Raw genomic sequence first — 56,223 nt, forward strand, 5'->3', positions numbered from 1 at the left:
CCGAGACGCCGCGGATCTCCTCGATCTCGGCGCGGGTGACCGGCTGGTGATAGGCGATGATCGCCAGCGTCTCGATCGCGGCGCGGCTCAGGCGGCGCGTCTCGACGCTTTCCTCGCGCATGAGAAAACCGAGGTCCGGCGCGGTGCGCAAGGCCCAGGCATCGCCCACGCGCACAAGCTGCACACCCCGCCCCTCGTAACGGCGGCGCAGGAGCGCCAGCGCCTCGGCCGGGTCCGAGCCGGCGGGCATCCGCGCCTCGAGCAGGCGCAGGGTGACGGGCTCGGTGCTGGCGAAAAGGATCGCCTCGACCATGCGTTCCTGCTCGGCCATGGGCGGGATGGTGAAATCGGGTTCGCTCATGCCGGCCCGGCCCGGCTGCGCAGCTCGATCGCGGCGAAATGTTCGCTCTGGCGCAGTTCCGCGCGCCCCTCTTTCACCAGTTCGAGCGAGGCGGCGAAGGTCGCTGCCGTTGCCGAGCGCCGACGCTTCGGGTCATTACCCCATCCGTCGGGAAGGTAGCTCGTCAGGTCGGTCCAGTCGCCGGCGAAGCCAAGCAGCGGGCGCATCCGGTCGAGCGCCTGCTCCATGGTGAAAAGGTTGTCGCGATCCATGACGAAGGGGCGGAAATCGTCGCGGGTGCGGATCCGCGCATAGGCCTGCATGAGATCGAGCAGCGTCACCGACCACTGCGTGCTGCGCCGGCGCACGACCGTTTCCGGCACGCCCCGGGCAAAGAAATCGCGCCCGAGCCGGTCACGCCCCATGAGCCGCGCCGCCGCATCGCGCATGGCCTGAAGCCGCTCGAGCTGGAACGCGAGATGCGCGGCCATCTCGTCCCCGCTCGGCCCGTCTTCCTCGGGGTCGGGGGGCAGCAGCAGGCATGATTTCAGAAAGGCGAGCCAGGCGGCCATGACCAGATAATCGGCAGCCAGTTCAAGCCGCAGCGCCTTGGCCTGTTCGACAAAGGTGAGATACTGGCGCGCCAGTTCAAGGATCGAGATGCGGCGCAGGTCGACCTTCTGGTTGCGCGACAACGTCAGCAGCAGATCGAGCGGCCCCTCGAAACCGTCCACATCGACGATCAGCGCCTCGGCCGCCATGCGCTCGGCCACCGACACCGGCGTGCCGGTGAGCGGCCCCGTGCCCTGCTCGGTCACGAGCCTGCTCCGGGTGGCAGCGGGGCCAGCGCCGCAAGTTCGTCCCAGGCGGCCTTGATGTCGAAATCCAGAGGTGCATGGCGTTGCGACAGCGCCGTTTCGGCGCGGTGCAGGCTGTCCGCCCCCATCCGCCCGGCGGCGTGGGCGACCCGGTCGCGCTCGGCCAGCGTCCCGTTGCAGAACAGCGCGATGTCGCAGCCGGCGGCGATACAGGCGCGGGCATTGTCCTGCGGCGTGCCCGTGAGCGCCTTCATCGAGATGTCGTCGCTCATCAACAGCCCGTCAAAGCCGATGCTGTCGCGGATCAGCGCGATCACATGCGGCGATACCGTCGCCGGCAGCGGGTCGAGCGCCTCGTAGACCACATGGGCGGTCATCCCGAGCGGCAGGTCCGCCAGCGCACGGAAGGGGGCGAAATCCCCGGCCTCCAGCAGATCGAGCGGCGCGCCGACGCGTGGCAGTTCGTGGTGGCTGTCGGTCCGCGCGCGCCCGTGCCCGGGGATATGTTTCACGACCGGCAGCACGCCGCCATCCACAAGACCCTGCGCCACGGCGCGACCCAGTTCCGCGACCCGGGCGGGCGTGTCGCCGTAGCAGCGGTTCCTGAGAAAGGGGTGCGTCTCGTCAAGCGCCAGATCCGCAACCGGCGCGCAGTTGCCGTCGATCCCGAGCATCCGCAGTTCATGGGCAATCAGCCGGTAGCGCAGATACAGCGCACGCACCGCCCCGTCACCGGCGGCGGCAATATGGTCGAGCGGCGCGGGCCAGTCACGGGCCAGCGGAGGGCGCAGGCGCTGCACCCGCCCGCCCTCCTGATCGATCAGGATCAGCGCCTCGCGCCCGACGGATTCGCGCATCTCGCCACACAGCGCCGCGATCTGATCCGCGCTTTCGAGATTGCGGCCAAAAAGAATGAAGCCGAACGGATCCGTCGCCCGGAACAGCGCCTTTTCCGCCGCGCTGAGCCGTGTCCCTTCGGCATCGAGAATGACCGCCGAGGGGCTCATCGCGCCGCCACCGGGATACATTCGGCCTCTTCCGCGAGCAGGGCGGCGCAGAACCTGCGCGCTTCGGCCATGTCGGCAAATCCGGCCGCACGCAAACGATAGAAGCTGTGCCCGCCGCTCGATGCCTGCTGGATCACCCGGTCCTTGCCGGCAAGATAGCTGTCGAAGCGCCCGGCAAGGCGGCTCCATTCGGCACGGGCGGCATCCATGCTGTCCAGCGCGCCAAGCTGCACGAGCGGCGTCCCGGGTTCGAGCGTGTCGGGCGAAATCTCGCGGGTCTCGGGCGCCGCGTCGCTACGGGGCAGCGGATCGGTGAAGGCGGCGCGCGACGCCGCTTCGGATGTATCACCCGGGCGGATCTGCGGGCGGCGCGTGGCCGGCGACTCCTCGGCACCATCCGCCGCCCCGCCGCCCATTGCCTCTGCAAGCAGCGCGTCGATCGCCCCGGCCGGGATGGAGCCGGGGCCGGTTTCGCTCTCGCCTTCTTCGGTCTCGGGGGTGCTTTCGGTGATGACCGGCTCGTTGATATGGGGGATGGGGTCGGCTTCGCCCGTGTCCTCCTGCGGCGCGGCAATCCCGTCCGCGTCCGGGCCCGCCGCGGCAGGAGCCAAGTCGTCATCCTGATCCATTTCGCCCCGATCCGTCACCGGGGCCGGCGCGGACTGTTCCGGTTCGCTCTCGTTGACAACGTCTGCGGCGTCGGGGCGCGCGTCCTCTGCCCCGGATTCGGCATCCGCATCGGGCTGGAGGCTCGCCATGGGCAGGTCTTCGGGATCGAGCGTGATCGGGCGGGGCGCAAGGCGCAGGGTATCGGCGGTCGGCGCGGCGGTGCCTTCGGCGGCGATGCGGTTCACCGCCAGCCCCTGATGGCTTGCGGATTCGCCGCCCGGGTTCTCGGGCTGGACCCGCAGCGGCCCCTCGATCGCGCGCACCACCGGCACACCATGGACATCGCGCATGACGAGCTTGTAGCCCCAGATGACGATTCCGATCACCAGAGCCAGCGAGGCAAGCGCGCCGAGCGCATTGGCAAGACGGCGCAGCCCGGCAAAGCGTCGGGGCGGTGACGGCTGCGCGTCCGGCGCATCCCATTCCTCCACCTCGTCATCCCATGCCATCACTGCCTCGCTGCCCGCCGTCGGTTCTGTCTGGCTGCGGCTTCGGTCGCCCCTGCTGACGGTCCTGCCTTGTCCGGCACCGGTGCGGCCTTGTCCCTACCGCATCTCCTGCGCCGGAGTGACGCCGAGAATACCAAGGCCCGAGGAAATGACAACGGCAACAGCCTGCGCCAGTGCGAGTTTGGCCCGGCTGGCGGCAACATCGCCCTCCTGCAGGAAGCGCAGTTCCGGCCGGTCATTGCCCAGGTTCCAGAACGCGTGAAGTTCTCCAGCAAGTTCATAGAGATAAAACGCGATGCGATGCGGCTCGTGGCTGCGGGCGGCGGTCTCGACCAGGCGGGGCCATTCGGCAATCTTGCGCGCAAGGTCAAGCTCGGCCTCGTCCGACAGCCGCCCGAGATCGGCATCAGTCAGCGTTGCCGCATCGGTCGCAATCCCGGCTTCGGCGGCGCGGCGCATCAGGCTCATGATCCGGGCATGGGCATATTGCACGTAGAACACGGGATTGTCGCGGCTCTGTTCCAGCGCCTTGTCGAAATCGAAATCGAGCGGCGCATCGTTCTTGCGCGTCAGCATCACGAAGCGCGTCACATCCGGCCCCACCTCGTCGACCACGTCGCGCAGCATGACGAAATTGCCGGCGCGTTTCGACATCTTGTAGGGTTCGCCGTTCTTGAACAGGCGCACGAGCTGGATCAGTTTCACGTCAAGCGGCACCTGTCCGCCGGAAAGCGCCGAGACCACCGCCTTCATGCGCTTCACATAGCCGCCGTGATCGGCGCCGAAGATGTCGATCAAGACATCGAAGCCCCGGGCGATCTTGTCGTGATGATAGGCGATGTCGGGGGCGAAATAGGTCCAGCTTTCATCGGACTTGCGGATCGGACGGTCCACATCGTCGCCATGATCGGTCGAGCGGAACAGGGTCTGTTCGCGCGGCTCCCAGTCCTCGGGGGTCTTGCCGCGGGGCGGCTCCAGCACGCCGCGGTAGATCAGGCCCTTTTCGTCCAGGTCGCGGATCGCCGATTCGATCCGCCCGGTCCCGTAAAGCGACCTTTCGCTGAAGAACACGTCCATCTCGACCCCGAGCGCGGCCAGATCGGCGCGGATCAGATCCATCATCGCTTCGGTCGCGCGTTCGCGCAGTTCGGCCAGCCAGACCTCTTCGGGCTGGCCCACCCAGGCATCGCCCTTTTCGCGCGCCACCGCCTCGCCCACGGGGATCAGGTAATCGCCGGGATAGGTGCCGTCCTCGAAGGCGACCTCCTGCCCCAGCGCCTCGAGGTAACGCAGATAGACCGACCGGGCGAGCACATCGACCTGCGCACCGCCGTCGTTGATGTAATATTCGCGCGTCACGTCAAAGCCCGCATAGGCCAGCAGGCTGGCCAGCGCATCGCCGAACACCGCGCCGCGGGTGTGGCCGACATGGAGCGGGCCGGTCGGGTTGGCGCTCACGTATTCGACGTTGACGCGCCGCCCCTGCCCGAAGTCCGAGCGCCCGAATTCATCCCCCGCACCGAGCACATGGCCAATCACCCCCTGCCAGAGCGACGGCGCAAGGCGCAGGTTCAGAAAGCCGGGGCCGGCGACCTCGGCGCTCAGGAACCGCGGATCCGCGGCCAGCCGCGCCGCCAGCGCCTCGGCGATCTCGCGCGGCTTCCGGCCTGCGGGTTTCGCAAGCACCATGGCGGCATTCGTGGCCATGTCGCCATGCGCCGGATCGCGCGGCGGCTCGACCGTCACCGCATCGAGCCCCAGCCCGACCGGCAACGCGCCCTCCGCCTGCATCGCTTCGAGCGCACCGATCACGCTTGCACGGATATCGCCGAACAGATTCATCGCCTGGCCCTTTTTCTGCTGTTGCCGGCGGTTTAACACGGGCGAGGCGCGCGTCAATGGCGCTCGCCCTGCTCTGCCTGCGGGGATTCCGGGGGCTGGACTGCCCGGCCCGCGCCCTGCCCCGGCGGTTCCGGCGGATACAGCGCAACCAGCCGGTTGCCCGGCGGCACGGCAAGCTCGGGTCCCTCCTCGAACACGTGGAGCCCGCCCTTCCCGTCATAGGCGGCCATGGGCAGGGCCTCGGGGTTCTTCTGGCGCCAGTCCGCGAGGGAAAATTCCTCGGTCAGCTTGGTGACGCGGAACTTCCAGCCGATCGCGACCAGGTGGTTGTGCTCGTAATAGGACATGTTCCCGCGCAGGATCCGCCCGCCCAGCGTCGCCGGCAGCTCGTGACGGCGGCTCTCCTGTCGCACGCGGTTGGGCTGGAACACGTATTCGCGCCCGTATTTATGGCCGAAATCGGTGCAGACCAGCGTGTTGTACGCATCGTTGTCGGTGATCGCGATCACCTGGTGATAGGCAACGAAGTCGAGATTGTGCTCGGCCGCTTCCGAGAGGATGTCGCCGAAGTAATGTGGCAACCCCGCGCTGCGCACACCGCGCAGGTGGCCGTGGTTCGTATCGGCGATCAGCACCGGAAGTTCGAGCTTCTGCAGCACCTCGCCGAAGGCGACCGACCAGGGCGATCCCCCGACGATCAGCACCCCCGGCGTGCCGGTCGCGGTGGCGCCGAGCAGCCGCGCAAGCGGCGTCAGGCCAAAGCCGTGCACGATCACCGTGACCAGCACCAGCGCAAAGGACAGCGGCGCGATCAGCACCGCGTCCTCGATCCCCTGCGCGACCAGCCGGTCGCCGAACAGCCCTGCGACCGCCACCATCACCACCCCGCGCGGTCCGGTGAAGGCCACGAGCAGGCGCTCCTTCCAGGGCACATCGCCGAAGGCCAGCGAGATCAGGACCGTCGCCGGGCGCACGAGGAGGATCACCACGAGGATGAACAGCCCCGCGCGCCAGTCGAGCCGCCCCAGTGTCTCGAGGCTCATCCCCGCGCCCATGAGGATGAACACGCCCGAGACCAGCAACAGCGTCGCGTGTTCCTTGAACCGGCGCAATTCGGTAAAGCTGGCAAGCCCCGCATTGGCGATCCAGAGCCCCATGATCGTGACCGCGAGCAGCCCGCTTTCATGGAGCCCGAAATCGGCGAGCGCAAACACCGCGAGCAGCACCACGAACAGCACCGGCACCTTCATGTATTCGGGCACCTTGGCACGGGAAAACGCCCAGGTGATCAGCTTGGCCGCCAGCAGCCCGAGAAGCGTCGCCGCAAGGATGCCGATGCCGAGGTCGCGCATCGCCTGCGCCCGCGTCGCGTCGGCCTCGAGCACCAGCACCACCTGCAGCGCGAGCACCGCGACCATGGCGCCGACCGGGTCGTTGACGATGGCCTCCCACTGCAGGAAGGCGGCCGGGCGGCGCTTCAGCCGCGCGTGGCGCAGAAGCGGCGCGATCACCGTCGGCCCGGTCACGATCATGAGCCCGCCAAAGACCGCCGAACTGGGCCAGCTGAGCCCCGCGATCCAGTGCAGCGCCAGCGCCGAGAGCACCCAGCCGATCGGCGCCCCGATCACCACGAGCCGCACCACCCCCCGCGCCGCATCGCGCAGCGAACGGTAATTGAGCGTGAGCCCGCCCTCGAACAGGATGATCGCCACCGCGATCGAGATCATCGGCGCGACGATCGGCCCGATGTCGCGCTGGGGATTGAAAATCCCGAGCACCGGGCCGACCAGCAGGCCCACCCCGAGCATCAGCACGATGCCGGGAATGCGCAGCCGCCAGGCGATCCATTGCGCCCCGACACCCAGCACGCCGACCAGGGCGAATGCCGTGATCGGGGTCATCTGGGCCGGATCGGTCATGTCCATGGCAGGTCTCTCCGCTTGGTTCGGCACATGAGGAAGGGGTTCGGCAACCTTCAGCCGTGGGGCGGGGTTCCGGGTTCGGCAATCGGCGCGCCGTTGCAGAGGCGCGCATGCTGCTGCAGGGCGAAGCGGTCGGTCATGCCGGCGATATAGTCGCAGACGATGCGCGCAAGCGCGGTCTCGCCCTTGCTGCGCTCCACGTCGCGGCGCCATTGCGGCGGCAGCAGGTCGGGGCGCGACAGGAACAGCGGAAAGAGATCGCAGAGCACCGCCGTCACCTCGTCGCGCATCACCATGACCCGCGGCGCGCGATACATGCGCTCGAACAGGAAATCCCGCACCGCGCCCAGATCGCGGCGCAGCGCAGGCGAAAAGGCGACGACCGGATCCGCCGCCATGCGGATGTCATCGGCGCTTGCAGGTGCAAGCGCATCGAGCCGCGCGCGCGAACAGTCGATCACGTCCTCGACCAGCAGGCCGAAGAACCGGCGCAGCGCCTCGTGCTCGCGCCGATAGGGATCGAGCCCGGGATGGGCGCGGTCCACCGCTGCGAAACAGTCGCCCAGCAGCGGCAGGCGCGCGAGTTCGTCAGCGGTGAACAGGCCCGCGCGCAACCCGTCCTGCAGGTCGTGGCTGTTATAGGCGATGTCATCGGCGATCGCCGCAACCTGCGCCTCGCCCCCCGCACGGGTGCCGAGCTCCAGCGCGTGGCGGGCGTCGTATTCGGCAAGCGCCCAGGGAATCGGCGGGCGCACCGGCCCGTTGTGCTTGGCCAGCCCCTCGAGCGTCTCCCAGGTCAGGTTCAGCCCGTCGAACTCCGCATAGTGACGTTCGAGCCAGGTGACGATGCGGATCGCCTGAGCGTTGTGGTCAAAGCCGCCATGGGGCGCCATGAGCGCGGCCAGCGCCTCTTCGCCGGTATGGCCGAAGGGCGGATGGCCAAGGTCATGCGCCAGCGCCACCGCCTCGGTCAGTTCCACGTTCAGCCCGAGCGCCCCGGCAATCGTGCGCGCCACCTGCGCCACCTCGATCGAGTGGGTCAGGCGGGTGCGGAAATAATCGCCCTCGTGTTCGACAAAGACCTGGGTCTTGTGCTTGAGACGGCGGAACGCGCTGGAATGGATGATGCGGTCGCGATCGCGCTGGAAGCACGAGCGAAACCGGCTTTCCTCCTCGCTGACCAGCCGCCCGCGGCTCTGCGCCGGATCGGCGGCATAGGCTGCCCGCATCATGCCCGAACCTTGTTGCACGCCATCTCCGCGTCTATATTGCATCCGAACCGGTTATATAACCGGCCGCAAGCAGAAATCCCATGGGCTGGAGACGTAGTAATGAACCTGCCACCGAAGGTCACGGATCGTGCGTTTTCGCGCCTGGCCGAGATCCGTGCGCATGATCAGGGAAAGGCCCTGCGCATCGCCGTTGATGGCGGCGGCTGTTCGGGGTTCCAGTATGACATCGCGCTGGACGAACCGCGGGGCGATGACCTCGTGCTCGAGGGCCAGGGCGAGAAGGTCGTGATCGACGCGGTCTCGCTGCCGTTCCTGGAAAACGCGGTGATCGACTTTTCCGAGGAACTGATCGGCGCGCGTTTCGTGATCGAGAACCCGAATGCCTCGTCCTCCTGCGGCTGCGGCACCTCGTTTTCCATCTGACCACCCCTGCGGGGGCACGTGTTCCCGCTCTAAAGCCGCACGCCGCGCAGGCCGACCCGGGCGAAGCCGGCAAAGAAGGATGCGAAATCGCGGCTGCTGCGCTCGGCCTCGGCAAGGATCGCCTGGCCGCGCTCGTCCAGCGCAGCGGCGATGCGGGGGCGCATGACCTCCCAGTCGTCGCTGCGCAGATCCCCCATCCGCCACAGCAGATCCGACATTGCCCGCAGCGGCCCGGCCGCAACACGGACGCGGCGAAAGCCCGCGCGCCCCGGGGGAATGTCATCGGCAAAGGCGCGCCGCCCCGAACTCGCCATGGCCCAGTTGCAGAGCAGATAATCGCGATAGTCGTCGCCATGCCAGCCGCCCGATGCCCGGTCGCCGGGCGCGAAAGCGGCGGTCTCCCGGATCAGCCAGCCCTCCCACGCCGGCGGAGGATCGAGCCCGCCAAGCCGGAGCGCGATGCAGACCTCGGCAAGAAGCGCGGCGTCCTGATCGAGATAGGCCAGCAGCCCAGCGTGTTCGAGGCTCCGCCCCGCGGCCGGTGAAAGCCCCGGATCGCGCCGCCCCCGCGCGCTCAGGTGCAGGACGATACGGGTCAGGCAGCGGGCCGCGCGGGCATCCGGCAGGGCAAAGGCATGGCTGCGGTCGATAAAGGCGCGCACGCGATCTTCGAGCCCGCCATCTTCGGGCAGCGGGTCGATCCCGCGCCGCAGCAGCAGCGCCTGTGCCGCCAGCCGGTGCAGATCCGAAAGCTCCCTGTCGACGAGCCCTTCGCGCGCCGCCCAATGGGCCAGCACCTCGCCCTTGTTGCCCGGCAGCCCCAGATCCTCGAGATCCAGACAGATCGACAACAGCAGGCGATAATGATGCGGGAAAAACCCGAGCCGCTGTTCGAGCGTGGCATGGAACGGCTCGTGCAGGTCGAGCATGCCCCGTTCCGGGCAAAGGCGAATGGCTCCGAGAACGGCCAGCAGCGCCGCATTCTCGCGCAGCCAGGGAAGGTCGCCCCAGGGGTGGCGTGCAACGGCGACCGTCTCGATCAGGGCCGCTCCGCGATTGAGCGCGCGCCGGTATCGGGCACCGGTCTCGAGACGGATGACATTCGACAAGGCGCGGTCCTTTCCGAGATGCCGGGCACGGGGTTGCGGGTCGCCCTCATGATGCCTGCATTTGACGTCTCATTTCCAAACATTTTTCACGCAATGATTGTATCCATGCGCGGCAGGGACAACTTTCGCGCGGCCCCGGGGGGCATTTCCGTCCCTCTCTTGCCCCGCACGGCGGCATCGGCGATAGCTGTTCCCGGTCGCCGGCCCCTGTCTCGGAAGCGGGAACACACGAATGAAAATCGCCACCTTCAACATAAACGGCATCAAGGCCCGCCTCGGGGCGCTGCTCGAATGGCTTGACGAGGCGCGGCCCGATGTCGCGCTGCTGCAGGAAATCAAATCGGTGGACGCGGCCTTTCCGCGGCAGGACATCGAGGATCGCGGCTATGAGGTCGCGCTGCACGGGCAGAAATCCTTCAACGGCGTCGCGATCCTGTCGCGGTTCCCGCTCGAGGATATCCAGCGGGGCCTGCCGGGCGACGATGGTGACGATCACGCCCGCTGGATCGAAGCCACGGTGGTCGGGAAGGCGCGCGCGCTGCGGCTCTGCGGGCTTTACCTGCCGAACGGAAATCCGGCGCCGGGGCCGAAATTCGACTACAAGCTGGCCTGGATGGAGCGTCTGCGCGTCCGCGCGCAGGAACTTCTGGCGGCTGAACAGCCAGCCCTGCTCGGCGGGGATTTCAACGTAATTCCGCAGGACGAGGATGCCGCCCGCCCCGATGCCTGGCGCAAGGACGCGCTCGCCCGCCCCGAAAGCCGCGCCGCGTTCCGCCGCATCGTGAACCTCGGCTATACGGATGCGTTCCGCGCCCGGCACCCTGAACCCGGACAATATACGTTCTGGGATTATCAGGCCGGCGCCCGCCGGCGCAATGACGGCATCCGCATCGACCATATGTTGCTGACGCCGCAGGCGGCCGACCTGCTGCGCGACACGGGGATCGACGCCCATCTGCGCGACCGCGAAAAACCGTCGGATCACGTGCCGCTCTGGGTCGATCTCGATCTCGACGGCTGAACGTCCGCGCCGCGATCCGCACTGACGGGGGACCGGATCGCCGGCAGACCGGCCGGAACGGAAACAGGGCGGACCTCACGGCCCGCCCTGTCGCATCCTGGTCAGTCTCCTGCGGCGTGGCGCCGGATCAATGCGTGACCGCGCCGCTGCCCGAATCGGGCTTGGCAAGTGCCGCCTTCGCGGCGGCGGCCTCTTCCTCGGCGGCCTCGTCCCATTCGATCGGTTCGGGCTTGCGCACCAAGGCATGTTCGAGCACTTCCGAGACGTGCCTGACCGGGATGATCTTCAGCCCTTCCTTCACGTTCTCGGGGATCTCGGTCAGATCCTTTTCGTTCTCGGCCGGGATCAGCACCGTCTTGATGCCGCCCCGGAGCGCCGCGAGCAGCTTCTCCTTCAGCCCGCCGATCGGCAGCGCATTGCCCCGCAGCGTGACCTCGCCGGTCATGGCGACATCCTTGCGCACCGGGATATGCGTCAGCACCGAAACGATCGACGTCACCATCGCCAGCCCCGCGCTCGGCCCGTCCTTGGGGGTCGCGCCTTCGGGAACGTGGACGTGGATGTCCCATTTCTCGAACTGCGGCGGCTTCACCCCGATTTCGGGCGCGATCGAGCGCACATAGCTCGCCGCGGCGTCGATGCTTTCCTTCATCACATCGCCGAGCTTGCCGGTGGTCTTCATCCGGCCCTTGCCCGGCAGGCGCAGCGCCTCGATGTTCAGAAGCTCGCCCCCGACCGAGGTATAGGCCAGCCCGGTGACGACCCCGATCTGGTCCTCCTCCTCGGCAAGGCCGTAGCGGTATTTCGCCACGCCGAGGAAATCCGACAGGTTCTCGGGCGTCACGGTGACGCTCTCGGCCTCCTTGCGGATGATCGAGGTCAGCGCCTTGCGGGCCACCTTGGCGATCGCACGCTCGAGCCCCCGCACCCCCGCCTCGCGGGTATAGGTGCGGATGATCGCGGTCAGCGCCTCGTCGGTCAGCTCGAACTCGCCCTTCTTGAGCCCGTGATTCGCAACCTGCTTGGGGATCAGGTGGCGGCGCGCGATCTCGTGCTTTTCGTCCTCGGTATAGCCGGCCAGCGGAATGATCTCCATCCGGTCAAGCAGCGGCTCGGGCATGTTGTAGCTGTTCGAGGTGGTCACGAACATGACGTTCGACAGGTCGTATTCGACCTCGAGATAGTGATCGACGAAGGTCGAGTTCTGTTCGGGATCCAGCACCTCGAGCATGGCGCTCGCCGGGTCGCCGCGGAAATCGTGCCCCATCTTGTCGATCTCGTCGAGCAGGATCAGCGGATTCGTGGTCTTGGCCCGTTTCAGCGCCTGGATGATCTTGCCCGGCATGGAGCCGATATAGGTGCGTCGGTGCCCGCGAATCTCGGATTCGTCGCGCACGCCGCCCAGGCTGATGCGGATGAACTCGCGCCCCGTGGCCCGCGCGACCGACTTGCCGAGGCTGGTCTTGCCCACGCCCGGAGGACCGACCAGGCAGAGGATCGGACCCTTCATCTTCTTGCTGCGCTGCTGCACGGCCAGATATTCGACGATCCGCTCCTTGACTTTCTCGAGCCCGAAATGGTCGTTGTCGAGAACCTCCTGCGCGCGGCCGAGATCCTTCTTCACGCGGCTCTTCACACCCCAGGGGATGCTCAGCATCCAGTCGAGGTAATTGCGCACGACCGTGGCCTCGGCGCTCATGGGAGACATGTTGCGCAGTTTCTTCAGCTCGGCCTCGGCCTTTTCGCGCGCTTCGTTGCTGAGTTTGGTCTCGGCAATGCGCGCCTCGAGCTCGGCCACCTCGTTCTGGCCTTCCTCGCCATCGCCCAGCTCCTGCTGAATGGCCTTCATCTGCTCATTCAGGTAATATTCGCGCTGGGTCTTCTCCATCTGGCTCTTGACGCGGGTCTTGATCTTCTTCTCGACCTGCAGAACGCTCAGTTCGCCCTGCATGAAGCCATAGACCTTCTCCAGCCGCTCGCTCACCACCAGCGTCTCGAGCAGATCCTGCTTCTGCTGCACCTCGATGCCCAGGTGCCCGGCAACCAGATCGGCCAGCCGCGACGGATCGCTGCTCTCGCCGACGGCGGCAAGCGCCTCCTCGGGGATGTTCTTGCGCACCTTGGCATAGCGCTCGAATTCCTCGGCGACGGTGTTCAGCAGCGCCTTGATGGTGTCGTCGTCGCCCGCGGTCTCCTCCACCGGCTCGACGCTCGCCTCGAAAAACGCGTCATTCTCGACGAATCCGGTGATGCGCGCCCGGTCCTGGCCCTCGACCAGCACCTTCACGGTGCCGTCCGGCAGCTTCAGAAGCTGCAGCACATTGGCCAGAACGCCGGTGCGATAGATCCCGTCCGCATCCGGATCGTCGACGCTCGCGTCGATCTGGCTCGCCAGCAGGATCTGCCTGTCGTCGGCCATCACTTCCTCGAGCGCGCGCACCGATTTCTCCCGCCCGACGAAAAGCGGAACGATCATGTGCGGGAACACCACGATGTCGCGCAGCGGCAGCACCGGGTAGGATGTATTGATTGGCTCTTGCATGCTCGTTTCCTTATCCGTGGCAGAGGATGGCCGCCCCGATGACCGGCAGCATCGCATCCTCTCCTCTCTGCGGCGTAATCTGGTGGGCAACCCGCCCCGTTTCAACCTTCACCCTCTCGGAACGGCGACCATGCCCGCCGATTCCGCCGCAGACAAGCCCTCTCGCCGCGCCTTCTTCCGGCCCCGCCCCGTCTTCTGGCGGGAAATATCCCCGCCGGAGGCTTCGCGCCCTCCTGGGGGCGCGAATTCCCGGTTTCAGTTCGCTCAGATCGGCTCGATATCGCCCCGCGTGCGGGCCGCATGAAACTCCGCACTCCAGGCCGCAAACCCGCCCTCGGCGATCGCGGCGCGCATTCCGGCCATGATCTGCTGATAATAATGCAGGTTGTGCCAGGTGAGCAGCATGGCGCTGACGATCTCGCCGGAGCGGAACACATGGTGCAGATAGGCCCGGCTGTAGCTGCGGCAGGCCGGGCAGGTGCAGGTGTCGTCCAGCGGGCGCGGATCCTCGGCGTGACGGGCGTTCTTGATGTTCAGCGCACCAAGGCGCGTGAACACCTGCCCGGTGCGCCCGGAACGCGACGGCAGCACGCAGTCCATCATGTCCACCCCCCGCGCCACCGCGCCGACGATATCCTCGGGCTTGCCCACCCCCATCAGATACCGCGGCTTTTCGGCCGGCAGCATGTCCGGGGCATGGTCCAGGACCGAGAACATCGCCTCCTGCCCCTCCCCGACCGCGAGCCCGCCGATGGCATAGCCGTCGAATCCGATCGCGCGCAGCGCCTGCGCGCTTTCCTCGCGCAGCTCCCGGCTGATTCCGCCCTGCTGGATGCCGAACAGCGCATGTCCGGGCCGGTCGCCGAAGGCCTCGCGCGAGCGCGCCGCCCAGCGCATGGAGCGGCGCATGCTGCCGGCCACTTCGGCCTCGCTCGCCGGCAGCGCGGGACACTCGTCAAAACACATCACGATGTCGCTGCCGAGCAGGCGCTGGATCATCATGCTGCGCTCGGGGGTCAGCATGTGGCGCGAGCCGTCCACATGCGACCTGAAGCGCACCCCTTCCTCGGTCAGCTTGCGCAGCCCGGCGAGGCTCATGACCTGGAACCCCCCCGAATCGGTCAGGATCGGCCGGTCCCAGTTCATGAAGCGATGCAGCCCGCCCAGCGCGGCGATACGCTCCGCGCCCGGGCGCAGCATCAGGTGATAGGTGTTGCCAAGCAGGATATCGGCCCCGGTCGCGGCCACGCTTTCGGGCAGCATCGCCTTGACCGTGGCGGCGGTTCCGACCGGCATGAAGGCCGGGGTGCGGATCACCCCGCGCGGGGTCGTGATCATGCCGGCGCGGGCCTTTTCGTCGCTTGCCTGCAATGCGAATGTGATTCCTGCGCCCATGCCAGCCCGTTTCCGCCCGCTCTATATTAATCCGAATATTAATCCGATATTGCCCGCCTGCCCGCGTGCCGCGCGCTGTCTGCGCCAATTCCCGGCGATTGCCAAGCCGGCGGCAGCCGCAGGACAGGCCCGGACGCCCCCGGAACCACCCGGCCCGGCCGCGGCTGCGACAATGCGGATCACCGGCCGGGACTGGACGGGGCGGCGGCGGTTCCTTATATAATCTCTCGGAAAACATCCGCGAAAACTCCGCGACGACTCAGGCGAGGCCCGCATGACACAAGCAAGCGAACCGCTGGAGGGTGCCCCGCTGATCGCGCCCTCGACCACCGACCATCCGCTTTACGAACCGATCGTCGAAGCCTGCCGCAGCGTTTATGACCCGGAAATCCCGGTCAACATCTATGACCTCGGGCTGATCTACACGATCGAGATCTCTTCTGAAAACGACGTGAGCGTCATCATGTCTCTGACGGCGCCGGGCTGTCCGGTGGCGGGCGAGATGCCGGGCTGGGTGGCGGACGCGATCGAGCCGCTTCCCGGCGTGCGCTATGTCAACGTGCAACTGGTCTGGGATCCACCCTGGGGCATGGACATGATGAGCGACGAGGCGCGTCTCGAGCTCGGCTTCATCTGATCGTTTTCACTCATCTTGCATCTTGCCGCTTGCCCCTGATTCCCGCCGGGAAACGGGGCACGCGAGGTGCTTGCCTTTCGGGCCGGATCGCCGGAAAGTTCCCGGCAGGCGGACCAGTTGTGGCCGGTTCGCTCCGAACCTGCTGGAAAAAGGTCCGCCCGTCGCCATGACCGAACGATTTGCCGTCCTCACCGGCGATCTCGTCGCCTCGACCCGGCTGAGCGATGCCGAGCTCGACCGGGCGCTTGAGGTGCTCGCGCAGGCCGCGCGCGATGTCACGGACCGGGGCGGGCGCATGGAGGGAACCGCTGCGGAGCTCCCGGATTCTGCCAAGGGCATCCGGGGCGGGTTTGCACGGCGCGGCGGCGACGGCTGGCAGTTCGCGATGAACCGCCCGGCCCTTGCCCTGCGCGCGGCACTGTTCCTGCGGGCACGCCTGCGCGAGCTCGGCAAGCCCTATGCAACGCGCATTGCCATCGCCGCCGGGCCGGGACGGATGCCGGCCGATCTTGATCCAAATGCCGCGCACGGGCCGGCCTTCGTCGTCTCGGGCCGCCTGCTCGAGGAACTGCCGGCCCGCGCCGGCATGGCCCATGCCGGGCGGGGTGCGCTCGGGGCGGTCCTGCGCCTTGCCGATCACATCAGCAGCGGCTGGACACCGGCCCAGGCCCGCGCCGTCGCGCTCATGCTCTGGCCGCCCGGACGGACCAATGCCGAGACCGCCCGCGAACTCGGCATCACCCAGCAAAGCGTGAACGAAAGCCTGAAACGCGCCGGGTTTCCCGCCCTTGCGGATGCGCTTGCGCTGATCGAATCCGGGTCAGAGTCAGGCTGATATGCCTGTTTTTATAAATAACAGGCGATTTAGCCTGATACTGGGGCGGACAAAGCCGTGATCGAGACCCTGACGGCCCTCTTTTTCGCCCATGTGTGCGCGGATTTTCTGCTCCAGACCAAAAAGCCGTGATCGAGACCCTGACGGCCCTCTTTTTCGCCCATGTGTGCGCGGATTTTCTGCTCCAGACCAACTGGATCCACGCCAACAAGCATCGCGCCCGGGCGCTGCTCCTGCACGGGGTGATCGTGCTTGTCTGCGCGCAGGCGGCGCTCGGGCGGGTCGATTCGGTCGAACTTCTGGCGCTCGCGCTGGCCCATATCGCCATCGACGCGATCAAGACCCGGCTGCGCCGGCCGGGGCTTGCCGCCTTTCTGCTCGACCAGGGGGCGCACCTGGCCACGCTCGCGGCGGTTGCCTTCTGGTCACCCGATCTCTGGGCCGGGGGGATCTGGGCGCGCTGGCCCGGCCTTCTGCCGCTCATGGCGCTTGCCGGCGGAGCGATCACGGCGCTGATTGCCGGTCAATATGCCGTCGGGCTCTTGATGCGGCCCCATGCGTCACGAATCCGCGATCAGGGGTTGCGCCGGGGCGGACGGCAGATCGGGCTGCTTGAACGCGCGCTGGTCTTCGTGCTGCTGCTGGCCGATCTGGCCGCCGGCATCGGCTTTCTCGTGGCGGCAAAATCGCTGCTGCGCTTCGGGACCGCCGCGCGGGACCAGCGCAGTGCCGAATATGTGATCATCGGCACGCTCGCCTCTTTCGGCTGGGCGCTGCTCGCGGCACTTGCCACCCGTGGCTGGCTCGATCTTCTGCCGCCGCTCGCGCTTGTCGCCCGATAACGGCCCGCCCCCTTGTGGGAACCATCCGGCGGCAATAGATTACCCTTGAAAACAAGGAGTGACGCCCATGTTCGGAATTCCGGGGAAGGCCCCGATCACCATGACCCCCGCCGCAACCCGGCAGATCGCCCGCCTGATGGAGCGCGACGGCCGCGCCGGCCTGCGCATCGGCCTCAAGAAAGGCGGCTGCGCGGGGATGGAATATACGATGGATTACGTGGACGAGGCCGATCCCAACGACGAGGTGGTGGAACAGGACGGCGCCCGGGTCTTGATCGCGCCCATGGCGCAGATGTTCCTTTTCGGCACCGAGATCGACTATGAGATCGGGCTGCTCGAATCCGGTTTCCGCTTCAACAACCCCAATGTTTCCGAAGCCTGCGGCTGCGGCGAATCCATCAAGTTCGATCCCGTCGGCAAGGCGGCCGGCTAAGCGCCACGGCGCAACGCCGCCGGCGTGCGGCGCGCCATGATTGTCCGCCCGCGCCACCGATGCTAGGAGCGCTCCCGGAGCTTCATGATCGGAGAGCGGGACAATGCGGCGAAAACTTGCAGCCGGAAACTGGAAGATGCACGGCACGGGCGCGGATCTTGCCGAGATCGCCACGCTGGCCCGCACCCATGCCGATCCGGCCTGCGAGGTGCTGATCTGCCCGCCCGCGACGCTGATCGAGCGCGCGGCGCGCGAGGTCCGGGGCAGCGCCCTGATGATCGGCGCACAGGACTGCCACAGCGCGCCCCAGGGCGCCCATACCGGCGACATCAGCGCCGCCATGATCCGCGATGCCGGTGCGGGCCATGTGATCCTCGGCCACTCGGAGCGCCGCCAGGATCACGCCGAGACCAGCGCGGTTGTCCATGCCAAGGCCACCGCCGCGCTCCACGCCGGGCTCATAACGATCATCTGCCTGGGCGAGACCCTGGCCGACCGCGAACGCGGTGCGACCCTCGACGTCATCGGCCAGCAGCTTGCCGGCTCCACCCCCGATGCGGCGCGGGGCGAGAACACCGTGATCGCCTATGAGCCGGTCTGGGCCATCGGCAGCGGCCACGTGGCGCATCCCGACCAGATCGCCGAGGTGCACGGCTTTCTGCGCGAACGCCTCGCCCATCGTTTCGGCACAGGTGTCGCCGCCATGATCCGGCTGCTTTACGGCGGTTCGGTCAAGCCCGCGAATGCCGCCGGGATCTTTGCCATTCCCGATGTGGACGGTGCGCTCGTCGGCGGCGCCAGCCTGCGCGCGGAAAGCTTTTCCCCCGTCATCTCCGCACTGGAACAGGCCGCCGCCTGATCCTGTCATCGCGCGCCTAGAGCGGCAGCGCCGTGGTGAACTTGATTTCCTCCATCGACAGGAGCGCGGTCACGTTGTGGATGCGCACGTCTGAAATCAGCCCCTGATAGAACACGTCATAGGCGCGGGCGTTCCTGACCCGGACCTTCAGGATATAGTCGATGTCGCCGGCAAGCCGGTGCGCCTCGAGCACTTCGGGGCGGTTGCGCAGCGCCTTCAGAAAGGCCGCCTGCCACTCGGCCTCGTGCTCGGACGTGCGGATCAGAACGAAGAAGCAGGCCTCGAACCCCAGCGCCTCGGGATCGACGAGAACGGTCTGCGCACCGATCACCCCGCCCTCGCGCAGCTTGCGAATCCGGTTCCAGACCGGGGTCTTGGAACTGCCGACCTCGCGCGCGATCTCGTCCAGCGACTGCCCCGCATCGCGTTGCAGCTCGGACAGGATCTTCCTGTCCAGATCATCAATCCGCACCGTCATTCTTCACCTCTTCGCCGTTCCGGGCCGATTCTCGCCAGACCCGTCCGGGCCGGAACATACGTTCTTATTCCCCCGAAGGTCTAGCAGTCAGATGGGATATTTTTCTATAACAGCCCCGAAACCTAACGTGAGAGGGCAATCATGGTCAGCGGCATCACCGTCCATCCCATCGAGTTCACCGGCGCCGGCCCGGGCGATCCCGGGCTGCTGACGCTCGCCGCCCTGCGGGCGCTGGAGCAGGCCGATATCGTGCTGCACGACAGCCTCGTCGCGCCGGCGATCCTTGCCCTTGCCGGGCCGCAGGCCAGACTGATCGACGTGGGGAAACGGGGATTCGGCCGCTCCACCCCGCAGCAGGACATCAACCGCCTTCTGGTCGAACATGCAAACCGGGGCGCGCGCGTCGTGCGGCTGAAGGCCGGCGATCCGACCATATTCGCCCGCCTCGACGAGGAACTGACCGCCTGCGAGGCCGCCGGCATCCCCTGGAACATCACCCCCGGCATCACCGCCGCCGCCGCGGCTGCCGCGAGCCTCGGGCAAAGCCAGACGCAGCGCGGGCGCAACCGTTCTCTGCGCTACCTGACCGGCCACGACGCCGAGGGGCTGGCCGAACACGACTGGGCCATGCTCGCCCGCCCCGGTGCGGTCGCGGCGCTTTACATGGGCAAGACGGCCGCGCGCTTCGTGCAGGGGCGCCTGCTCATGCACGGGGCCGGCCCTGAAATCCCGGTCAGCGTGATCGAGAACGCCTCCTGTCTGGATGAGCGCATCCTCGCGACGACGCTCGCCGCCCTTCCCGAAACCCTTGCCGCGGCCCGCATGGACGGCCCGGCGCTGATCTGGCTCGGCCTTGCGCCCCGCGCTGTCCGGGCCGAACAGAAACGAAAGGAATCTGCCTGATGGCTTCCCGTCCCTTCACCCCCAAGGTCGTCACCGCCAATGATCTTCTGATCGGTGACGTGATCTACCAGACCGCCGACGACACATGGACGCGCGAGCTTGCGCTGGCCGAAGTCCTTACCGACGAGGCCGATGCCCAGCTGCGCCTGCTTCATGCCGAACGCCAGCAGCATCGCCTGTCCGGCGCCTATCTGGCCGATGTCGTCGCCACGCCCGAGGGCCCCCGGCCCGCGCATTTCCGCGAAGGCTTTCGCGCGCGCGGCCCCTCGAACCGTCCGCACGGCAAGCAGGAGCATCTTTCCCATGTATGAGCAAAGCGAATTCGACGCGGCCTTTCTGGCCCGGCGCACCAGCCAGTTCCGCGCACAGGCGGAACGGCGGGTCAGCGGCGCGCTCACCGAGGGCGAATTCCTGCCGCTGCGTCTCAAGAACGGGCTGTACCTGCAGCTTCACTCCTACATGCTGCGGGTGGCGATCCCCTACGGCACGCTGAGCGGCCCCCAGCTGCGCGCGCTCGCCCAGGTGGCCGAGCAGTGGGACAAGGGCTATGGCCATTTCACCACGCGCCAGAACATGCAGTTCCACTGGCCGGCGCTTCAGGATGTGCCCGACATACTCGCCACGCTCAATTCGGTCGGGCTGCATTCGGTGCAGACCAGCGGCAACACGGTGCGCAACACCACCTCCGACCCCCATGCCGGCGCGGCGGCGGATGAAGTGACCGATCCCCGCCCGCTGGCCGAACTGATCCGGCAATGGTCCACCGACCACCCCGAATTCCAGTTCCTGGGGCGCAAATTCAAGATCTGCGTGATCGCCAGTCCCGCCGACCGGGCGGTGATGCGCTCGAACGACATCGGGCTGCGCATCGTCGAACGTGACGGCGCGCGCGGGGTGCAGGTCTTTGTGGGCGGCGGGCTTGGCCGCACACCGTTCCTCTCGACCGAGATCAGCGATTTCGTTCCGCTCGACGATCTGCTCGCCTATATCGAATCCATTCTCTACGTCTACAACCGCTTCGGGCGGCGCGACAACAAGTGGAAGGCGCGCATCAAGATCCTGGTGCAGGAGATGGGCATCGAGCGCCTGCGCGAGAAGGTCGAGGAACAACTGCCGCTGCGCCGCAGCCTCTATCCGGGTGATACGGTGCGCCGGGAACTGGCCGTGATCGAGGCACGTTTCGCGCGCCCCGATCTGCGCAGCGCGCCGCTCGACGGCTTTCACGCGGCCTATGATGCGGACCCGGTGTTCCGCTCCTTCGTCGATACCAACGCCGAGGCGCACCGTGACCCGCAACATGCGATCGTTGCCATCAGCCTCAAGGCGCCGGGGGCCACTCCGGGCGACGCGAGCGCGGAACAGCTGCGCCTGCTTGCCGATCTGGCCGAGCAGTATTCGCATGGCGAACTGCGCGTGACGCTCGACCAGAACGTGGTGCTACCGCATGTGCACCGCGCCGATCTGCCGGCGCTTCACCGGGCGCTGAAGCCTGCGGGGCTCGCCACCGCGAATATCGGGCTTGCAACGGATATCGTCTCCTGCCCGGGCATGGATTACTGCACGCTTGCAACCGCGCGCTCGATTCCGGTCGCACAGGCGATCGCCGCCCGGGTCGAACAGCTTCGGCTGGAGCACGCGGTCGGATCGTTCAAGATCCGCATGTCGGGCTGCATCAATGCCTGCGGGCACCACCATCTTGGCCATGTGGGCATCCTCGGGCTCGACCGCGCCGGCGTCGAAAACTACCAGATCACGCTCGGCGGCGATCCCGGCGAGACCGCGGCGCTCGGCGCCCGCATGGGGCCGGGATTTGCCGCAGACGAGGTCGTGCCCGCCATCGAGCGGCTGATCATGGCCTATCTCGACTTGCGTATCTCTTCGGAGGAGAGCTTTATCGAAACCCTGCGGCGCCTCGGGGTCGAGCCGTTCAAGGCGGCCCTCTACCCCCCGGCCGCCATGGCCGCCGAGTAAGATCCATGCTTCAGATACTCAACAACACGAACGCTCCGCCCGACACGGCGGATCCGCCCGCCCTTGCGGCACGGGTCGCGGCGCTGAACCACAGGTTCCGCCACCACAGCGCTCATGACGTGCTGACCCATGCCCTGCACGGGATGGAGCGGATCGCGCTGGTTTCGAGTTTCGGCGCCGAATCGGTGGTGCTTCTGCATATGGCGGCGGTGATCGACCAGGCGACCCCGGTGCTGTTCATCGACACCGAGATGCTGTTCACCGAAACGCTGGTCTATCAGCGCGAGGTGGCCGAGCGGCTCGGCCTCAGCAACCTGCGCATCCTGCGCGGCGCCGACATCGCCCGCCACGACCCGGACGGCACGTTGCACCTGCGCGACCCCGACGCCTGCTGTGCGCTGCGCAAGACCGCGCCGCTCGAGGCCGCGCTCCAGGGGTTCGAGGGCTGGATCACCGGGCGCAAGCGGTTCCAGTCCAGCACCCGGGCCCGGCTCGATTTCTTCGAGGTCGAGAAGGGCGCGGCGCGGATCAAGGTCAACCCCCTCGCCTGGTGGAGCACGCAGGATCTGCGCGATTACATGGAGGAAAACCGCCTGCCCCGGCATCCGCTGGTTGCGCGCGGCTATGCCTCGATCGGCTGCGCCCCCTGCACATCGCCCGTCAGCGCCGGAGAGGATCCGCGCGCCGGCCGCTGGCGGGGCCGTGACAAGGAAGAATGCGGCATCCACTTCGTCAACGGACGGGCCGAACGAGAGGAGACCCCGAAATGAGCGTCATCGTCACCGACGACGGCTTTGCGCCGGACAACTGGAGCGGCGGCTTTGCCGATCCGGCCGATCCGGGCGCACGGGCCATCGAGCTTGATCCCGAGGCCGACCTCGAGGCACTGGCGCCGCGCTTTGCGTCGCTCGAGATGATCCGCGTACAGTTCCCCGTCTTTCGCGACGGGCGCGGTTTTTCCATCGCGCGGCAGTTGCGGCTGCTGGGTTATCGCGGGCGGCTGCGCGCCGCCGGACATGTGCTGGCCGACCAGTACGCCATGGCGCGGCGCTGCGGTTTCGACGAGATCGAGATCGACGCGGACCTGGCGGCGCGCCAGCCCGAAGAGCACTGGCTGGCCCGCGCCGACTGGGCCGTGCTCGACTATCAGGAGCGCCTGCGGCGCGACGCCGCGCTTATCGGCTGGCAATCCCCCGCCTCCATGACTTATATCAATGACTGAAGGAAAGGGTCGGGTTATGCCCGGCCGCATAGGAAAATGACCGAGCTGACCGAATTGAACCAGGCCACCGCAACCAAGATCGCCACCCTGCCCGATGCCCAGACCGTGACCGAAGTCCGGCACTGGAGCGACCGGCTGTTCTCGTTCCGTGTGACGCGGCCGCGCTCGCTGCGCTTCCGCTCGGGAGAGTTCGTGATGATCGGGCTGCTTGGCGATAACGGCAAGCCGCTGCTGCGGGCCTATTCCATCGCCTCGCCCTCCTGGGACGAGGAACTTGAATTCTACTCGATCAAGGTGCCGGACGGGCCGCTAACCAGCCGGCTCCAGCATATCCAGCCGGGCGACGAGATCATCCTGCGCCCCAAGCCCGTCGGCACGCTGGTGCATGATGCGCTGCTGCCCGGAAAACGCATCTGGTTCTTTGCCACCGGCACCGGGTTTGCGCCCTTCGCCTCGCTGCTGCGCGACCCCGAGACCTATGAGAATTACGACGAGGTGATCATCACCCACACCTGCCGCACCGTGGCCGGGCTGGAATATGGCCGCCAGTTGATCGAGAAGCTGGAAGAGGATCCGCTGATCGGCGAGATGGTCGCGGGAAAGCTGCGCTATTACCCGACCACCACCCGCGAGGACAGCCCGCATATGGGGCGGATCACCACCCTGCTGAAGGACGGCACCGTGTTCCGCGACCTCGGGATCGACCCGATCAGCCCCGAGACCGATCGCGCGATGGTCTGCGGCAGCCTGAACTTCAACCGCGACCTCAAGGAACTGCTGGAAAGCTACGGGTTGCGCGAAGGCGCGAATTCCGAGCCGCGCGAATATGTGGTGGAAAAGGCGTTCGTCGGCTGACAGGCGGTTCCCGCCCGCCCCGCCGGGGCGGATGCGACAACCGGCAAGCATATGTGAAAAGGCCGCGGCAACCGGATGCCGCGGCCTTGATCATTTCTGTTCCCGCCCGCCCCGGGCGCGCGGGACCGGCTCAGCGGGCAACCGCGGCGCGGATTTCGCTCAGCACGGCGTTCAGGGCGACGGGGTTGTCGCGGGCTGCGGTCACGGCCGACTTCAGCGACTCCTTGCGGGCCTCGTCGAGATCCGAGTCGTCGATCGTCTGGATCACCTGGTCGTAGTCGAAGCCTTCTTCCGTCATCGCGGCGTCTTCATCCGCATCGACCGCATCATCGGTCGCGCCGGTGTCGGTGTCTTCGGTGTCGACGGTATCGGTTTCGACGGTATCGGTGTCGATGGTATCGGTGTCGGTCGTCACGTCGTCCGTGGATTCGACATCTTCGGGCTCGGTGCCCGCGGACGAGGTCACGTCGTCGGCGGCCGCGTCGTCGGCGGGCGCGGTATCGGCGTCGTCAAGGTCGCTCCCGGTGTCGATTTCGTCGTTTTCCAGGGCATCCGCATCCCCGGTGTCGTCGATCAGGCCCGGCTCGTCGGTGGTGGCTTCGGGCTCCGTGGTCTCGATCACGGAATCGGTGCCCTGCTGGGTCTGATACCAGTAGATGCCGCCGCCAATCACGATCACGGCAATAATGATGGCAATGATGCCCCTCATCGTCGTCACTCCTGTGTCATTATTGTCCCCGCGACAAGCGGGTCCGCAGTTGCAACAATTTCCCTGTCATATCCCATGACGCGAATTGTCATGATGCGAATGAGCGCCTGGAGCCGCTTTGTAAAGCAATATTGCAGCTTGAACCGGCCAACCGGCAAAGTTAGGCTTGCGCGCAGGTGTCACCACCCGTTTTTCGTCCCAATCAAGGAGCAAATCCATAGCCCGCAGACCCCACAACGCGCCGCCGACCCGCGACACCGGCCCGCGCGTGAACGAGAAGATCCGCGCCCCTGAAATCCGTCTGATCGGGGCCGAAGGCGAAAATGTCGGCGTGGTCACGCCGGAACGAGCAATGTCGCTGGCCGAGGAAGCCGGTCTCGATCTGGTCGAGATTTCCCCGAACGCCACTCCGCCCGTTTGCAAGATCATGGATTTCGGCAAGTTCAAATACGAACAGCAGAAACGTGAGAACGAGGCGCGCAAGAAACAGAAGACCATCGACATCAAGGAGGTCAAGTTCCGCCCCAACACGGACAAGGGCGACTATGACGTCAAGATGCGCAACGTCACACGGTTTCTGGAAGACGGTGACAAGGTCAAGATCACGCTGCGGTTCCGCGGCCGCGAGATGGCGCACCAGAACATCGGGCGCGAGCTGCTCGAACGCGTGGCCGAGGACACCAAGGACATCGGCAGGGTCGAGAACTTTCCCAAGATGGAAGGCCGCCAGATGGTGATGCTGATCGGCCCGCTTCCGCAGAAAAGCTGACGCCGTCTCGGGCGGGCGCCCGGCCAGGATCCGCCCGGCGATGCCCACAAAATGCCACCGCCCCGGAGATTTCCCCGGGGCGGTTTTCTTTTGTCCGTGCCGGACGGGGCCGGTGGCCCCGCCGCGCCGCTTACTGCAACAGCGTCGTGATGTTGCGCACGAGCGCACGGCGGTTCGCCGGCTCCGCCTTTTCGGTCCGCACCTTCAGGTAGTGCTCGCCATAGCCCTGCGTGATCATGTTCTCGGGCGGCACGTCGAAATACTGCGTCAGCGCCAGCGCCACGGTTTCCGCCCGCCGGTCCGACAGCGCGAGGTTATAGGCGTCGTCCCCGACCGCATCGGTATGTCCCTCGACCAGCAGCACGGTGCGGGGCTCGCGGCGGATCAGGTCCTTGATCGCGCTGCCCAATGCTGCGAGTTCCCGCGCCTTGTCGGGCGAGATCGCGGCCGAGCCGGTGGCAAAGGTGATCGTCTCGACCTCGATTTCGGGGGCCAGTTCGCGCAACTGGCGGATCGAGCGCACCTGCTCGAGCGAGAAGCTGCGGTTCACATCGCCGCGCAGCTCGGCCTCGAGCGCCCGGGCCAGCTGTTCCTCACGGCTGCCCCCGGGCGAGGCGACAAAGGCGTTGCGGCGGCTGTCGGCCCGGGGCAGTTCGGAAACGGTGATCGGCGCGATCTCGCGCGTGTCGTCGAAAAGCAGGTATTCCTCGCCGCTGGCCAGGATCTTCGACCGGCGCAGCACCGTGCCGTCGGCGCCCCGGATGGTGACGACGCGGCTGCCATCCGTGTTGACCACGGTGTTGCGCGTCGATCCGTCCGCGAAGGTCTCGGTGCCGACATTCGCACCGGGCCGGCGCAGCAGCGCATCGTCGTCCTTGAGCACGGCCAATTGCCCGTCCCGGTCCACCACCACACGGTCCCCGGAGTTGGACACGACCTTGTCGCCATTGGTCAGCACCGCGCCGACCGCGGCCGCGCCGAGCCCGAGCAGCAGCGCCTTTTCAAAGGTGCTGAAACGGTCCTTGTCCTCTTCCGGGGCCTCGGCCTCGGTCGCGCTGCCGGCGCCGAGCAGGCGGGTCGCGAATTCCTCGCTGGCCGAGCGCACGTCGCCTTCCTCGATGGTCCGGGTCTCGACCTCGCCACCGTCCTCGGCCTCGTCGTCGCCGGCGGCTGCGGCTGCGGCCGGCTCCTGTTCGGCACGGCGCTCGGCGGCGCGGGTGGCGCGCTCGACCTCCTCGCGGATTTCTTCCTCGGCTTCCTCTTCGGATTGTGCCTCATCGGCATCCGCGTCGGCCTCGGTCGCGCCGGTGGCTTCGTCCGTTCCGGTGGCTTCGTCCGGCTCGCCGGATTCGGACTGGTCGCCGCCGGGCTCTGCAGCGGAATCCCCGTCCTCGACTCCGGGCTCATCGGCGGCGTCGCCTTCCGCCGCACCATCTTCCGCCGCACCGTCTGCGGTGCCGCTTTCGGTGCCATCCGTCCCGGCGTCTTCCGTTGCGCTCTGGTCGTCTGCCGCACCATCGCCCTCGGCGCTGGAATCCTCCGTGGCGGAGTCCTCCGGATTTTCCTCGGCCTCGCCTTCGGCGCCCGTTACCGCCGCGCCGGATTCCGCGCCGGTGGTTGCGCCGGATTCCGCCCCGTCCGCCGGGGCCTGGTCCTCGCCCTGCTGTTCAAGCTGCTTGCGCAGTTCGCTTTCAAGGTCGCCTTCTTCGGGCTCCGCGCCGCCGGATGCCTCGGCCTCATCGGCGGTCACGCCGTCATCCGTTCCGGTTGCCGGGTCAGTTCCCGGATCTGCCGCCGGATCGGATTCGGTTTCAGGCGCGGTTTCGGCCTCTTCGGCGGCCGCCGGTTCATCTGCCGGCATCTCCGCAGCCGGGTCGGATTCGGGGGCGCTCTGCGGCTCCGCTTCGGGTTCGGGTTCGGCTTCGGCCTCGGTTTCCGGCGCACTTTCGGGGGCCGCCTCGGGCTCCGTATTCTCCGATTCCGCGGGAGCGGCCTGCGCATCATCCGGCTCCGCGGCGGGGGCCGGCTCATCTTCCGGCGCGCTCTCGTCCTGCGGCGCCTCCTCAGGCGCATTCTCATTACTTGGTGCGTCCTCGGCAGCCTCAGACTCGGCAGCCTCGGGCTCGGCCTCCCCCTCGGCCTGCGGTTCCTCGTCACCCTCGGCTTCGGATGCCTCCTGTTCCGCTTCGGTCTGTTCCGCTTCGGTGCCCTGGTCGGAGGCTTCGGGCAGGATTTCGGTCTCGGCGTCGCGCGCCTTGGGCGCGGTCTGCTGGGCCGGGACCGGCAAGGCGAGGCTGATGCTCAGGACCAGCGAAAGCGCCGTCGAAGAAAGGTAATTGTGTCGCATAGGGAGTTCCTGCGTGAACGATCAACATGGCAGGCAATCTAATGCCCCCAATGGCGCTTTCCACTTCCCGCGCGCAACGCTGGCGCGAATCCCCCGTTTCACGGTGTCCGGGCGGCGGAAACCGGCCGGTCGCGGCAGGGTTGCATGGAACCGCCCCCGGTCAAGCGGCCTCTGGCGGCGACAGGCGACCTGTGCTAGCGCGAGCCCATGAGCGAGACCATCACCATCCCCTGCCCCGACGACTGGCACCTGCACCTGCGCGACGAAGCCATGCTGCGCGCCGTCGCGCCCGAAAGCGCACGCCATTTCGCCCGGGCGATCATCATGCCGAACCTCGTGCCGCCGGTGGTGACGGGGGCCGACGCGCGCGCCTATCGCGACCGCATCCTCGCCGCCCTGCCGGATGGGCGCTTCACCCCGCTGATGACGCTCTACCTGACCGAGGACACCGACGCGGATGACGTCGCCGCCGCCCATGCCGAGGGGCTGATCACGGCGGTCAAGCTCTATCCGGCCGGCGCCACCACCAATTCGGCCAGCGGCGTGCGCGATTTCGACCGGGTGCGCGGCGTTCTGGAGCGCATGGCGGACATCGGCCTGCCGCTCTGCGTTCACGGCGAGGTCACCGACCCCGACGTGGACATCTTCGACCGCGAGGCGGTGTTCATCGAGCGTATCCTCGACCCGATCCGCCGCGCGACGCCGGGGCTGCGGGTCGTGCTCGAACATGTCACGACGCGCGACGGCACCGATTACGTGCGCAGCGCCGAGACCGGCCTTGCCGCCACGCTGACGGCGCATCACCTCGTGATCAACCGCAACCACATCTTCGCCGGCGGGATCCGCCCGCATTACTATTGCCTGCCGATCGCCAAGCGCGAAACCCACCGCCGCGCGCTGGTCGAGGCCGCCACCTCGGGCGATGCGCGGTTCTTCCTCGGCACCGACAGCGCGCCCCATGCCGATGCGATGAAGGAATCCGCCTGCGGTTGCGCCGGCTGCTTCACCGCGCCGAACGCGATTCCCCTGCTGGCCGAACTGTTCGAACGCGAAGGCGCGCTCGACCGGCTTGAAGGATTCGTATCGCGCCACGGGCCCGCCTTTTACGGGCTGCCGGTGAACCGCGAGACGCTCACGCTCAGGCGCGGCGCGCCGTTCACCTGGCCCGGGCGGATCGAGACCGGCGACGGCCCCGTGACCCTGTTCGATCCGGGTTTTCCCCTGCACTGGCACGCAACCCGCAACGAGGATTCCGCATGATCCCGACCTCTTTCCCCCCGGCCGGCGAGATGGCGCGGCTCACGGCGCGGATGCTGCTGGAAATCGACGCCGTGCATCTGAACGCGGCCGAGCCCTTCACCCTTGCGAGCGGCCTGCCGAGCCCGACCTATATCGACTGCCGCAAGCTGATCTCCTATCCCCGTATCCGCGCGACGCTGATGGATTTCCTTGCCGTCACGGTGCTGCGCGACGCCGGATTCGAGGCCTTCGACAACATCGCCGGGGGCGAGACCGCGGGCATCCCCTTTGCCGCGCTGGTGGCCGAGCGGCTGGGCCTGCCCATGACCTATGTGCGCAAGAAGCCCAAGGGCTACGGGCGCAACGCGCGGATCGAGGGCGAGATGCGCGAGGGCCAGCGCGTGCTGCTGGTCGAGGATCTGGCCACGGACGGGGGATCGAAACTTTCCTTCGTCGACGCGATCCGCGACACCGGCGCCACCTGCGCCCATACGGCGGTGATCTTCTGCTACGGCATCTTTCCCGAAGGCATCGCCCGCCTCAGGGAACACGGCGTGACCCTGCATCACCTCTGCACCTGGTGGGACGTGCTGGCCGAGGCGAAACGCTCGGGCCGCTTCGATTCGGCCACGCTCGAGGGGGTCGAGGCCTTCCTTCGCGCGCCGCGCGAGTGGCAGGACGCTCGTCAGCGGACATAGGCGGCGCGACGTCGCAGCTTGCCGGCGCCCGCAGCCACATGTTGACGCATGGCCCCCACATGCAGCAGTATGCGGTGGAAAGACGGGCCGGCGATCTATCCACAGGTTATACAGTTTGCCCGTCGCCGCCGCCCCCTGCTATGGCGCGGTCAGAGGCATCCGGCATCGCGCCCGCATGACCTGACTTCCCGGCAGTCCGCCTGCGGGCGGTCATGGGCAGCGGCAGGCGGCGCAAAAGCGGCAGACGGGCGGATCACCACGAGGAAACGGGCAGCATGACCACCATCACCAGCATCGGCCGCCCCGCCACGGAGGCCACCCCCGCCGAGGCGGCGCCGCATTCGATCGAGGCCGAACAGCAGCTTCTCGGCGCCCTGCTCACCAACAACGAGGTCTTCGACCGCGTCGCGAGCATCATCCGGCCCGAACATTTCTATGATCCGGTCCATGCCCGCATCTTCGAGACCGCCGCCGCCCGCATCGCCAAGAACGCGCTCGCCTCGCCGGTGACGCTCAAGGCCTTCATGGAACATGACGAGGGGCTGAAGGAACTTGGCGGCGCGGCCTATCTGGTGCGGCTCGCGGGGGCGGCGATCAGCACCTTCGCCGTGCGCGACTATGCGCAGATGATCTATGACATGGCGATCCGGCGCGAACTGATGGCGCTCGGGCGCGAGATCAGCGAAAAGGCGGCGCGGGTCGAGGTCGAAAGCGAACCCCGCGCCCAGATCGTCGAGGCCGAGCAGCGCCTTTACCAGTTGAGCGAACAGGGCCAGGTCGAAAGCGGCTTTCAAAGTTTCCTGCGCGCGGTCACCGATGCGGTCAATGTCGCCAACGCCGCCTATCAGCGCGACGGCGGGCTTGCCGGGCTCTCGACCGGGCTGTCCGACATCGACCGCAAGCTTGGCGGGCTGCATCGCTCGGATCTGCTGATCCTGGCCGGGCGGCCTTCCATGGGCAAGACAGCGCTGGCGACCAACATCGCCTTCAACGTCGCCCGCTGCTATCGCCGGGGCCGGCTTTCGGACGGCACCGAGGGCGCGGTGGATGGCGGCGTGGTCGGGTTCTTCAGCCTCGAGATGAGCGCCGAACAACTGGCCGCACGGATCCTGTCCGAGGCCGCCGAAGTGCCGAGCGAACAGATCCGCCGCGGCGACATGACCGAGGCCGAATTCCGCCGCTTCGTCGAGGCGGCGAAGGCGCTTGAGGCCTGCCCGCTTTATATCGACGACACGCCGGCGCTGCCGATCAGCCAGCTGGCCGCGCGGGCGCGGCGGCTCAAGCGCACGCACGGGCTCGACCTTCTGATCGTCGACTATCTCCAGCTCGTGCGCGGCGCCGGGCGCAGCGAAAACCGGGTGAACGAGATTTCCGAGATCACCATGGGGCTCAAGGCCATCGCCAAGGAGCTTGATATTCCCGTGGTCGCGCTCAGCCAGCTTTCCCGTCAGGTCGAGTCCCGCGACGACAAGCGCCCGCAGCTTTCGGACCTGCGCGAATCCGGCTCGATCGAACAGGATGCGGATGTGGTGATGTTCGTCTTCCGCGAGGAATATTACGTCGAGCGCGAAAAGCCATCCGAGGACCGGCTCGATGAAATGGTCGGCTGGCAGGAACGCATGGAGCGCCTGCACGGCAAGGCCGAAGTCATCATCGGCAAGCAGCGCCACGGGCCGATCGGCACGGTCGAACTCAGCTTCGAGGGCCGCTTCACCCGGTTCGGCAACCTCGCCAAGCCCTGGCAGCAGGGCGACTCGGGCGGGTTCTGACCGGCCCCGCCCTGCCCGTCCGCCTGCGCGGGCCACACCCCGCCGCGGGCCTCTGGACCCTGTTCTTTGCCCTTGACGCCGTGAGAGGCCATGTCATGAACGACGCCATGGATGCCGCAATGTTCCAGGCGCCCCGACCGGGGCCGACCGTCATTCGTCCGCACCGGTGCGGATGCAGGGCCGCCGGCCCGAAAGGCGGCGGGCGATGATCCTGCTGTCGCCGCTTGGTTGGGTTGGCCGCGCGCTGCTCGGGTTTCTGGCCGCGACGGGGCGGCTTGCGCTGTTCAGCATCGAGGCGATCAGCCATTTCTTCCGCCCGCCCTGGTATCCGCGCGAGATCCTGGGTGCCCTGATGCAGGTCGGCTGGCTGTCGCTGCCGGTGGTCGGCATGACGGCGCTGTTCACCGGCGGGGCGCTCGCGCTTCAGATCTATTCGGGCGGCGCGCGGTTCAGCGCCGAGGCCGTCGTGCCGCAGATCGTCGCCATCGGCATGGTGCGCGAGCTTGGCCCGGTGATGGCCGGGCTCATGATCGCGGCCCGCGTCACCTCCTCGATCGCCGCCGAGATCGCCACCATGAAGGTGACCGAGCAGATCGACGCGCTGGTGACGCTGTCGACGCATCCGATGAAATACCTGACCGCGCCGCGCGTTCTCGCCGGGCTCGTGACCGTGCCGGTGCTGGTTGCCGTCGGCGACGTGATCGGCATCGCCGGCGGCTATACGGTCGCGGTCTACAGCCTCGATTTCAATGCCGGCACCTATCTGCGCAACACGGTCGATTTCCTCGAGCCGCTCGACATCATCTCGAGCCTGGTCAAGGGCGCGGCCTTCGGGCTGATCGCGACCGCCATGGGCTGTTATTTCGGCATGAACTCGGGCCGCGGTGCCATGGGCGTCGGGCGGGCCACCAAGGACAGCGTGGAAATGGCCGCGGTGCTGATCCTCGCCGCGAACTTCATCCTGACCGGAGTGTTCTTCTCGCTATGATCCGGCTCGAGAACGTCACCAAGGCTTTCGGGCCGAAACATGTCCTGCGGGGGCTGTCGCTCGAGATTCCGCGCGGCACCTCGATGGTCATCATCGGCGGTTCGGGCACCGGGAAATCGGTCACGCTGAAATGCATCCTCGGCCTGATCGAGCCCGACTCGGGGCGCATCACCGTGGACGGGGCCGAAGCGAGCGCCGGCGACCGCGACGCCTTCCTGGCCCGTTTCGGCATGCTGTTCCAGGGCGGCGCGCTGTTCGATTCGCTGCCCGTCTGGCAGAACGTCGCCTTCCGCCTGCTGCGCGGCAGCCTCAAGCGCCCGGCCCATGAGGCGCGCGAGATCGCGGTGGAAAAGCTGCGCCGCGTCGGGCTGACGCCGGATGTGGCTGACCTGCTGCCGGCCGAGCTTTCCGGGGGCATGCAGAAGCGCGTCGGGCTGGCCCGCGCCATCGCCGCCGATCCCGAGATCATCTTTTTCGACGAACCGACCGCCGGGCTCGACCCGATCATGTCGGGGGTGATCAACGACCTGATCCGCGAGATCGTGGTCGAGATGGGCGCGACCGCCATGACCATCACCCATGACATGACCAGCGTGCGCGCCATCGCCGATAACGTGGCCATGCTCCATGACGGGGTGATCCAGTGGACCGGCCCGGTGGCGAAGCTCGACGAGTCGGGCGATCCCTATCTCGACCAGTTCATCCACGGTCGCGCCACGGGCCCGATCGAAGCGGTAAGATAGACGCCCGATCAAGGGCTTGCGTCCGGTTCCTCAACAGGCGAGCAACCTTTCTCATGGCCAATGCACCCGCCTTTGTCTGTACTGCCTGCGGCGCCCGTCACGGCAAATGGTCGGGGCGCTGCGAGTCCTGCGGGGAATGGAACACCATCCGTGAAGAGACGCCGCTTGCCGCCGGGCCCGGCAGCCGCAGCCTCGGCGCCGCGCGCGGCCGCGCGATCGAGCTCAGCGACCTGTCCACGACCGAGACGCCGCCGCCCCGCACGCTGTCGGGAATCGCGGAATTCGACCGGGTGCTGGGCGGCGGGCTGGTTCCGGCTTCGGCGCTGCTGGTCGGGGGCGATCCGGGAATCGGCAAATCGACGCTGCTGCTGCAGGCGGCCGCCCATTTCGCCCGTGCGGGACTCAAGGTCATCTACATCAGCGGCGAGGAAGCGGCAGCACAGGTGCGGATGCGGGCGCAGCGGCTCGGCCTTGAACAGGCGCCGGTGCGGCTTGCCGCGGAAACCAACCTGCGTGACATCCTGACCACGCTCGATGCCGAGCGCCCGGACCTTGTGATCATCGATTCGATCCAGACCATGTGGGCCGACAACGTGGAAAGCGCGCCCGGTTCGGTTACGCAGGTGCGCGCCGCGGCCCATGAACTGACCGGCTTTGCCAAGCGGCGCGGGCTGTCGGTGGTGCTGGTCGGCCATGTCACCAAGGAAGGGCAGATCGCCGGGCCGCGGGTGGTCGAGCACATGGTGGACACGGTGCTTTATTTCGAGGGCGAGCGCGGCCATCCCTTCCGCATCCTGCGCGCGGTCAAGAACCGCTTCGGCCCCGCCGACGAGATCGGCGTGTTCGAGATGACCGGCACCGGCCTTGCCGAAGTCGTGAACCCGTCGGAGCTGTTCCTGTCCGAGCGCGGCACGCCGAGCCCCGGCTCGGTGGTCTTCGCCGGCATCGAGGGCACGCGCCCGGTGCTGGTCGAACTGCAGGCGCTGGTGGCGCCGACGCCCCATTCCCAGCCGCGCCGCACCGTGGTCGGGTGGGACGGCGGGCGTCTTGCCATGGTGCTGGCCGTGCTCGAGGCGCGCTGCGGCATCCCCTTTGCCGGACTCGATGTCTATCTGAACGTGGCGGGCGGGCTGCGGATTTCAGAGCCCGCGGCCGACCTCGCGGTGGCCGCTGCCCTGCTCAGTGCGCGCGAGGACGCGGCGCTGCCCGCGGAAACCGTGGTTTTCGGCGAGATCAGCCTGTCGGGCGCCCTGCGTCCCGCGCCGCAGACGGAAAACCGATTGAAAGAGGCGCGAAAACTTGGTTTCACCACCGCGATCCTGCCCGAAGGCGGCAAGACCGGCTTTGATCGTGGCATTCGGCGCACAGCCATCGCCGATCTGACCGGCTTCGTTGGCCAGGTCTTCGGTACCGGTTAGGATCGCGACCTGCGGAAACGAAAGAATCGGCGAGGGACATGGACGGATTTACCATCATCGACGGCGTTGTTGCCCTGATCGTCGTGCTGTCGGCGCTCCTGGCCTATGCGCGCGGCATGGTGCGCGAGGCGCTGGCCATCGTCGGCTGGATCGTGGCTGCGGTGCTCGGCTTCCTTCTGGCGCCGCAGGTCGAGCCGCTGATCAGGGAAGTGCCCGTGATCGGAGATTTCATCGCCGACAGCTGCGAACTTTCGCTGGTCGCCGCCTTTGCCGCGGTCTTTGCCGTGGCGCTGATCCTGATGTCGTTCTTCACGCCGCTGTTTTCCTCGATGATCCAGCGCTCGGCGCTCGGCGGGCTGGATCGCGGGCTCGGCTTCCTGTTCGGCGTGGCGCGGGGCGTGCTGCTGATCGCGATCGCCTTTTTCGTCTACGATACCGCCTTCGGCGGCCAGAATATCGCCATGATCGACGACAGCCGATCGGCGCAGGTCTTTGCCCGCATGACCGGCCAGATCGAGGAGCGCAACCCCGAACGCGCGCTCGGCTGGCTCACCCGCCAGTACGAGGAACTCGTGGCCGGCTGCAATGCCGGCAGCGGCGCCAGCAACGATGGTGGCGCAAGCGCAACGTTGCCCGTCAACGAATCGTGATCCGTGGGTGACATCGCCCCGGCGAAGGTTTAAGTGAGGCTCACGTTCCTGCCACGGATTCGGATTTATTCCCGTGCCTGCATCTCGCACCCCCCCCTCGCTTCCCTTCGACGACGACGCCCTGCACGAAGAATGCGGCGTTTTCGGCGTGATCGGCGTCCCCGACGCCTCGACATTCGTCGCACTTGGTCTGCATGCGTTGCAGCACCGGGGCCAGGAAGCCGGGGGGATCGTCTCATACGATCCGGACCGCGGCTTCAACAGCGCCCGCCACTTCGGTTACGTGCGCGACAATTTCACCTCTTCCGAGGTGATCGAAACGCTTCCCGGCGCGGTGGCCATCGGCCATGTGCGCTATGCCAAGTCGGACCAGCCGCGCCCGACGGCAATCCGCGACGTGCAGCCCTTTTTTGGCGAATTCGCCATGGGCGGGGCGGCGCTTTCGCATAACGGCAACATCACCAATGCCAATGCGCTGCGGCGCGAACTGATCGAACACGGCTCGATCTTCCAGTCCTCCTCGGACAGCGAATGCATCATCCATCTGATGGCGCGTTCGCTTCAGCGCGACATCCCGAGCCGCATGGAAGACGCGCTGCGCCGCGTCGAGGGCGCCTTTTCCATCGTCGCCATGACCCGCACCAAACTGATCGGCGTGCGCGATCCGCTCGGGGTGCGCCCGCTCGTGCTGGGCCGGCTCGGCGATGCCTGGGTGATAAGTTCGGAAACCTGCGCCTTCGACATCATCGGTGCCGAATTCGTGCGCGAGGTCGAGCCCGGGGAACTGGTGATCGCGACCCGCGAAGGCATCGAAAGCCGCTTTCCATTCCGGCCGCGCAAGCCGCGGTTCTGCATCTTCGAACATGTCTATTTCTCGCGCCCCGACTCGATCCTGGGCGGACGCAGCGTCTACGAGACCCGCGAGGCGATCGGGCGCGAACTGGCGCGGGAAAACCCGGTCGAGGCCGATCTGGTCTGCCCGGTGCCCGACAGCGGCACCCCGGCGGCGATCGGTTACAGCCTCGAAAGCGGGATCCCCTATGCCATGGGCATCATCCGCAACCAGTATGTCGGGCGCACCTTCATCGAGCCGACCGAGCAGATCCGCAACATGGGCGTGCGGCTCAAGCTGAACGTGAACCGGGCCCTGATCCGGGGCAAGCGGGTGGTGCTGGTGGATGATTCGGTGGTGCGCGGCACCACCAGCCGCAAGATCAAGGAAATGATCTGCGACGCCGGCGCGCGCGAGGTCCATTTCCGCATCGCCAGCCCGCCGACCGCCTGGCCCTGTTTCTACGGGGTGGATACGCCGCGGCGCGACAAGCTGCTGGCGGCGACCATGTCCGAGGACGAGATCTGTGCGCATCTCGGCGCGGACAGCCTCAAGTTCCTGTCGCTCGACGGGCTTTACCGTGCCGTCGGGGAAGCGAACGGGCGCAACAACGAATCGCCCCAGTATTGCGATGCCTGTTTTTCGGGCGATTATCCGGTCGCGCCATCGGACATGATCGAACAGGGCTTCAGGATGGAAACCCCGGCCCGCCGCAAGAAAAAGACCCCGGCCGAATAATCCCGCGCGCAGGGTCCGGGCCGGTCCTTGCGCGGGCTGCCCCCCCGGGCCGGCGCGCCGGAAATGACGGATCCCGCACGTCCCGCGCCAAGGGTCTTGACGGGTCGCCCGCAAGCAGCCACACCCGCCCCATGGCAGATGAAGACAGAACCGAAAACGGCAGGATTGCCCTTGTCACCGGCGCTTCGCGCGGGCTCGGGGCGGCCCTGGCCGAAGCGCTCGCACCCGCGTTCCATGTGGTGGCGGTCGCCCGCACCACCGGGGGGCTCGAGGAACTCGACGACCGCATCAAGGCGCGTGGCGGCAGCGCCACGCTCGCGCCCATGGATATCGCCGATGCCAAGGCCATGGCCGCGCTCTGCCGCAGCATTCACGACCGCTGGGGCAAGGTCGATCTCTGGTGTCATGCGGCGATCCATACCGCCCCGCTCGGCCCGGTGCCCCATATCGACGCCCGCCAGTGGGAAAAGTCGCTGAAGGTGAACGCCGGCGCCACGGCGACGCTGATTGCCTATCTCACGCCGCTGCTTGGGCGCGACGGGCGGGCGGTCTTCCTTGCCGACGATCGCGCGGGGCAGAAGTTCTTCGGGGCCTACGGCGCGAGCAAGGCGGCGCAGATGGCGATGGCGCAAAGCTGGGCCGAGGAATCCCGCCGCACCGGCCCGGACGTGGTGATCGCCGCGCCCCGCCCCATGCGCAGCGCCCTGCGCGCGACCTTCTTTCCCGGCGAGGACCGCTCGGCTCTGGCCGATCCCGCCGAGGAGGCGCGGCGGATCCTGGCGGAACTCGGCCTCTGAGCCCCGAATGAGCCCGCAATGGCCCGCCTCCGCGGGCCATGCCTCCGGCGGGGATATTTCCGGCCAGAAGAAGCACCTGCGCCTTGTTCCCGAACCGGGGCCCGTCTATCAAGGGCCGCAAAACGGCGGCGGTTCTTGCTGACATGCGCATATTGATCACCAATGACGACGGCATCAACGCGCCCGGCCTCGAGGTGCTGGCCGCGATCGCGGCCGGGCTCGCCGGCGAGCGGGGCGAGGTCTGGACCGTCGCGCCGGCGTTCGAGCAGTCGGGCGTGGCGCACAGCATCAGCTATACAAGACCGATGATGATCGCCGAGATGGGCGAGCGCCGTTTCGCCGCCGAGGGCAGCCCGGCCGATTGCGTGCTTGCGGCGCTTCACGACGTGATGAAGGATGCGCCCCCGGACCTCGTGCTTTCGGGGGTGAACCGGGGGAACAACTCGGCAGAGAACGTGCTGTATTCCGGCACGCTCGGCGGGGCCATGGAGGCGGCGCTGCAGGGGGTTCCGGCGATTGCGCTGTCGCAGTATCTCGGGCCGCGCAACCGTTCGCTGGCCGATCCCTTCGAGACGGCGGCCCGGTTCGGGGTCGATGTGATCCGCCGGATTCTTTCTGCAGATGTGCCGAACGGGATGGATTACGGATTGTTCTACAACGTGAATTTCCCGCCCCTGCCCGCGGCCGAAGTCAAGGGCATGCGGGTCGCCCGCCAGGGCGCCCGCCCAGGCACCACCTATGGGGTCGAGCCCTATTCCTCGCCCTCGGGGCGGCGGTTCCTGTGGATCCGCGGCACCGACCAGCATCGCCCGGCCGCGGGGGGGAGCGATGCGACGGTGAACCTCGAGGGCTATGTTTCGATCACGCCAATGCGCGCGGACCTGACCGCCCATGACGCGCTCGAGGCGCTGAGGGTGATCGAATGAGCCCGGAGCCGCGCCCCGATCCCACGCCCGAGACGCGCATGCAGTTTCTTTATGCGCTGCGCTCGCGCGGGGTGACCGACGCCCGCGTTCTCGACGCCATGGAGCGGGTGGACCGGGGGCCCTTCGTGCGCGGTCTTTTCGCCGGGCGCGCCTATGAGGACATGCCGCTGCCCATCGCCTGCGGCCAGACCATCAGCCAGCCTTCGGTGGTGGGGCTGATGACGCAGGCATTGCAGGTGAGCGCGCGGGACAAGGTGCTCGAGGTCGGAACCGGGAGCGGCTATCAGGCGGCGGTGCTCGCCAAGCTGGCGCGGCGGGTCTATTCCATCGACCGCCATCCCCGGCTCGTGCGCGAGGCGCGCGAACTGTTCGAGGCGCTGGACCTTACCAATATCACCGCGATCACCGGCGACGGCTCGCACGGGCTGCCCGAGCAGGCGCCCTTTGATCGCATCATCGTCACCGCCGCCGCCGAAGATCCGCCGGGCCCGCTCTTGGCGCAACTGAAGATCGGCGGTATCATGGTGGTCCCGGTCGGCCAGTCCGACGCGGTGCAGACGCTGATCCGGGTGCGGCGGACCGAGGACGGATTCGAATATGACGAACTGCTCCCGGTGCGTTTCGTGCCCCTTCTGGAAGGGCTGGCCAGAAATGGATAGGCAGGCAGGCCGAAATCGTCCGGCACGAGACGGTGGCGCAACAGGCAAGCGAGGGATGGCGAGCATGGATTTTCCGGTGGCGAGAGTGACGGGCTTCGGGCTCGGTGTGGCGGCATTGGCGCTCATGGCGGGTTGCGGAGGCAATCCGTTCGACATCGACCTGCGCGGGCATACCGGCCAGTTTTCCACCGCGGAAGCCGCGCAATCCATCGCCTCGCGCCCGGCCGCCGACAGCCGCGGGGTGATTTCCTATCCCAATTACCAGGTCGCGGTCGCACAGCAGAACGACACGGTGGCGGCGATCGCCGGCCGGGTCGGCATCCCGGCGGACGAGCTTGCGCGCTATAACGGGATCGACCCGAACGTGAAGCTGCGCGGTGGCGAGATCATCGCCCTGCCGCGGCGCGTTGCCGAAAGCTCGGGCCAGTCCGGCGGCACCGACATCGCCTCGCTCGCGGGCAGCGCGATCGACAGCGCCGCGCCGCGGTCGTCGGTCATCACCTCGCCGCTCGACCCCGCGCCGAGCGCCGCCCCGGCCCCCGCGGCGGCCGAGGGGGCCGAACCCGCGCGCCACAAGGTCGCCCGGGGCGAGACCGCCTATACCATCGCCCGGCTTTACGGGATCCCGGTCAAGGCGCTGGCGGAATGGAACGGGCTCGGCTCGGATTTCGCGGTGCGCGAGGGGCAGGTCCTGCTGATCCCCGAGGCCGGCACCGCGCCGCAGCCCGACAGCACGCCGTCCTCGACGCGGCCCGGCGAAGGGTCGCCGACCCCCACGCCCCCGAGTTCCTCCAAGCCCTTGCCCGAGGACAAGCCCGAGCCCGAGGCGCCGGCAATCAAGGTTCCGGAACCGACCCTCAGCACGAGCAGCAGCAGCCGCATGGATTATCCCGTCAAGGGAAAGATCGCGCGCGCCTATTCCAAGGGGCGCAACGACGGCATCGACATCGCCGGCGCTTCGGGCGATCCGGTCCATGCCGCCGCCGATGGCACCGTGGCCGCGATCACCTCGAGCGCCGACCAGGTGCCGATCATCGTCGTGCGTCACCCCGACAGCCTGCTGACGGTCTATGCCAATGTCGAGCAGATCAAGGTCCAGAAAGGCGATTCGGTGAAGCGCGGGCAGCAGATCGCGCAGCTGCGCGGCGGCGACAATTCCTACGTTCACTTCGAGGTGCGCAACGGTTTCGACAGCGTCGATCCGATGCCCTATCTGGAATAGGCCGGCGCGGCCGGCCGCGGGCGTCAGCCCCTGACCGCCACGCCGTGCCGCGCCGCAAGGTCGGTGAAAAACTGCCAGGCCACGCGCCCGGAGCGCGCACCGCGTGTCGCCGCCCATTCGATTGCCTCGGCGCGCAGAATCTCGGGGTCGACCTCGACACCATAGGCGGCGCAGTAACGGCCGACCATGGCAAGATATTCGTCCTGGCTGCAGGGGTGGAAACCAAGCCAGAGGCCGAAACGGTCCGAAAGCGAAATCTTTTCCTCGACCGCCTCGGAGGGATTGATCGCGCTTGAACGTTCGTTCTCGATCATGTCGCGCGGCATCAGGTGGCGCCGGTTCGAGGTGGCGTAGAACAGCACGTTTTCGGGCCGCCCCTCGATGCCGCCGTCCAGCACGGCCTTCAGCGACTTGTAATGTTCATCGTCGTGGCTGAAGGACAGGTCGTCGCAGAACAGCAGGAACCGCTGGCCGGAGCCGCGCAGAAGCGAAAGCAGCCGCCCGACGCTGGGCAGATCCTCGCGCAGCAGCTCGACCAGCTTGAGCGACGGGTGATCCTTGTGAACTTCGGCATGGATCGCCTTGACGAGGCTTGATTTTCCCATGCCGCGCGCACCCCAGAGCAGCGCGTTGTTGGCGCTGAACCCTTCGGCAAACCGGCGCGTGTTGGCGATCAGCGTATCGCGCGAGCGGTCGATACCCACCAGCAGGTCGAGCGGGATCCGGTTGACCTGCGCCACAGGCTGCAGCCGGTCGGGATCCACATGCCAGACGAAGGCCGCGGCGGCGTCGAGATCGGGCGCCGGGAGCGGCGCCGGAGCGATCCGCTCCAGCGCCCCGGCGATCCGCTCCAATGCGTCACCGCCCGCCCTTGTCACCATTTCCGTCGTTGCCGTCGCCGTTGTCGCCATCGTCATCGCCGCCACCGCTTTCGTTGCCGTCCCTGCCGTCATCCTCCTCGGGCTCGTGATCGTCAAGCAGGTCGTCGGTGAGGTCGTCGGTGAAGTCATCGGCAGCGGCCGGCGCCTCTCGCCCGGCGGGGGGCGTGGTTTCGGACACGACCGGCAGCCCCTCGTCCAGGTGGTCCTCGGCCTCGAATTCCTGCTCGCGCTTGCGCTCGGTCCGGGCCACCAGCAGGATCGAGACTTCATAAAGCCCGTAAACCACCACGAAAAGAACCACCTGGCTGATCACATCGGGCGGCGTCACCAATGCGGCCAGCACGAGAATGCCGACCATCGCATATTTGCGCACGCCGGCCAGCGCTTCGGAACTGACCAGCCCGGCCTTGCCCATGAGCGTGAGCAGGACCGGCAGTTGAAAGCACAGGCCGAAGGCGACGATGAACTTGATGGTGAGGTTCAGATATTCCTGCGCCGAACCCTGGAACACCACGCTGAGCGGCACGGTGCCGTCGGGGACCGCCTCGCCATGGGCACCGAACTGCTGGAAGCTCAGGAAGAAACTGTAGGCCATCGGCGTGATGACGTAGAAGGCAAAGGCCGCCCCCGCCAGAAACATGAAGGGCGAGGCGATCAGGAAGGGCATGAACGCCCCCTTTTCGGACTTGTAGAGCCCCGGCGCCACGAAACGCCACATCTGCAGCGCGATATAGGGAAAGGACAGCATCAGCCCGCCAAGCAGCGAGACCTTGATCGCGACGAAGAAGCCTTCCTGCGGCGAGATGAAGATCAGGTCGCAGTCCTGCCCGCGATTCGCGAGCTCCTTGCACAGCGGATCGGTCAGGAAATTGAAGATCGGCGTCGCCACGGTGAAACAGATCACCATGGCGATGATAAAGGCCACGACCGCATGGATAAGCCGCGTGCGCAGCTCGGCCAGATGCTCGATCAGCGGCGCGCTGGTTTCGTCAATCTCGTCCGCCTGGCTCATGTCTGCCCGCCTGTTCCGTCCCGTCCGTTTCCGCCGGCATAGCCGTCGGCAGGTTTTCCGCAACCCCGCCCGGGGCGGATGCCTTCGGCGCGGATGACGTATCCGTTGCCGCGCCGGTATCCGGTTCCGCCGCCGCCGGCATCCGTTCCACCTTGTCCTCGGGTGCCTTGTTACGGGGGGTGATCGGCGGTGCATCATCGGCCTGCCCGTCGAATCCGCGCGTCATGTCGCGCGCCGCCCCCTTCAGTTCGTCCAGCGCCGAGCCGAGCGGGTTGGTCGCGGTCTTGAGGCTCTTGCTGACATCGCGCAGGCCGGATTCATCCGCCGCCTCGTTCATGGCATTGGTGAACTCGCGCGCCATCCCCTTGGCCTTGCCGATGAACCGTCCCACGTTGCGGAACAGGACCGGCAGATCCTTGGGACCGACCACGATCAGCGCCACGATTCCGATCAGAAGCAGCTCGCTCCAGCCCAGATCGAACATGGCGGATCAGACCTTGTCCTTGTCGGCGGCAGTCTCGGTGACGTCGCGGGCATTGGCCGCGCGCTCGTTCTCAAGCTCGTTCTGGCCCTCGTTGACGCCCTTCTTGAACGAGGTGATGCCCTTGCCGACCTCACCCATGATCGAGCTGATCTTGCCGCGCCCGAACAGCACCAGAACCACGATCGCGATCAGCAGGAGGCCCGGAAGACCGATGTTGTTGAGCATGTCCTTCTCCTTGCGAAGCCGGGCGCTCCAGCGGCGCCCTGTCTGCTCCTGTTCTAGGCAGAGCCGGCGCGCACGGGAAGATGCGCAAGCGCCCGGGTGCCGCCCCCGACTGTGGAAACAGCGCCCGCGGCATGGGCCGAATGTTCAACTGACATGTTTTTGACAGTATGTCTCGACCCGGACCCCGAGACATGCCAGAATGGCGCCATGAGCCAAAGCCAGCGTCTTTTCGATCTGCTGCGGATCCTGCGCGGGGGCGGCCTGCACCGCGCCGAGGATCTCGCGCATCACCTCGGGGTGTCGCAACGCACGCTCTATCGCTATATCGACCGCCTTGCCGAGGCCGGCGTGCCGGTCGAGGGCAAACGCGGCGTCGGCTACCGGCTGCGCGAGGAGATCCTGATCCCGCCCCTTTCGCTCGCACCGGACGAGTTCGAGGCGCTCCAGCTCGGCATCGCCATCGTCGCCGAAAGCCCCGATCCGGGATTGCGGGGCGCGGCGCTCGCGCTGGCCGGGCGGCTCGATGCCGCGCTCCCGGCCGAGCCGCTGCCGCAGGAAGCCGCCTGGACGGCCGAATTTGCGCCCCGGCTCGGGATCGCGCGGGGCCTGTCGCAGATGCCGCTCATCCGCAACGCGATCCGCGGGCGCCAGAAACTGCGGCTCGGGCTGGCGGGCGGCACGCTCACCGTGCGCCCGCTGCGGCTCGACCACGTGGGGCGGATCTGGATGCTCACGGTCTGGAGCGAAGAGGACGGGGCCTTCCGCGACCTCCGCCTCGACCTGATCGAAGCGGTGACCGCCCTCCCCGGCCTGTTCGTCGATGAACCGGGCAAGCGGCTGCGCGACCGGCCCTGAGGCGCAGCCCCGCGCGCCGATCGCATGGACACTTGATCACATGGTCAGGTTGGTCGCCCCGCCATCGGCAAGGATGTTCTGCCCGACGATATAGCCCGCGTGCTGCGAACACAGAAAGGCGCAGGCGGCACCGAATTCGGCCGTGGTGCCGTAGCGTCCGACCGGAATCGTGTCCTCGCGCGCCGCGCGGGCCTCGGCAATGGTGCAGCCGTCGCTGCGCGCCACGTTCTCGTCAAGCGCCGCGGCGCGGGCGGTGTCGTGGATGCCGGGCAGGAGGTTGTTCACGATCACCCCCTGGCGCGCCACCTGCCGCGCGGTGCCGGCGACATAGCCGGTCAGCCCCGTGCGCGCCGAATTGCTGAGCCCGAGCGCCGGGATCGGGGCGCGCACCGACTGGCTGGTGATGTTCACGACCCGGCCCCAGCCGCGCTCGATCATCCCCGGCATGAGCGCGCGCATGAGCGCGATCGGCGCCAGCATGTTCGCATCCAGCGCGGCGATGAAGTCGTCGCGCCCCCAGTCCGACCAGAGCCCGGGCGGCGGCCCGCCGGCGTTGGTGACGAGGATGTCCGCCCCCGCCGCCGCCTCGATCGCCTGGTCCTGCCCGGCCCCGGTGGCGATATCGGCGGCAACGGTGGTCACGGCCACGCCATATCGGTCGCGAATCGCCTGCGCCGCCGTTTCGAGCGCCTCGGCGCCCCGCGCGTTCATCACCAGATCGACGCCCGCCGCCGCCAGCGCCTCGGCGCAGCCGAGCCCGAGGCCACGGCTGCTTGCGCAGACGAGCGCCCGCCTGCCTGCGATACCCAGATCCATCCCCCGCTCCTTCCCGGTTCGGTCCCGTTGCATTCCGGCGCGCGGGCGGCATCGAATTGACCGCCCCGCCGGCGCGGCCTAACCTGCCGCAGTGCAATCGGGCGTGCAAGCGCATGACGAGTTCCAGTTGTTGTGTCCAGACTGTTCAGGTTTACCGCTCCCGCTGGTTCCGCGTGGTGCTTGGTGCCAACATGGGTGATGCGATCGCGCCGATGCGCGATCTGGTTGCCGACGACATATACATGCTGTCACCCGATGCCTCCCGCGAGCGTCTGTCCATTGATACCGACGCGGCCGGCCGGCTTTCGGTGGCACCCGGTTCCGAAGCGGGCGGTGCCGGAGCAATGCTGCATCTCGACTGCGCGGTGACGCTCATGGCGCGCAGCGGCGAACGGGCCGAGGCAATTCTGCTGGTGGAACTCGACAATGCGGGCTTTGTCGCCGAGACCTATCTGCTGAGCTTTACCCCCCTCGCCACCGAAACCGGATATGCGCTGGTCGCGGTTGACCGCGCCGGGGCGGCGCGGCTTTTCGCCGGCAGCGCCATGACCTCATTCGCGCGCGGCACCCATATCACGCTCGGGTCGGGGCGGCAGGTCAGGATCGAGGATCTGCGCATCGGCGACATGGTGCTGACCCGCGATCACGGGCCCCGGCCGCTGCGCTGGATCGGGCAAAGCACCCTGCGCGCGGTGGGGGCGCTGGCGCCGATCCGCATCACGGCCGGGGCGCTCAACAACACGAACGATCTTGTGCTTGGCCCCGATCACCGGTTGTTCGTCTATCAGCGCGACGATCACATCGGCGCCGGCACGCCGGGGCTGCTGCTGCGGGCGCGCCACCTTGTGAACGGCACCAGCGTGACCGTGCAGCCCGGCGGTTTCGTGGATTATTTCCAGTTGCTCTTCGACCGGCATCACCTGATCTATGCCGAGGGGATCGCCGCCGAATCGCTCCGGGTCGCACCGGATATCCGCGCAGCGCTGCCGGCGGCGCTGCTCGACCGGCTGGGGCCGGATCCGGCAGGTCATGGCGAAGGCGCCTTTCACGGCTTCGAAGTGCCGGAAACCATGCTCGGCGCGCCCGGAAGCCTTGAGCGGCTGCGCCGTGCCTCGCTGATCTGAACCCGCGCCATGCGCACAGCGATCCGGCCCGGCGGGCACGAGCCCGCTTGCCGCCTTCCCCGCCAACGGCTAAAGCCCGCCCATGCGTGACACCATCCCCAACCGCCCCGACCTGCCCGCCGAAATCGCGCGGCGGCGCACATTTGCCATCATCAGCCACCCGGACGCCGGCAAGACCACGCTGACGGAAAAATTCCTGCTGTACGGCGGCGCGATCCAGATGGCCGGACAGGTGCGCGCCAAGGGCGAGGCGCGGCGCACGCGATCGGATTTCATGCAGATGGAAAAGGACCGCGGCATCTCGGTCTCGGCCTCGGCCATGTCCTTCGATTTCGGTGAATTCCGGTTCAACCTCGTGGACACGCCGGGACACGCGGATTTTTCGGAAGACACCTATCGCACCCTCACCGCGGTCGATGCGGCGGTCATGGTGATCGACGGCGCAAAGGGGGTCGAGAGCCAGACGCAGAAGCTGTTCGAGGTCTGCCGCCTGCGCGACCTGCCGATCCTGACCTTCTGCAACAAGATGGACCGCGAATCCCGCGACACCTTCGAAATCATCGACGAGATTCAGGAAAACCTGGCCATCGACGTCACCCCGGCAAGCTGGCCGATCGGCATGGGGCGCGATTTCCTTGGCTGTTACGACATGCTGCACGACCGGCTCGACCTCATGGACCGGGCGGACCGCAACCGCGTGGCGACGTCGATCCGCGTCGAGGGGCTGGACGACCCGGAGCTTGACCGCCACATCCCGGCACATCTGCTGGAGAAGCTGCGCGAAGAGGTGGAGCTTGCCCGCGGGCTGCTGCCGGTGCTCGACCCGCAGGCGGTGCTCGAGGGGCACATGACCCCGATCTGGTTCGGCTCGGCGATCAATTCCTTCGGGGTGCGCGAATTGATGGAAGGTGTCAGCACCTACGCCCCCGAGCCGCAGCCCCAATCGGCCGAGCCGAGGCAGATTTCGCCCGAAGAACCAAAGGTTTCCGGCTTCGTGTTCAAGGTTCAGGCGAACATGGATCCGCGTCACCGCGACCGGGTGGCCTTTGTCCGCCTCGCCTCGGGCCATTTCGCGCGCGGCATGAAACTGACACATGTGCGCAGCGGCAAGACGATGACCGTGGCCAGCCCGGTGCTGTTTCTCGCCGCCGACCGCGAACTGGCCGAAGAGGCCTGGGCCGGCGACATCATCGGCATTCCGAACCACGGTCAGTTGCGCATCGGCGACACGCTGACCGAGGGCGAGGCGCTGCGCGTGACCGGCATCCCCTCTTTCGCGCCCGAGTTGCTGCAAAGCGTGCGCGCGAATGACCCGCTCAAGTCCAAGCACCTTGAAAAGGCGCTGATGCAGTTCGCCGAGGAAGGCGCGGCCAAGGTGTTCAAGCCGCTGATCGGCTCGGGATATATCGTCGGCGTGGTCGGGCAGCTTCAGTTCGAGGTGCTGGCAAGCCGGATCGGGCTGGAATACGGGCTGCCGGTGCGGTTCGAACCGACCCAGTTCACCTCGGCCCGCTGGGCCAGCGGCGAGCGTCGCGCGCTCGACAGGTTCGTCGAGTCGAACAGGCAGCACATCGCCCACGACCATGACGGCGACGTGGTTTACCTCACGCGCCTGCAATGGGATATCGACCGGGTGGTGCGGGACTGTCCCGAGATCGCGCTTGCCGCCACCAAGGAGATGCAGACGCCCTGAGCACCGCGCCCGCAGCCCTGCCCCGCTGGGGCATCGTCGCCACGGTGAAGGCGCCGCTCGGGCAGGTGCTCGATTTCGCGGCCTATCACCTCGACCTTGGCGCGCATCGCATCCATGTCTGCCTTGACGAGCCCGATCCGCGAATCCGCGCGGCATTGCTCAGCCATCCGGCGCTGCGGGTGCATGACTGCGACCGGGCCCACTGGCAGCGGCTCGGCATCCAGCGCCCGCGCAAGCATCAGGTGCGCCAGAGCGCGAACGCCACCCATGTTTACGGGCTTGCCGATGATCTCGACTGGCTTGCCCATATCGACGTGGATGAGTTCCTCTGGCCGGTGAACGGGGCCGGGATGGCGCGGCTCCTCGGAACGCTGGACAGCGACACGCTCTGCACGCGGCTGCGCCCGGTCGAGGCGCTTGCGGGCCTTGGTAACGCCTTCAAGGCCATGCCCGCCACGGCGGGGCGCGCGCGGGTGCTCCGCTCCCTTTATCCCCGTTACGGGCAGGAGGTGCGGGCCGGGTTTCTCAGCCACGTCGCGGGCAAGCTGATCGCGCGCACGGGGCTTTCGGGGGTCGAGTTCCGGATTCACAACTTCCGCCAGGCAGGGGCGATGAACCCCGGCGGGATCGAATTTGATGCGGTAGAGCTTTGCCACCGCCATGTCACCGACTGGCCGGAATGGATCGCCGCCTATCGCTACCGGCTGGAGAAAGGCGCCTACCGGGCCGAGCTTGCCCCGACCCGGCCGCGCGAACAGGGCGGGCGCACACTGCACGAGCTCCTGCAGGAGATCGAGGCACAGGGCGGAGAGGCCGGCCTGCGCGGGTTCTTCGACGAGATCTGCGCTGATACGCCGCGCCTGCGCCATGCGCTCGACAAGGCGGGGCTGCTGCGCATCCGCGAGCTGGGGCTTGCGGACAAGCGACGGCGGCATTTCCCGGATTTCGCTTGATCCGGGCGGCAAAAGACGGCACTGCGGATCATGCGGCCCGGTCTGTCCGGGGCCGCGTTTCACGCGCCGGGTTTGACCGCCGCCCGGCTTCTTGTTAAGAGGCCGGGATGCACCGGGCGACACGAATGGCGTGGGGTCGGCCGGCGGCGGTTCCCACCTGATGCGCGGGCCAGTGAAGTGTCCGCAAGACGCGGATATAAATGACAAAATTCTCTGATCTGAATCTGGGCCCCAAGGTCCTGAAAGCCATCGAAGAAGCCGGATACGAATCGCCCACGCCGATCCAGGCCGGCGCGATCCCCCCGGCGCTCGAGGGGCGCGACGTGCTCGGCATCGCCCAGACCGGCACCGGCAAGACGGCAAGCTTTACCCTGCCGATGATCACGCTCCTGGCGCGCGGGCGTGCACGGGCGCGGATGCCGCGCAGCCTGGTGCTTTGCCCGACGCGGGAACTTGCCGCGCAGGTTGCGGAAAACTTCGACACCTATACGAAATACACCAATCTTTCCAAGGCTCTGCTGATCGGCGGCGTGAGCTTTTCCGAACAGGACCGGCTGATCGACAAGGGCGTTGACGTGCTGATCGCGACGCCCGGGCGGCTGCTTGACCATTTCGAGCGGGGCAAGCTGATCCTCTCGGACGTCAAGGTCATGGTGGTGGACGAGGCCGACCGGATGCTCGACATGGGTTTCATTCCCGATATCGAGAAAATCTTCGGCCTGACCAACCCCCTGACCCGGCAGACGCTGTTCTTCTCGGCCACCATGGCGCCCGAGATCGAGCGCATCACCAACACCTTCCTGTCCAACCCGTTCCGCATCGAGGTCGCCCGTCAGGCCACCACGGCGGAAAACATCCGCCAGGGCGTGGTGATGTTCAAACCCTCGCGCAAGGACCGCGAAGGCAGCGAAAAGCGTCGCCTGCTGCGCGAACTGATCGCCGCCGAAGGTGACGCCTGCAGCAACGCGATCATCTTCTGCAACCGCAAGAGCGACGTGGACATCGTGGCCCGGTCGATGAAGAAATACGGTCTCGATGCCGCGGCGATCCATGGCGACCTCGACCAGAGCCACCGCACCCGCACGCTGGACGCTTTCCGCGCCGGCCAACTGCGCTTTCTGGTCGCCTCCGACGTGGCCGCGCGCGGGCTCGACGTGCCGGCGGTGAGCCATGTGTTCAACTACGACGTGCCAGGCCATGCCGAGGATTACGTGCACCGCATCGGCCGCACCGGCCGCGCCGGGCGCGACGGGGTCGCGATTATGATCTGCGCGAGCCGCGACGAAAAGAACCTCGCGGCAATCGAATCTCTGGTGCAGAAAGAGATCCCGCGGATCGACAATCCGCTGCGCAGCCCGGAACCCGCGGCCGACACGGCTAAAGGGGACACGGCAAAAGGGCAAAAGGCGAAGGGCGACAAGGCCGGGGCCGAGACGGCATCAGGCGATGCGGGCCCGAAACCTGCCCCTGCAGCAGAGCCCGCCGCACCCGAAAAGGCCGCAAAAGCCGAAAAGGGCGAGGCGAAAAAGGACAGCCGCGGCCAGTCCCGGGACAGCCGGCAGGCGGCGGCCGAGAAAACCCAGCCCCAGAAACAGGGCGAACGGCACGAGCGCAAGCAGGGCTCGGCGAAGGGCGGAGAGCGGAATTCGCAGCATGCGGCCGTTGTCGGGATGGGCGATCACCTGCCAAGCTTCATCGCGCTCAGCCTCGAAGAGCGGCGCGCCCACTGACAGCACTGACATGACAGGCGGCGGCCCGGTGCAAACCGGGCCCGGCCATGTATCGCGGCGCGCGACCTGCCCTTTGCCCGGACAGGCCATGCCCCTGCGGCTCGCCGCTTAACGCATCCGGCTGATGATCACGGTCACTTCGGGTTTCTTGCCGATCTCGTTTTGCGCCTTCTGACGCAGGTGCCGCTGCAGCATGTCGCGCAGCCCGTCGTCATCCGCGAGGATCTTGCGGTCGGCACGGGCGACCTGGCGCGCGATCTCGGCCTCGAGCACCTCGACCAGCGGCTTGCGGCTGATGCCGGCATCGGCAAGCCCCATGGTCTCGCACCAGGGATCCCCGAGCATCGCATCGCGCTCGTCCAGGATCAGGGTCAGCGTCACATGCCCGTTCAGCGCCATGCGGATGCGGTCGCGGACCACCCCGTCAAGCGCGCCGATCAGCACCGAACCGTCCAGATAGCTGCGCCCGGTTTCCACGTAATCGACGGTTTTCGCGCCGCCCTCGCCCAGTTCGAGCATGGTGCCGTTCACCGCAAGCGCGGCGGCAAAGCCCCCGGCCTCGGCCAGCCGCACATGTTCGCGCAGGTGGCGGTGCTCGCCGTGCATGGGAATCACGATCCCCGGCTGCACGATCTGATGCACGCGCTCAAGATCCGGGCGGTTCGCATGGCCGCTCACGTGGTAGCGCCCGGAATCGTCATCGACGACCTCGACCCCCTTTTCGCTCAAACCGTTCATGATGCGGATCACGTCGCGTTCATTGCCCGGGATGGTGCGCGACGAGAACAGGAACAGGTCGCCCTCCTCCAGCGTGATGCCGCGGTACTTGCCGCGGGCCAGTTGGGCGCTCGCGGCGCGGCGTTCACCCTGGCTGCCGGTCGCAAGCAGCATCACCTGTTCGCGCGGCAGTTCGAGCGCCTCTTCGGCGCTGATGGTCGGGGGAAACTCGGTCAGCACCCCGGTTTCGACCGCCGCTTCGATCATCCGGCGCATGGCGCGGCCGAAAAGCACGATCGAACGCCCCGCGCGGCTGCCCGCCTCGGCCAGGGTCTTGAGGCGCGCAACGTTGCTGGCGAAGGTCGTCGCGATCACCATGCCCCCCGCACCGGCGACAAGCGCCTCGATCTCGGTGGCAAGCCCGGCCTCGGACCGCCCGGGTTCGGGCGAGAACACGTTCGTGCTGTCGCAGACCAGCGCCCTCACCCCGCCGCGGGCGACCTCGGCCCAGAGCGCGGGATCGAACGCTTCGCCGACGATCGGGGTCGGGTCGATCTTGAAATCGCCGCTGTGCACCACCCGCCCGGCCGGGCTGTCGATCACGAGCCCGGCGCTTTCCGGAATCGAATGCGACACCGGCAGGAAGGCCACCGAAAACGGACCGGCAGTGATCATCTGCGGCCAGGGACCGGCGACCTGCACGATCTCGGGCGCGAGCCCGTATTCGGCCAGTTTGCCGCGCGCGATGTTGGCGGTGAAGGCGCGCGCATGAACCGGCGCGCCGAGCGCATGGGCGAAATGCGCAAGCCCCCCCACGTGATCCTCATGCGCATGGGTGATGAACACCGCTTCAAGCCGGTCCTTGCGCTCGATCAGCCAGCTCATGTCGGGCATGATCAGGTCGACCCCCGGCGTGCCGTCCATCTCGGGGAAGGTGACGCCCAGATCGACCAGGATCAGCCGCTCCGCCCCGGGGGCACCATAGCCATAGACATAGGCATTCATGCCGATTTCCCCGGCGCCGCCCAGCGGCATGTAAATCAGTCTTTCTCGGCTCATGATGTCACGGAACTTCCCTGGTTGAACTTGTGGATGACGATCAGCCCGTGCATGGTCAGATCCTCTTCGAGGGCATCGAACAGTCGTTCCCCCTGTTGCAGCAGCGGGGCGAGCCCGCCGGTGGCGATCACCTTCATGGGCTGCTCCCGTTCGGCCTTGATGCGGTCGCAGATCTCGCGCACGAGCCCCACATAGCCCCAGAAGATTCCCGACTGCATGCAGGCGATGGTATTCGTGCCGACCACCTTTTCCGGCAGGGTGATGTCCACATGCGGCAGCGCCGCCGCGGCCATGTGCAGCGCCTCGAGGCTGAGGTTCACGCCCGGCGCGATCGAGCCGCCGACATAGGCGCCGTCGCCATCCACCACGTCAAAGGTGGTGGCGGTGCCGAAATCGACCACGATCAGATTGCCCCCGTGGCGGTCATGGGCGCCCGCGGCATTCACCAGCCGGTCGGGACCGATCAGCGTGCCGGCATCGACCCGGGGCGGCTGCGGCAGGCGGCATTCGGGCTTGCCGACCACCATCGGCCGGACGCCGAAGAAACGGTCGGAGAACACCCGCAGGTTATAGACCACGCGCGGCACGGTCGAGGAAATGATCACCTCGGTGATGTCGGGCTCGATGCCGTAATGGCGCAGCAGGGTCGAGAACCAGGTGAAATAGGCATCCGCCGTGCGCGCATGATGGGTCGATGTGCGCATGGTGCAGATGATGCGCTCGCCGTCCCATACCGCGAATACGGTGTTGGTGTTTCCGCAATCAATCGCCAGCAACATCGGGCATGGCCTTTCAGAAGAACACTTCGGCCGCGGGAATGGAGATCTCTCCGGCCCGGGTCTCCAGCACCAGGTTCCCCGCGTCATCAATGGTGCGGAAAATGCCGCTGGTCATGACCTTCCCGCGTTTCGCGGTGATTTCCTCGCCAATCCGCGTCGCATGGGCCAGCCAGTCCGCACGGATCGCTGCAAATCCCCCGGCCCGGAACTGTGCCTCTCGCCGCGCGAAAGCCGCCGCGAGATGCACGAGGAAGGTTTCGGGCGCGATATGCACGCCCGTCTCGCCAAGCAGGGATACCGGACGCAGCGCACCGTCTTCGACCACTGACGGGGCCGCGACCAGATTGACCCCGATCCCGACCGCGAGGTGGCGCACATCCCCCTGCCCGTTCCCGGCGCTTTCCAGCAGAATGCCAGCAAGCTTTCCGCCGTTCAGCAGCACGTCATTGGGCCATTTCAGCGCGAGCTCCGCCCGGCCTTCGCCGCCGATCACGGCCGCAAGCGCATCGCGCAGCGCCAGGGCGGCGACAAAGCTGCGCAGACCGGCTTCCGCAAGCGATCCTCGCGGGAAAAGCACCAGGGTCGAGGCGAGGTTGCCCTCCGGGTCGGTCCATTGCCGGCCCCGGCGCGCGCGCCCCTGCAACTGGCGATGCGCCATGATCCAGGTCGGGCGCTCGAGCCCGGGCGCGATCCGCGCGGCCTCGTCCAGGGTCGAGTCGACCTCGTCCAGACGGCGCAGATCGTAATCCGCGGGCCAGATGGCGCCGTCATTCATGCGCCGCCGCGCCCGCTCCGCGCCGCGGCCGCGCGATGTTCCCGGTCAGTTGACAAGGAACGCTGCCGCTGCCGCTGCCGCGGTCTCCACCCCGAACATGTTGACGATGCCAAGCAGCATCACCGCCGCCGAGATCATCAGCGCGCTCCACAGCGCGGGCGAGGCCGGGGTGTCGACGGTTTCGCCCTCTTCGCCGAAATACATGTAGAAGACGATGCGCAGGTAATAATAGGCCGCGATGACCGAGGCGATCACCCCGGCGATGGCCAGCCAGACCAGCCCCCCCTCATAGGCGGCGCGCAGCACGTAAAGCTTGCCGAAGAAGCCGAGGAACGGCGGCACGCCGGCCAGGCTGAACAGCAGCATGAGCAGCGCCAGCGCCTTGCCCGGCTCGCGCTTTGCATACATGTTCAGCGCCCGGATGTCGGTCATGGGCGCACCGTCGCGCTCCATCATCAGGATGAAGGCGAAGGTGCCGACGCTCATGACGAGGTAGATCGCCATGTAGATCAGCATGGCCTGCACCGCGAATTCGTCACCCCCCGCCAGCCCCATCAAGGCAAAGCCCATGTGCGCGATCGAGGAATAGGCCATGAGACGCTTGAAATCCCACTGCCCGATCCCGCCGATCGACCCCAGGAACATCGAGAACAGCGACAGGTAGGCGATCACCAGTTGCCAGTCGGCGACCGCATTGCCGAAGGCATCGAACAGCAGCCGCGCGAACAGGCAGATCGCCGCGAGCTTGGGCGCGGTGGCGAAATAGGTCGTGACCGGCGTCGGAGAGCCCTCGTAGACATCGGGCGTCCACATGTGGAAGGGCACCGCGCTGACCTTGAACGCCAGACCGGAGATCAGGAAGATCATCCCGAACAGCAGCGCCACCGAGACCTCGCCATGGATCGCGGTCTGGATGATGCCGCTGAACAGCGTGGTGCCGGAATAGCCATAGACCAGCGAGGCCCCGTAAAGCAGCATCCCCGAACTGAGCGCGCCCAGAACGAAATACTTGAGCCCGGCCTCGGTCGATTTCACGCTGTCACGGCGCAGCGAGGCGATGATGTAAAGCGACAGCGACTGCAGCTCGAGCCCCATGTAGAGCACGATGAGATCGCCCGCGCTCACCATCATCATCATCCCGATGGCGGAGAAGGTGACCAGGATCGGGAATTCGAACCGCAGCAGGCCGCGTTTCTGCATGTAGTCCTGGCTCATCACCAGCACCACCCCGGCCGACAGCAGGATCCCGACCTTGGCAAAGCGCGAGAAGCCGTCCTCGATGAAGGCGCCGCCGAAGGCGGTGCGCCCGCCCGCGCCGTAAACGATGATCCAGACCGCGATCACCGCCATGACGATGCCGGTCAGCCACGTCAGCGGCACCGCCACCCGGTCGCGCCCGGTAAAGACGCCGCCGAGCAGCGCCGCCATGGCAAAGAGCGCCAGGATGATCTCGGGCAGAAGCGTGAGGAGATCGGCCTCAATCGACATGTCCATTCTCGGGGCTCCCTCAGTTCGAGGCGTGCTGGGTGGCGGCCGCAGCCGCGTTCAGCGCAGTTTCGTGATTGGCGACCAAAGCGGCGGTGCTCGTGCCGATGATGTCGATGACCAGCGACGGATAGATCCCGAGCACGAGCGTCACCACCACCAGCGGCGCAAAGATCAGCCGTTCGCGGGCCGACAGGTCGCGGATGGTCTTGAGCCCTTCCTTGACCAGATCGCCGAAGACGACGCCCCGATACAGCACCAGCGCATATCCCGCGCTGAAGATGACGCCGCTGATCCCGAAGAAGGCCACCCAGGTGTTGACCTGGAACGCGCCGGCCATGGTCAGGAACTCGCCGACGAAACCGCTCGTCCCCGGCAGGCCGAGGTTGGCCATGGTGAACAGCATGAACACCAGCGCAAAGGCGGGCATGCGGATCGCGAGCCCGCCATAGGCGGCGATTTCGCGCGTATGCATGCGGTCGTAAAGCACGCCGACGATCAGGAACAGCGCCGCCGAGATGAAGCCGTGGCTCAGCATCTGGAACATGGCCCCGTCGATCCCCTGCTGGTTGGCGACGAAGATCCCCACGGTGACAAAGCCCATATGCGCGACCGAGGTATAGGCGATCAGCTTTTTCATGTCGGTCTGCACCAGCGCCACGAGCGAGGTATAGACCACCGCGATGGCGCCGAGCCAGATCATGAAGGGCCCGAGCACGTCGCTCCCGATCGGGAACATCGGCAGCGAGAAGCGCAGGAAGCCGTAGCCGCCGAGCTTGAGCAGGATCGCGGCCAGCACGACCGACCCGGCGGTCGGCGCCTCGACGTGGGCATCGGGCAGCCAGGTATGCACCGGCCACATCGGCAGCTTGACCGCGAAACTGGCGAAGAAGGCCAGGAACAGCAACGTCTGCACCCCGCCGATCACCGGAATCCCGAGCACCGTGAAGCTTTCGCTCGCGAACTGGTGCAGCATCAGCTGCTCGATGTCGGTCGTGCCCGCATCGGCGATCATCACCACCAGCGCCACCAGCATCAGCACCGAGCCGAAGAAGGTGTAGAGGAAGAACTTGAACGAGGCATAGATGCGGTTCCTGCCGCCCCAGATGCCGATGATCAGGAACATCGGCACGAGCCCGCCCTCGAAGAACAGGTAGAACAGGATCAGGTCGAGCGCCGCAAAGACCCCGATCAGCAGCGTCTCGAGCACGAGGAACGCGATCATGTATTCCTTGACGCGGGCAGTGACGTTCCAGCTCGCCAGGATGGTGAGCGGCATCAGGAAGGTGGTCAGCATGACGAAAAGCACGCTGATTCCGTCCACCCC

The 56,223-nt window shown here is 67.2% G+C and carries 54 protein-coding genes (2 of these 54 running past the window's edge); 31 read left to right on the forward strand and 23 right to left on the reverse strand.

Annotation, left to right across the window (positions count from 1 at the left end; all coding sequences use genetic code 11):
- From scpB to B0B01_RS02275, 7 genes are all read right to left on the reverse strand, one after another.
- Positions 1–361, reverse strand: the 5' portion of a protein-coding gene (gene scpB, locus B0B01_RS02245) for an SMC-Scp complex subunit ScpB (protein WP_076646902.1). It extends 284 nt beyond the left edge of the window; only the first 361 of its 645 coding nucleotides appear in the window; it begins with the start codon at positions 359–361; the stop codon falls past the left edge of the window.
- Entirely contained in the window at positions 358–1,101 is a 744-nt protein-coding gene (locus B0B01_RS02250) for a segregation and condensation protein A (protein ID WP_076649998.1), read from the reverse strand. Before B0B01_RS02250 ends, scpB begins: the two co-directional genes overlap by 4 nt.
- A gap of 53 nt (positions 1,102–1,154) precedes the next feature.
- Positions 1,155–2,186, reverse strand: coding sequence for a beta-N-acetylhexosaminidase (gene nagZ / locus B0B01_RS02255; RefSeq protein WP_234967686.1), 1,032 nt, complete (start codon positions 2,184–2,186; stop codon positions 1,155–1,157).
- Complete coding sequence (locus tag B0B01_RS02260) at positions 2,162–3,283, reverse strand: SPOR domain-containing protein (RefSeq protein WP_083945992.1); 1,122 nt, start codon at positions 3,281–3,283, stop codon at positions 2,162–2,164. The genes nagZ and B0B01_RS02260 overlap by 25 nt, the downstream gene beginning before the upstream one ends.
- A gap of 96 nt (positions 3,284–3,379) precedes the next feature.
- Complete coding sequence (argS, locus tag B0B01_RS02265; RefSeq protein WP_076646904.1) at positions 3,380–5,125, reverse strand: arginine--tRNA ligase; 1,746 nt, start codon at positions 5,123–5,125, stop codon at positions 3,380–3,382.
- A gap of 53 nt (positions 5,126–5,178) precedes the next feature.
- Positions 5,179–7,050 (reverse strand): cation:proton antiporter, encoded by a 1,872-nt coding sequence (locus B0B01_RS02270; protein ID WP_076646906.1) that lies wholly within the window; start codon positions 7,048–7,050, stop codon positions 5,179–5,181.
- A 50-nt stretch (positions 7,051–7,100) separates the two neighbouring features.
- Entirely contained in the window at positions 7,101–8,276 is a 1,176-nt protein-coding gene (locus B0B01_RS02275) for a deoxyguanosinetriphosphate triphosphohydrolase (protein ID WP_076650001.1), read from the reverse strand.
- Between the two features lie 102 nt (positions 8,277–8,378).
- On the opposite strand from B0B01_RS02275, the gene B0B01_RS02280 reads away from it, so the two are divergent.
- On the forward strand, positions 8,379–8,702 hold the full coding sequence (locus tag B0B01_RS02280) for a HesB/IscA family protein (RefSeq protein ID WP_076646908.1): 324 nt from the start codon (positions 8,379–8,381) through the stop codon (positions 8,700–8,702).
- 29 nt (positions 8,703–8,731) lie between these two features.
- Here the strand turns inward: B0B01_RS02280 and B0B01_RS02285 are convergent, their stop codons facing one another.
- The gene (locus B0B01_RS02285) at positions 8,732–9,811 is read right to left on the reverse strand and encodes a DUF6902 family protein (protein ID WP_076646910.1); all 1,080 of its coding nucleotides are present in this window, start codon (positions 9,809–9,811) and stop codon (positions 8,732–8,734) included.
- Between the two features lie 232 nt (positions 9,812–10,043).
- Between B0B01_RS02285 and xth the strand changes: the two genes are divergently transcribed.
- Positions 10,044–10,832 carry an exodeoxyribonuclease III gene (gene xth / locus B0B01_RS02290; RefSeq protein ID WP_076646912.1) on the forward strand — a complete coding sequence of 263 codons (789 nt, stop codon included), beginning with the start codon at positions 10,044–10,046 and terminating at the stop codon, positions 10,830–10,832.
- 127 nt (positions 10,833–10,959) lie between these two features.
- Here xth and lon read toward each other — a convergent pair whose 3' ends face one another.
- Positions 10,960–13,374 carry an endopeptidase La gene (gene lon, locus B0B01_RS02295; protein ID WP_076646914.1) on the reverse strand — a complete coding sequence of 805 codons (2,415 nt, stop codon included), beginning with the start codon at positions 13,372–13,374 and terminating at the stop codon, positions 10,960–10,962.
- Between the two features lie 264 nt (positions 13,375–13,638).
- On the reverse strand, positions 13,639–14,769 hold the full coding sequence (gene tgt, locus B0B01_RS02300) for a tRNA guanosine(34) transglycosylase Tgt (RefSeq protein ID WP_076646916.1): 1,131 nt from the start codon (positions 14,767–14,769) through the stop codon (positions 13,639–13,641).
- 274 nt (positions 14,770–15,043) lie between these two features.
- Between tgt and B0B01_RS02305 the strand changes: the two genes are divergently transcribed.
- The 5 genes from B0B01_RS02305 (at position 15,044) to tpiA (ending at position 18,375) form a co-directional block, all read left to right on the forward strand.
- On the forward strand, positions 15,044–15,406 hold the full coding sequence (locus B0B01_RS02305) for an SUF system Fe-S cluster assembly protein (protein ID WP_076646919.1): 363 nt from the start codon (positions 15,044–15,046) through the stop codon (positions 15,404–15,406).
- Positions 15,407–15,572: 166 nt separating this feature from the next.
- Complete coding sequence (locus B0B01_RS02310) at positions 15,573–16,241, forward strand: hypothetical protein (protein WP_076646921.1); 669 nt, start codon at positions 15,573–15,575, stop codon at positions 16,239–16,241.
- 128 nt (positions 16,242–16,369) lie between these two features.
- Positions 16,370–17,083 (forward strand): DUF3307 domain-containing protein, encoded by a 714-nt coding sequence (locus B0B01_RS02315; RefSeq protein WP_076646923.1) that lies wholly within the window; start codon positions 16,370–16,372, stop codon positions 17,081–17,083.
- A gap of 67 nt (positions 17,084–17,150) precedes the next feature.
- On the forward strand, positions 17,151–17,516 hold the full coding sequence (locus B0B01_RS02320) for a HesB/IscA family protein (protein WP_076646925.1): 366 nt from the start codon (positions 17,151–17,153) through the stop codon (positions 17,514–17,516).
- Between the two features lie 103 nt (positions 17,517–17,619).
- Positions 17,620–18,375 carry a triose-phosphate isomerase gene (gene tpiA, locus B0B01_RS02325; protein WP_076646927.1) on the forward strand — a complete coding sequence of 252 codons (756 nt, stop codon included), beginning with the start codon at positions 17,620–17,622 and terminating at the stop codon, positions 18,373–18,375.
- Between the two features lie 16 nt (positions 18,376–18,391).
- On the opposite strand, the gene B0B01_RS02330 is transcribed toward tpiA, so the two are convergent.
- On the reverse strand, positions 18,392–18,853 hold the full coding sequence (locus B0B01_RS02330; protein WP_076646929.1) for an Lrp/AsnC family transcriptional regulator: 462 nt from the start codon (positions 18,851–18,853) through the stop codon (positions 18,392–18,394).
- A 141-nt stretch (positions 18,854–18,994) separates the two neighbouring features.
- On the opposite strand from B0B01_RS02330, the gene cobA reads away from it, so the two are divergent.
- From cobA to B0B01_RS02360, 6 genes are read left to right on the forward strand one after another with little or no spacing between them, the layout of a single operon-like run.
- The gene (gene cobA / locus B0B01_RS02335) at positions 18,995–19,756 is read left to right on the forward strand and encodes a uroporphyrinogen-III C-methyltransferase (RefSeq protein ID WP_076646931.1); all 762 of its coding nucleotides are present in this window, start codon (positions 18,995–18,997) and stop codon (positions 19,754–19,756) included.
- On the forward strand, positions 19,756–20,067 hold the full coding sequence (locus B0B01_RS02340; protein WP_076646933.1) for a DUF2849 domain-containing protein: 312 nt from the start codon (positions 19,756–19,758) through the stop codon (positions 20,065–20,067). Before cobA ends, B0B01_RS02340 begins: the two co-directional genes overlap by 1 nt.
- Complete coding sequence (locus B0B01_RS02345) at positions 20,060–21,727, forward strand: nitrite/sulfite reductase (protein WP_076646935.1); 1,668 nt, start codon at positions 20,060–20,062, stop codon at positions 21,725–21,727. Before B0B01_RS02340 ends, B0B01_RS02345 begins: the two co-directional genes overlap by 8 nt.
- Before the next feature lie 5 nt (positions 21,728–21,732).
- Entirely contained in the window at positions 21,733–22,497 is a 765-nt protein-coding gene (locus B0B01_RS02350) for a phosphoadenylyl-sulfate reductase (protein ID WP_076646937.1), read from the forward strand.
- Complete coding sequence (locus B0B01_RS02355; protein ID WP_076646939.1) at positions 22,494–22,949, forward strand: DUF934 domain-containing protein; 456 nt, start codon at positions 22,494–22,496, stop codon at positions 22,947–22,949. The genes B0B01_RS02350 and B0B01_RS02355 overlap by 4 nt, the downstream gene beginning before the upstream one ends.
- A 36-nt stretch (positions 22,950–22,985) precedes the next feature.
- The gene (locus B0B01_RS02360; protein WP_076646941.1) at positions 22,986–23,804 is read left to right on the forward strand and encodes a ferredoxin--NADP reductase; all 819 of its coding nucleotides are present in this window, start codon (positions 22,986–22,988) and stop codon (positions 23,802–23,804) included.
- Positions 23,805–23,934: 130 nt separating this feature from the next.
- Here the strand turns inward: B0B01_RS02360 and B0B01_RS02365 are convergent, their stop codons facing one another.
- Positions 23,935–24,522: a hypothetical protein gene (locus B0B01_RS02365; protein WP_143733004.1), complete on the reverse strand. Its 588-nt coding sequence runs from the start codon at positions 24,520–24,522 to the stop codon at positions 23,935–23,937.
- A gap of 259 nt (positions 24,523–24,781) precedes the next feature.
- On the opposite strand from B0B01_RS02365, the gene infC reads away from it, so the two are divergent.
- Entirely contained in the window at positions 24,782–25,282 is a 501-nt protein-coding gene (gene infC, locus B0B01_RS02370; protein ID WP_234967687.1) for a translation initiation factor IF-3, read from the forward strand.
- 130 nt (positions 25,283–25,412) lie between these two features.
- Here the strand turns inward: infC and B0B01_RS02375 are convergent, their stop codons facing one another.
- Positions 25,413–27,629, reverse strand: a complete 2,217-nt coding sequence (locus B0B01_RS02375) for an OmpA family protein (RefSeq protein ID WP_076646947.1) — start codon at positions 27,627–27,629, stop codon at positions 25,413–25,415.
- Between the two features lie 207 nt (positions 27,630–27,836).
- On the opposite strand from B0B01_RS02375, the gene pyrC reads away from it, so the two are divergent.
- From pyrC to B0B01_RS02435, 12 genes are all read left to right on the forward strand, one after another.
- Complete coding sequence (gene pyrC, locus B0B01_RS02380) at positions 27,837–28,889, forward strand: dihydroorotase (protein WP_076646949.1); 1,053 nt, start codon at positions 27,837–27,839, stop codon at positions 28,887–28,889.
- Positions 28,886–29,566 carry an orotate phosphoribosyltransferase gene (locus B0B01_RS02385; RefSeq protein ID WP_076646952.1) on the forward strand — a complete coding sequence of 227 codons (681 nt, stop codon included), beginning with the start codon at positions 28,886–28,888 and terminating at the stop codon, positions 29,564–29,566. Before pyrC ends, B0B01_RS02385 begins: the two co-directional genes overlap by 4 nt.
- A gap of 275 nt (positions 29,567–29,841) precedes the next feature.
- On the forward strand, positions 29,842–31,335 hold the full coding sequence (locus B0B01_RS02390; RefSeq protein ID WP_076646954.1) for a replicative DNA helicase: 1,494 nt from the start codon (positions 29,842–29,844) through the stop codon (positions 31,333–31,335).
- A gap of 205 nt (positions 31,336–31,540) precedes the next feature.
- Complete coding sequence (locus tag B0B01_RS02395; protein WP_076646956.1) at positions 31,541–32,323, forward strand: MlaE family ABC transporter permease; 783 nt, start codon at positions 31,541–31,543, stop codon at positions 32,321–32,323.
- Complete coding sequence (locus B0B01_RS02400) at positions 32,320–33,066, forward strand: ABC transporter ATP-binding protein (RefSeq protein WP_076646958.1); 747 nt, start codon at positions 32,320–32,322, stop codon at positions 33,064–33,066. The genes B0B01_RS02395 and B0B01_RS02400 overlap by 4 nt, the downstream gene beginning before the upstream one ends.
- Before the next feature lie 53 nt (positions 33,067–33,119).
- Positions 33,120–34,484 carry a DNA repair protein RadA gene (gene radA / locus B0B01_RS02405; RefSeq protein WP_076646960.1) on the forward strand — a complete coding sequence of 455 codons (1,365 nt, stop codon included), beginning with the start codon at positions 33,120–33,122 and terminating at the stop codon, positions 34,482–34,484.
- 38 nt (positions 34,485–34,522) lie between these two features.
- Positions 34,523–35,134, forward strand: coding sequence for a CvpA family protein (locus B0B01_RS02410; protein ID WP_076646962.1), 612 nt, complete (start codon positions 34,523–34,525; stop codon positions 35,132–35,134).
- 73 nt (positions 35,135–35,207) lie between these two features.
- Complete coding sequence (gene purF, locus B0B01_RS02415) at positions 35,208–36,704, forward strand: amidophosphoribosyltransferase (protein ID WP_083945994.1); 1,497 nt, start codon at positions 35,208–35,210, stop codon at positions 36,702–36,704.
- 131 nt (positions 36,705–36,835) lie between these two features.
- The gene (locus tag B0B01_RS02420) at positions 36,836–37,501 is read left to right on the forward strand and encodes an SDR family NAD(P)-dependent oxidoreductase (protein ID WP_076646966.1); all 666 of its coding nucleotides are present in this window, start codon (positions 36,836–36,838) and stop codon (positions 37,499–37,501) included.
- A gap of 143 nt (positions 37,502–37,644) precedes the next feature.
- Positions 37,645–38,427: a 5'/3'-nucleotidase SurE gene (gene surE / locus B0B01_RS02425; protein WP_076650002.1), complete on the forward strand. Its 783-nt coding sequence runs from the start codon at positions 37,645–37,647 to the stop codon at positions 38,425–38,427.
- Complete coding sequence (locus B0B01_RS02430; protein ID WP_076646968.1) at positions 38,424–39,086, forward strand: protein-L-isoaspartate(D-aspartate) O-methyltransferase; 663 nt, start codon at positions 38,424–38,426, stop codon at positions 39,084–39,086. The genes surE and B0B01_RS02430 overlap by 4 nt, the downstream gene beginning before the upstream one ends.
- A 64-nt stretch (positions 39,087–39,150) precedes the next feature.
- Complete coding sequence (locus B0B01_RS02435; RefSeq protein WP_076650003.1) at positions 39,151–40,308, forward strand: LysM peptidoglycan-binding domain-containing protein; 1,158 nt, start codon at positions 39,151–39,153, stop codon at positions 40,306–40,308.
- 23 nt (positions 40,309–40,331) lie between these two features.
- Here the strand turns inward: B0B01_RS02435 and B0B01_RS02440 are convergent, their stop codons facing one another.
- From B0B01_RS02440 to B0B01_RS02455, 4 genes are read right to left on the reverse strand one after another with little or no spacing between them, the layout of a single operon-like run.
- Positions 40,332–41,219: an ATP-binding protein gene (locus tag B0B01_RS02440; RefSeq protein WP_234967767.1), complete on the reverse strand. Its 888-nt coding sequence runs from the start codon at positions 41,217–41,219 to the stop codon at positions 40,332–40,334.
- On the reverse strand, positions 41,167–42,201 hold the full coding sequence (tatC, locus tag B0B01_RS02445) for a twin-arginine translocase subunit TatC (RefSeq protein ID WP_076646973.1): 1,035 nt from the start codon (positions 42,199–42,201) through the stop codon (positions 41,167–41,169). The genes B0B01_RS02440 and tatC overlap by 53 nt, the downstream gene beginning before the upstream one ends.
- On the reverse strand, positions 42,179–42,685 hold the full coding sequence (gene tatB, locus B0B01_RS12875) for a Sec-independent protein translocase protein TatB (protein WP_083945996.1): 507 nt from the start codon (positions 42,683–42,685) through the stop codon (positions 42,179–42,181). The genes tatC and tatB overlap by 23 nt, the downstream gene beginning before the upstream one ends.
- Before the next feature lie 6 nt (positions 42,686–42,691).
- Positions 42,692–42,910 carry a twin-arginine translocase TatA/TatE family subunit gene (locus tag B0B01_RS02455; protein WP_076646975.1) on the reverse strand — a complete coding sequence of 73 codons (219 nt, stop codon included), beginning with the start codon at positions 42,908–42,910 and terminating at the stop codon, positions 42,692–42,694.
- A gap of 207 nt (positions 42,911–43,117) precedes the next feature.
- Between B0B01_RS02455 and B0B01_RS02460 the strand changes: the two genes are divergently transcribed.
- Positions 43,118–43,765 (forward strand): helix-turn-helix transcriptional regulator, encoded by a 648-nt coding sequence (locus B0B01_RS02460; protein ID WP_076646977.1) that lies wholly within the window; start codon positions 43,118–43,120, stop codon positions 43,763–43,765.
- Positions 43,766–43,801: 36 nt separating this feature from the next.
- Here B0B01_RS02460 and B0B01_RS02465 read toward each other — a convergent pair whose 3' ends face one another.
- The gene (locus B0B01_RS02465; RefSeq protein WP_076646979.1) at positions 43,802–44,581 is read right to left on the reverse strand and encodes an SDR family oxidoreductase; all 780 of its coding nucleotides are present in this window, start codon (positions 44,579–44,581) and stop codon (positions 43,802–43,804) included.
- A 113-nt stretch (positions 44,582–44,694) separates the two neighbouring features.
- Here B0B01_RS02465 and B0B01_RS02470 point away from each other — a divergent pair, with 113 nt between their 5' ends.
- The 4 genes from B0B01_RS02470 (at position 44,695) to B0B01_RS02485 (ending at position 50,081) form a co-directional block, all read left to right on the forward strand.
- Positions 44,695–45,705, forward strand: a complete 1,011-nt coding sequence (locus B0B01_RS02470; RefSeq protein WP_076646982.1) for a Hint domain-containing protein — start codon at positions 44,695–44,697, stop codon at positions 45,703–45,705.
- A gap of 82 nt (positions 45,706–45,787) precedes the next feature.
- The gene (locus tag B0B01_RS02475) at positions 45,788–47,398 is read left to right on the forward strand and encodes a peptide chain release factor 3 (RefSeq protein ID WP_076646984.1); all 1,611 of its coding nucleotides are present in this window, start codon (positions 45,788–45,790) and stop codon (positions 47,396–47,398) included.
- A 44-nt stretch (positions 47,399–47,442) separates the two neighbouring features.
- Entirely contained in the window at positions 47,443–48,351 is a 909-nt protein-coding gene (locus tag B0B01_RS02480) for a glycosyltransferase family 2 protein (protein WP_234967688.1), read from the forward strand.
- 200 nt (positions 48,352–48,551) lie between these two features.
- Entirely contained in the window at positions 48,552–50,081 is a 1,530-nt protein-coding gene (locus B0B01_RS02485) for a DEAD/DEAH box helicase (RefSeq protein WP_076646986.1), read from the forward strand.
- 108 nt (positions 50,082–50,189) lie between these two features.
- On the opposite strand, the gene B0B01_RS02490 is transcribed toward B0B01_RS02485, so the two are convergent.
- The 5 genes in view from B0B01_RS02490 to B0B01_RS02510 are tightly spaced (at most 45 nt apart) and all read right to left on the reverse strand, a layout consistent with a single transcriptional unit that may run on beyond the window.
- Complete coding sequence (locus B0B01_RS02490; protein WP_076646988.1) at positions 50,190–51,857, reverse strand: ribonuclease J; 1,668 nt, start codon at positions 51,855–51,857, stop codon at positions 50,190–50,192.
- Positions 51,854–52,636: a type III pantothenate kinase gene (locus B0B01_RS02495; RefSeq protein WP_076646990.1), complete on the reverse strand. Its 783-nt coding sequence runs from the start codon at positions 52,634–52,636 to the stop codon at positions 51,854–51,856. Before B0B01_RS02495 ends, B0B01_RS02490 begins: the two co-directional genes overlap by 4 nt.
- A gap of 13 nt (positions 52,637–52,649) precedes the next feature.
- Entirely contained in the window at positions 52,650–53,411 is a 762-nt protein-coding gene (locus tag B0B01_RS02500) for a biotin--[acetyl-CoA-carboxylase] ligase (protein ID WP_076646992.1), read from the reverse strand.
- A gap of 45 nt (positions 53,412–53,456) precedes the next feature.
- On the reverse strand, positions 53,457–54,905 hold the full coding sequence (gene nuoN, locus B0B01_RS02505; RefSeq protein WP_234967689.1) for an NADH-quinone oxidoreductase subunit NuoN: 1,449 nt from the start codon (positions 54,903–54,905) through the stop codon (positions 53,457–53,459).
- Between the two features lie 13 nt (positions 54,906–54,918).
- On the reverse strand, positions 54,919–56,223 hold the 3' portion of the coding sequence (locus B0B01_RS02510; RefSeq protein WP_076646994.1) for an NADH-quinone oxidoreductase subunit M. It continues 237 nt past the right edge of the window; only the last 1,305 of its 1,542 coding nucleotides appear in the window; the start codon falls outside the window, past its right edge; its stop codon occupies positions 54,919–54,921.

Source organism: Pontibaca methylaminivorans (assembly GCF_900156525.1).
In the GTDB taxonomy this organism is placed as follows: Bacteria; Pseudomonadota; Alphaproteobacteria; order Rhodobacterales; family Rhodobacteraceae; genus Pontibaca; species Pontibaca methylaminivorans.

Bases quoted from the DNA above. Each gene is read 5' to 3' on its own strand.
- B0B01_RS02485 (WP_076646986.1), top strand. From the start codon at position 48,552: ATGACAAAATTCTCTGATCTGAATCTGGGCCCCAAGGTCCTGAAAGCC.
- radA (WP_076646960.1), top strand. From the start codon at position 33,120: ATGGCCAATGCACCCGCCTTTGTCTGTACTGCCTGCGGCGCCCGTCAC.
- B0B01_RS02250 (WP_076649998.1), bottom strand. From the start codon at position 1,101: ATGGCGGCCGAGGCGCTGATCGTCGATGTGGACGGTTTCGAGGGGCCG.
- B0B01_RS02475 (WP_076646984.1), top strand. From the start codon at position 45,788: ATGCGTGACACCATCCCCAACCGCCCCGACCTGCCCGCCGAAATCGCG.
- B0B01_RS02360 (WP_076646941.1), top strand. From the start codon at position 22,986: ATGACCGAGCTGACCGAATTGAACCAGGCCACCGCAACCAAGATCGCC.
- B0B01_RS02275 (WP_076650001.1), bottom strand. From the start codon at position 8,276: ATGCGGGCAGCCTATGCCGCCGATCCGGCGCAGAGCCGCGGGCGGCTG.
- surE (WP_076650002.1), top strand. From the start codon at position 37,645: ATGCGCATATTGATCACCAATGACGACGGCATCAACGCGCCCGGCCTC.
- B0B01_RS02495 (WP_076646990.1), bottom strand. From the start codon at position 52,636: ATGTTGCTGGCGATTGATTGCGGAAACACCAACACCGTATTCGCGGTA.
- B0B01_RS02260 (WP_083945992.1), bottom strand. From the start codon at position 3,283: ATGGCATGGGATGACGAGGTGGAGGAATGGGATGCGCCGGACGCGCAG.
- B0B01_RS02500 (WP_076646992.1), bottom strand. From the start codon at position 53,411: ATGAATGACGGCGCCATCTGGCCCGCGGATTACGATCTGCGCCGTCTG.
- nagZ (WP_234967686.1), bottom strand. From the start codon at position 2,186: ATGTATCCCGGTGGCGGCGCGATGAGCCCCTCGGCGGTCATTCTCGAT.
- B0B01_RS02460 (WP_076646977.1), top strand. From the start codon at position 43,118: ATGAGCCAAAGCCAGCGTCTTTTCGATCTGCTGCGGATCCTGCGCGGG.
- B0B01_RS02390 (WP_076646954.1), top strand. From the start codon at position 29,842: ATGACCACCATCACCAGCATCGGCCGCCCCGCCACGGAGGCCACCCCC.
- B0B01_RS02280 (WP_076646908.1), top strand. From the start codon at position 8,379: ATGAACCTGCCACCGAAGGTCACGGATCGTGCGTTTTCGCGCCTGGCC.
- B0B01_RS02355 (WP_076646939.1), top strand. From the start codon at position 22,494: ATGAGCGTCATCGTCACCGACGACGGCTTTGCGCCGGACAACTGGAGC.
- B0B01_RS02420 (WP_076646966.1), top strand. From the start codon at position 36,836: ATGGCAGATGAAGACAGAACCGAAAACGGCAGGATTGCCCTTGTCACC.
- nuoN (WP_234967689.1), bottom strand. From the start codon at position 54,905: ATGGACATGTCGATTGAGGCCGATCTCCTCACGCTTCTGCCCGAGATC.
- B0B01_RS02400 (WP_076646958.1), top strand. From the start codon at position 32,320: ATGATCCGGCTCGAGAACGTCACCAAGGCTTTCGGGCCGAAACATGTC.
- tpiA (WP_076646927.1), top strand. From the start codon at position 17,620: ATGCGGCGAAAACTTGCAGCCGGAAACTGGAAGATGCACGGCACGGGC.
- B0B01_RS02410 (WP_076646962.1), top strand. From the start codon at position 34,523: ATGGACGGATTTACCATCATCGACGGCGTTGTTGCCCTGATCGTCGTG.
- B0B01_RS02345 (WP_076646935.1), top strand. From the start codon at position 20,060: ATGTATGAGCAAAGCGAATTCGACGCGGCCTTTCTGGCCCGGCGCACC.
- B0B01_RS02440 (WP_234967767.1), bottom strand. From the start codon at position 41,219: ATGGCGACAACGGCGACGGCAACGACGGAAATGGTGACAAGGGCGGGC.
- B0B01_RS02430 (WP_076646968.1), top strand. From the start codon at position 38,424: ATGAGCCCGGAGCCGCGCCCCGATCCCACGCCCGAGACGCGCATGCAG.
- B0B01_RS02385 (WP_076646952.1), top strand. From the start codon at position 28,886: ATGATCCCGACCTCTTTCCCCCCGGCCGGCGAGATGGCGCGGCTCACG.
- tgt (WP_076646916.1), bottom strand. From the start codon at position 14,769: ATGGGCGCAGGAATCACATTCGCATTGCAGGCAAGCGACGAAAAGGCC.
- B0B01_RS02395 (WP_076646956.1), top strand. From the start codon at position 31,541: ATGATCCTGCTGTCGCCGCTTGGTTGGGTTGGCCGCGCGCTGCTCGGG.
- B0B01_RS02305 (WP_076646919.1), top strand. From the start codon at position 15,044: ATGACACAAGCAAGCGAACCGCTGGAGGGTGCCCCGCTGATCGCGCCC.
- tatC (WP_076646973.1), bottom strand. From the start codon at position 42,201: ATGAGCCAGGCGGACGAGATTGACGAAACCAGCGCGCCGCTGATCGAG.
- pyrC (WP_076646949.1), top strand. From the start codon at position 27,837: ATGAGCGAGACCATCACCATCCCCTGCCCCGACGACTGGCACCTGCAC.
- B0B01_RS02470 (WP_076646982.1), top strand. From the start codon at position 44,695: ATGACGAGTTCCAGTTGTTGTGTCCAGACTGTTCAGGTTTACCGCTCC.
- argS (WP_076646904.1), bottom strand. From the start codon at position 5,125: ATGAATCTGTTCGGCGATATCCGTGCAAGCGTGATCGGTGCGCTCGAA.
- B0B01_RS02465 (WP_076646979.1), bottom strand. From the start codon at position 44,581: ATGGATCTGGGTATCGCAGGCAGGCGGGCGCTCGTCTGCGCAAGCAGC.
- cobA (WP_076646931.1), top strand. From the start codon at position 18,995: ATGGTCAGCGGCATCACCGTCCATCCCATCGAGTTCACCGGCGCCGGC.
- B0B01_RS02310 (WP_076646921.1), top strand. From the start codon at position 15,573: ATGACCGAACGATTTGCCGTCCTCACCGGCGATCTCGTCGCCTCGACC.
- B0B01_RS02270 (WP_076646906.1), bottom strand. From the start codon at position 7,050: ATGGACATGACCGATCCGGCCCAGATGACCCCGATCACGGCATTCGCC.
- tatB (WP_083945996.1), bottom strand. From the start codon at position 42,685: ATGTTCGATCTGGGCTGGAGCGAGCTGCTTCTGATCGGAATCGTGGCG.
- B0B01_RS02455 (WP_076646975.1), bottom strand. From the start codon at position 42,910: ATGCTCAACAACATCGGTCTTCCGGGCCTCCTGCTGATCGCGATCGTG.
- lon (WP_076646914.1), bottom strand. From the start codon at position 13,374: ATGCAAGAGCCAATCAATACATCCTACCCGGTGCTGCCGCTGCGCGAC.
- B0B01_RS02350 (WP_076646937.1), top strand. From the start codon at position 21,733: ATGCTTCAGATACTCAACAACACGAACGCTCCGCCCGACACGGCGGAT.
- xth (WP_076646912.1), top strand. From the start codon at position 10,044: ATGAAAATCGCCACCTTCAACATAAACGGCATCAAGGCCCGCCTCGGG.
- B0B01_RS02330 (WP_076646929.1), bottom strand. From the start codon at position 18,853: ATGACGGTGCGGATTGATGATCTGGACAGGAAGATCCTGTCCGAGCTG.
- B0B01_RS02490 (WP_076646988.1), bottom strand. From the start codon at position 51,857: ATGAGCCGAGAAAGACTGATTTACATGCCGCTGGGCGGCGCCGGGGAA.
- B0B01_RS02375 (WP_076646947.1), bottom strand. From the start codon at position 27,629: ATGCGACACAATTACCTTTCTTCGACGGCGCTTTCGCTGGTCCTGAGC.
- B0B01_RS02340 (WP_076646933.1), top strand. From the start codon at position 19,756: ATGGCTTCCCGTCCCTTCACCCCCAAGGTCGTCACCGCCAATGATCTT.
- B0B01_RS02435 (WP_076650003.1), top strand. From the start codon at position 39,151: ATGGATTTTCCGGTGGCGAGAGTGACGGGCTTCGGGCTCGGTGTGGCG.
- B0B01_RS02320 (WP_076646925.1), top strand. From the start codon at position 17,151: ATGTTCGGAATTCCGGGGAAGGCCCCGATCACCATGACCCCCGCCGCA.